A 57671-nucleotide genomic window follows, 5' to 3' on the forward strand; every position below is an offset into this window, starting at 1 on the left:
GCTATAAAGCTGCCCCGTATGAACGCCAGTATTCCCCGGCTGCTTGTAAAAACGTACTCCTGTAATAAACCCATTCTCTGAACTACGGAATTTCATCCCCAATTGTAACGGGGAACCGCTCCACAAAGGTTCAGTGGGTGTCTCACCGGGAGTAAACACCGTACAGGGACATTGGCTGGGGCCCGCTGGTTCGACAGTCACAGTGACTGTATCCTCATAACCTATATTACCTGAATCATCAAAAGACCTTACCCAGACGCTTACTTCACCTTCACTTACAGGTGTCCAGCTATAACTCCATGTATCGGAACCCGATGCCGTTGTCCAGGAAAAACCATTATCCAGGGATAATTCTACACCCGCCACTGTTTGGTCGTCTGTAGCCGTACCACTAATAGTCAAAGCTTTTCCTACAGGAATAGTACTATTCTCTGCAGGCAGCAGAATTGAAGTTAGGGGCGGTGTCTCATCTGTTGACGCTGTAGTTGGTATAAGACCAGAGCGAATGCTTCCCGGCTGCACTCCCATATCTGCCAAAAGATTTAATGTAGCCTGCTGCATGTCAAGATTGCTGGGAGAAACGCTGCGGTCGTGGTTGTTGTCAAGCCCCCAAGACCACTGTACTGTACCCGCTCCAAAAACAAGCGCATTACTGGCATGACGGTACAGGGAAACCTGATGAATCTTGCCTTCTATTTCCGTACGGGAAAGAATGATCCTTCCTTCTGGATAAGATGAACGGAACTCCTCCTGCTCCGGGTTCCACTCAAAACCTATAGTTCCAAAAGGCATGGTTACTTTTTCGCCCTCCTCCAAAGAGGCAATGCTTGTATTTCGCCAAAATCGCAGGTCTTTATAATCTGCCGGTACCTCTATAGACGCTTGTGACCAATCCCAGCTGATCTGCCCTGTTAACTCATTCTCAGGCCGACAGCCATCAAGGAGAATATCACCCGTCATATATTCACAGCCACTGCGCCAAAGTCCAGTCCATTCAGGTGTGGGATCACATTTCCCAGTACAAATGTTTTCTCCTTCTATTCCTTCTTTATAACAAACTAATGTCCGATATGAAGTTTCTGCTCCAGCAATACTTTTTTCCCAGCGGGTTTTCCAATAGACTTCATTTCCACTGAAAAACGCAAGGTGAATCCCCGCATCACGGGCATCAGTTACATTTTTCCTATGATTGGCAGACCAATATTCATCATGTCCAACAGAAAGAAAAACTTTATGATTCTTAATTAAATGACCACGCCTGTCACTATCCACATTAGTAGTATAACTTACGTCATAGCCATTTGCTTCTAGCCATCGAATCATTGGGTACTCCGCGTTGAAAAGCCAGTCTTCAGAAGAGTCACCGCCCCCGCCTCCATCTCTGGTCACAAAAGGCCTGTTATAGCTCACTTTAGATGCTTTACCACCGGCCCCGGTGTATAGGCTTTTTCCATTATTATTATCTCCGTAGACGTTGTACGCCTGCCAGGTCGCATCGGAAGTCTGGAAAAAAAGATCAGCATTACTCGCATCATCCCGCACTATAAAAGTTATATGACTCGCCCCACCATTGTTTTGGCGTGTAAGTTTCGCAATGTAAACTCCCGAGACTGCATTGGCGGGAATTTGCCAACTGCCCGAAACTGCCCAATTTCCGCAATCCAGAAGGCCCGTTTCAGATTCCATTATGCATGGAGGCTGAGCCTGTGGCAAATTTGCTGTAACGGATCCATTCCCTTGGAATCTTGCTCCCAGGCCCTGATAATAACCTAAACGATAGATCCTGATGCTGTAAGCAGCAGCATTAGTCTTAATTTTAAATCTCGCGGTTTCTCCCTTGTTATAGCTTATTTCTGTAGCATAACCTTGAATAGATCTATCTCCTGCTCCGTTGATCTGCCATTCCGAGGCAGGATTTCCAGGTCTGGAATTTTCCAGTACAATTGGGTTTTGCCCTACAGTATTTATGGCGCATAAAAAGCTGAACCAGATAATTCCGGTGCAGGTAATTCTACTAATAATGCCGATTTTTTGTGGCAGCATCATTTTCCTGAAATTAGAAGCAGTCATTTTCATCGAACAGATATATCGAGTGTTCAAAGAATTATATATCCACAGTGACTTCTTTGGCACCTTTTGCTGCCAGGATGTTATCAAAGTAGGTAATGGTTTTTTCCAGTCCATCTTTCCAGTAGACTTCGGGTTGCCAATTATCCAGATTCTGTTTCGCCAGTTCTATATTTGGTCGTCGTTGTTTTGGATCATCCTGAGGTAAAGGCTTGAATATTAGTCTCGATGTAGATCCCGTCAATTCAAGAACAGTTTCTGCAAGTTCAATCATGGTAATCTCTGTTGGATTTCCCAAATTCACCGGTCCTGTAAAGTGAGCAGGACTGCTCATCATCCTCAACATACCCTCCACCAGATCATCCACATATTGAAAAGATCTTGTCTGCATACCGTCTCCATAAATTGTAATCTCTCTTCCTTCTAGAGCTTGCATGATAAAGTTAGATACCACCCTGCCATCATTAGGGTTCATATTTGGCCCATATGTATTGAAGATCCTAACCACCTTAATTTCCACCTGGTTTTGTTTGTAATAGTCGAAGAACAATGTTTCTGCACATCGTTTCCCCTCGTCATAACAAGATCTGGGTCCTATGGGATTTACATGTCCCCAGTAGCCCTCTGGCTGCGGATGAACTTCAGGATCTCCATAGATCTCACTTGTACTGGCCTGAAGGATTTTGGCTTTAACTCTTTTGGCTAAACCCAGCATGTTAAGCGCACCCAAAACAGAAGTTTTAAGAGTCTTTACAGGGTTGTACTGGTAATGTACGGGGGACGCAGGACAAGCTAAGTTGTAAATTTGATCCACTTCCACAAAATATGGAGTGGTGACATCATGTCTTACCAGTTCAAAAAACGGGTTTCCCAACAGGTCAACAATATTCTGTTTATTGCCTGTGAAATAATTATCAAGACAGATCACTTCATTGCCCTGCTCCAGCAGTTTTTTACATAGGTGTGATCCTATGAAACCCGCCCCTCCGGTAACTAATATTCTTTTCATCTTTCTTAAATTTTCATATAAACTTCTAACTGTTTTGCCTTTTTATTTCTACTTCCCAATTCTTGTCTTTTCAGTTCCCGGATTTTTATTTTAATTAAGAATTCATAATACGCGATGTTTACGCAGTATATAAAACCGGGAATTCCTTCCAGAAACCCGCCGTTGAAAAAGTAGGTGTAGACAAAGCGTAGTAAAGGCCATCCTGGAACCCTGCTCAGCCACGACTTTAAAGCAGGATTTCTTTGACTGGAATTTCTTGAGAATATTTTATTAAAAGAGGGGGAATTGTATAGGCGGTCGTAAGCTTCCAGAGAAGAATATTTGTTATGTCTTTCTATCCAATGCTTCCAACCCTTGGAAAAACTATAGTGCATGTAGGGTTCCTTTATATAATCTGTCTCTCCAAATATTTTGTCTTCTTTTTGTCCATGACCAAAATCTGTAAAGCTTATCCTGCCTTTCCTAACAAGTCTTAGTTGCCACTTAGGAAAATTATCACTGTATTTTAGCCATCTCTCTTCGAGGATCATTTTCCAACAGCAGTAGTATCCCGCTATATTATCAGCGGACTCCAAAATGGCTTTTTTAATGGCAAATCTAAACTTGGGTGTAGCCACCTCATCTGCATCCAGAAACAGAACCCAGTCATATTTTAAGTCGAGATGATCCAGGGCATAATTTCTTTGTTTTCCAAAGCTTTCAAATCTGTTATAAGATACCTGGGCGCCATATGATTTCGCTATTGATATCGTATTGTCTTTACTGCCAGAATCCAGTACATAAATATCATCGCACCATTGCAAAGATTTCAAGCATTGCGGAAGGTCCTTCTCTTCATTTTTAGTTAGAATTATAATCGATAGCATATATTTTGGTTATATTTAGTATGAAGCATGTTCTTCTAGCTCCTCATAATTCTGTTCTTGATAAAGTTAGAGGGATTACCTCCTACTATAGTCCATGGCGTCACATCCCGAAACACCGAACTCCGTGCTCCTACCACTGCTCCTTCGTGAACTGTTACACCAGGTCCTATAAATGCATCTGCAGCGATCCATACCTGGTCTTCAATAGTTATGGGCTTAACAATGAGGGGGAAATTTGAAATCGTACAATCATGACTGGAAGCACAGATATAGCTTTTCTGCGAGACAATAACATGAGAGCCAATAACGACCCTCCCCTGGTTGTAGCAATCTACTTTTGGACCTATAGTAGTAAAGGTTCCAACCTTTAAGTTCCAGGGAGCCCATATTTTCACACTGGCATAAATGTTTGAATTCTTTCCTATTTCTGCACCAAAGATCCGCAAGATCACTGCTCTCCAATTACTAAAAAAGGTCAAATTGAAGGGTCTGAAGAATATCCAGTAGGCTAAAAACCAGATGACACGTCCTAATTTGTTCTTTAAACTAAAACTAAAGTCGTAACGTTGAAGATCTACTTTGAGATCCCCAACATAAGGATTAGATGAAACTGCCATAATTAAGGTATTTAAATGTATTTTAAGCGGAAACGGCTAAAGAGGAGATCATTCGTCTTACTGAATTTTCTATATCGAAATTTTCGGTAAAAGCCTGAAAAGCATTTTGATTTAATTGATTTTTTTGTTCAGGAGTTGTAGTCACCCACTGTAAAAGCATATCGTATATACCTTCTTCTGTATCCGGCCCCACTATTCCGGCATTCGCTTTCTTAATTTCCCTCCAAATGTTTACCTGGTCGGTTATCAAAACAGGTTTCTTACACGCCAATGCCTCGACCACAGCAATACCGAAATTCTCCTGATGGCTGGGCAGTATAAAAGCTTCACAATTATAAAAGACTCCCCATTTCGCATCTCCCTGAAGCATGCCCGGGAAATATATAGTGGAACCAGAAGCCATTTTCCAAATTCTCTTTCCATAATCACTTTCCATCCCAGGTCCGGCGATCACCAAATCCGGTAAATCGTATTGTATGCTCAACCGGATATAGGCTTTTATAAGGAGGTCTACTCCCTTCTTAACATGAATTCTACTGAGAAATAAAAGAAAAGAATGTCCTTTCAATTGCGGGCACATCCTGAAAAATTCTTTTCCGAATCTATCCTTATTGACAGGTGGTTTTTGAATTCCATACCCCACATTAAGTTCGGACTTTGGATGATATACGTTGAAAGTTTTTCTAGCCAATAGTAATTCCTCCTCACAGGTAAAGAGGATACCATCCACTCCGTTCACCACTTTTTCCTCAATAATATTCCAAAAGAACCAGTTCCTGATAGCCTTAAGTCTTCTTCCTTTAGCTTTCTGAAAATAAGGATCCAGCATCCCGTGAGCCATTACAAAGATCCTGGGAGCCTCCTGATTATTTTTTTTTAACCTTTGCCAGGCCAAGTAGGAACCAAAACTGTTATAAAGCCATAAGCCATGTATGATAACAGTATCAAATCGCTCAAAATTTTCCAGTAACCAGGAGTGCAACCTCGCACAATAGAAATAAGGTCCTCTTGCAGGTCCCAATGCATGAACAACATAAGCTTCCTCTTTTAGAAATGCAGAACCTGATAAATCAAAAGAAACCACTTCATTGTATACCCCCAATTGTTGCATGGCTGCTATATTATTCTTAACTCCCTGGCATACGCCCCCCTGTATAGGGTTCATGGACGCTACAATATTCAAGATTTTCATAATTTTGAGTGGGTTAGGTGAAACGGTTGAGCAATAGAGACGAAAGATTGTATGTTTTGGTATTGTAGCCAATACCTCATTAAAAACTGAATCTTTCTAGTGGTACTGCTTCTTGTCAAATGTTGTTCAAAAATTTAAATGGTTTTTTAAGACACCATAGGAAAGTTGATACCCGGGCTCCTCTATGATAAATTCTTTCTTAGCTTTCTTTATGCAAACGGACATGAATAAAGAAAGACCTTGTCTGGCTGATGGATATTACTGGATGCTATCTTACTTGGCAGTGAATAATTCTTTTTCGTGTGGAGATACTGCAAAACTCCATTGATGAAGGACTTTTTCATACGAATTTGCTATTGCCTCAAGTGCAGCTTCACTGTTGAACCTTCTGGCATTATTAAGACCTTTGACGACCATCGAATCTCTTTCTTCAGTTGATAAACAGAGAACCTGTTCTAGTATGTGTGCACATTCATTCAGCCAGCCATTCTCATCTACTTTGTTGTAAGGTGGAATATAGGTGGCCGCGTTTCCCCCTACTTCTGTCATAGGCGCTTTTTGAGTAGTTATAACAGGACATCCGCTTGCCATTGCTTCTGCAATCGGCCACCCAAAGCCTTCTTCAATAGAAGGAAAAAGTAGGACGGAAGCTGCCTGATAGCAGGTCTTCAGAAGTTCATCTCCTACTTTGGTCGCAAAAAAAACATCATCGGAAAATTCATATTGCTTCAGCAGAATTTTCATTTCTTCATCGGGTCCCGCTCCTACGAACAACAAGGGAAATATGTTCTTTGCTTCTCCTCTCCAGCAATCATAAATTTTTAAGATCCCTTTCCTGTTCTTGTAGAAATGATTTCCTCCCACATGGAGTATGAACCCATTCTGCAGAGGTAATTTGAGCTCCGCAGATACTTCAAGGCGTGCCTCTTCCGGGTCAGCAAATTTGAAATCCTGGTTCAAGCCATTGTAGATGACATCACACATATTAGGTGGAGTGCTAAGAAATGACATCAGGTCCTGCCGGGTATTCTCGGAAATACAGATAAAGTTATTTCCCCTGTTAAACCCCCTTCTGATAAACCACTGATAGATCTTTCCCGACCATTTCAACCTATTTTCCTCAAATCCACCCCCCACTGACTTCTGCGCCATAAAATCATGACAATGTATAACATGAGGACGGTCTGAAACTAATGGTACCCAAGGTCCCAGAGCCTGGTCTGATAAAACAAATAAAGTATCCTTGTCGAGTCCTCTAATCTTAAATTTCGCCAATATCGGAAAAATTAAATATTGATCTATATATCCAATATACTTCTTCAGCAAACCAGACCAGTTCAATCTGGTAAGCACAGGAGGAGCAGTCCAAATTTGAACTTCATGTCCTTTTTCCTGCATGCCTCGCATAATCATATGAGTATATTTCGTGATACTCATTGATTCTGAAAAAAAAGGATGATTAAACAGAATGATTTTCATTAGACGTCTTTTGTTCATTAAAGGATGCAATGACCAGGCCTCCAATAAATACCACAAAACCAAGGTTCGTGGGCTGAGACCACTGTCCCTGCAGGATATTGGCGAACCCGAAGCTCATAAGCATCCAGGGAAGTACATTGTTCTTCTTTATTGTCACCCAAGATCTCTGTAACAGCCGGAACGACAGGATGATCCTTACTCCAACCAATATAAGACCCAAAATAAGTCCCATTTCACCAATAATGCGACCCCATTCGTCCTCGGCTATTAAATAATCGCCTCTTTTGTCACCCATAAGGAGTTGAGCTCCCCCACTGGTACCCATTCCTAGGCCTGCTCCCCAAAAAGAGAAGTGCTCATTGGTAATTGCCGTCGTCATTCCACCTAAAAGCCGGTCAACCAATACTCCTTCCATTCCTCCCTCTACTTCATTGGCTGCCGTAAATCGTTCTGTAAATGCGCTAGAGGCTGTTTGGAAAAATTCAAACTTTCCGATAAATGAAAACAGAAGAAGTAAAATAATGCCCAGGATTAAAAACTTTTTTATGAACTGAGGATTCCTAAAGGAAATTATGAATAAGAACAAAGCAGACAATATGATCTCAAAAAGAAGCATTCTGCTTATACTAAGCGGAATGGCAGCCAAAAGTGCACAGCTGGATAGCACCAGAACAAGTTTAGATAATTTTTCGTTTTCCCCGGCTGCCCAAAAATAAAAGATGAAAGCAGCTGTTAGACCATAAAAAAGGGACAATCCATTAGTAAAGGAAAATGTTCCCGGCACCCTGTAAAACCCGGCAGCACCGCTAAATCCAGAACCTGCCATATCTCCTCCAACCCCGCGATTAACCCAGGCGGACTGAGGACTGTAAAACTGGATTGCCACTAAGATGGTCATGCCGATACATATCCATAGAAGGACCCGGCCAATGACAAGCACATCCTCCTTGTTCAGAATAGCTCCAATAACAAATATCAAAGGAAACTGAATTACTGTGATCCTAAGGCCATAGAGCGCTACAAACATATTCCCATGTCCTATGATGAGTGCTGTAGCAAAGCTGAGAATCGTAGTAAACCAGATTAGGAGAGTATAAATTCCCGGTGTCCACAATCCTTTTCTAACAGCATAAAAAATAAGTAAAATTGCAACCGGATCCCTTACCACCAGTAGAGGCGTAGCCAGACCGGGAAGTACCCATTTGCGTAAAGCTCCTTCCATAATTAATAATCCGAAATACAGCCATATAATCTTTTTAAGGATTTGCCTGTCATAGTTCTCCATAGAAATGTCTGACGACCATGCCACCTTTGCTTGTTCATTCCTGTCAAGAAAATATGTAGAATTTTGATCCATAACAGGATTATTGAAGAACCTGTTCAAGTTCCTGAACAGCAGCTACCAAATCCTTTTCATAAACAGACCAGGGTCTTCTGGCTGCAGTTTCCAGGGCAGATTCTCCCGCTGTTCTCATGATACCAGGTTTTAATAAAATTTCTTCTATAGCTGCCTGTAAGGAGCTTGTGGAACCGGCTTCTGCTATCCAGCCGTTCTCCCCATGAATTATTATATCAGGTCCTGCCGTACGATCTGTCGTTATTACCGGTGTTCCCTGCGACATTGCTTCTGTGATGACCAGACCAAATCCCTCAAATAAGGAGGGAAAAAGAAGCACATCGCTTGCCTTCATTAATTGGAGAATCTCCTGATGAGGCAAACTGGGATACCAGGTGTGATTTTGCAGCGCCTTATTAAGAGCAGCACAATGCTGTACTACCTTATATCCCACAATGGTTAATTCCACGTGAGGAGCAAGCGCCGCAACCGCCTCAAAGAGTTCCGCTATTCCTTTGCGCTGTGATAATCCACCAACAAATAGTAGCTTTAGTTTCCTATTCCTTAGCGGACTGTAAGTTTTCCTTTCTCCCACTGGAGGAAAAGCATAAGGCACTACCGCCACAGGAGCCAATTTTCCCGGAAAGAACTTGAGCGTTTCACGTGTAAAACTGCTGGCTACAATAATTAAATCTGCCATGTCTAGCTCCCTGTCTTTTCTCTGTAACTTCTCCATAGAATCCTGAAGCCCGGTAAGTGTAGAAGACCATTGAGGTCTACGTTCTCGTTCATATTCAAGGTAATGCCGGGCAGCTCTCCAGTAGCCTATAGGCAAATCATATATACATCGCATAGCATTTCTTTTGGCAATTTCAAAAGATAATGCAGCACCGTCTTCATATGCATAAACAGCTTCCACCTTTTTATACTTCCCTTTGCTTAGAGAATTTGCCACCCTTCGGTCAAGATCCTGATATACAGCATCTACGCAGAATGATCCTTTCTCATGTGCAACGAATTTTTCCAATCCTGCCCTGGCGGCGAGTAATCTACCTGCTTCCCTCCAGGGTCTTTGCCTGGTAATGTTACGAAGAGAAGTATCATACCTGCGGCGGCGGATTTCAGAGAACATCCTTGTTCCCCCCAATTGATCTAAAAAGCTACCTTCAAAACTTGCTATTGTGGTATGGAATTCATCCAGCATACCCTCTTTTTGAAAAGAAGTTACCGCTGCCCTAACAAAAGAATTTCCAGTAGGATGTGAAAGAATGAGTTTCATTATTTGTAATTAAATTATGTGATCAAGCAGAGACTGCTTCAGTTAAAACGCAAAGATATTTTTCGGCAACAAGCTGGGAATGGTGTGCTGCAAGATGAGCCGGTGCTGATGTTCTACATCTTGATTCAAGCTCAGGATCTTGTAAGAGTTTCATCATTGTCTCTACCAAATCCTCTAAATCTCCCCTTCTGAATAGGACTCCTCCCGGACCTACTGCCTCCGCGAGACCTCCTCCGCGGGAGGCAATCGGGAGACAACCACAGGCCATTCCTTCAAGAGCGACCATTCCGAAAGGCTCTTCCCATATCGAGGGAATTAATATATATCTGTGCTGATTGAGACAGGTTACCAGTTCCTCGCCACGCATAGCTCCTTTGAACTCTACAATATTTTCTAACCCGAGCTCCTGAACAAGCATCTCCAGTGAGGCTCTTTCTGGTCCATCTCCTATAATCGTAAGACTGAGAAACACGTCCGTTTCCCCAGCTATATTTCTTTTTACTAAGCGGGCGATAGCCTTTATTGCCATGTCAGCTCCTTTATCTGAAACAAGCCGCCCTAAAAACACATATTGCTTTTTCTTCTCAATATGCGGCAGTACTCTGAACATATTCTGTCTGTATGGATTGTGAATAACATCAGATGAAGGAGCGGTTTGTTGCCTTAAAGCATTACTTGCCGACACAACCTTGCTGGACCTATGAAGTCTCCACATCTTGATCTTATCCTGAAAACCTATTTTTCCACTTTCACGACGTACCCATGTATTAAGAGAGATAACAAAAGGTTTTTTGATGAAAAACCCCGGCCAGGCCAGCCTGAGACAAGGATTATTCTCGAAAAGAATATCTGCCCATAAATGTGCCTGAATTATTTTTTTAGGCCCCGGATCTCTTATCACTTCATACCCAAAAATTTTAGCAGCAGGGTCAGGAGTCCAGGTAAGTATCTTTACCTGATGCCCTCGGCTAATAAAATGATCAGCATATAACTCTGTATTTACTTCAATCCCACCTATGAAAGGGTAGAAGTTATGAGAAAGTATTAATATTTTCAAAGTCAGAATTATTAAGATGTACCGGAAAGAACTACGTCATTTTTATAAGTTTTTCTTCCCAAGTTTTGTGTGAAAAAGTATTTGATGATCTCCTTACGGCTATGTGCTTTATCTTTGACTATTTCCATATTTCGATAGTAGATTGCTCCAAGGGTCCAGATCAGTAGAAATTCTATACCCAGTCGGAAACAGATAATCCCTGCCACTAAATATGGCATACTAATCTTATCAAACTTCTTTAAAAGGTACCACCTGTTCCTGTAAAACCTTATAACCCGGTGGCTCACCTTCTGTGGAGTACCGCTTCCTTTGTGAAAAGCTTTTATAGGCATTACTCCAATTTTCCAACCTCTTCGCGAGGCCCTCATACAAATATCATGATCAAGTTCCAACCAGTCGAAATTCTTGTCAAACAAGCCGATATCCTCAAGTACCTTTTTCCTCAAGACCATCGCACAGGTGAAGACATTGATATCTTTGGGATTTTTGATAAAATAATTGAGATACCATTGATAAAGTTGTTGCCCTAAAATAAGACTGAGTACACCCGGCTCTGCCTCAAATGAAGCCGATGCTATCCCTGCCGAGTTAACTGTTTTAAAAGTAGCTATACCTACTTCTGGATTGGCTCGAAAATATTCCTTGATCCCTTTTACATAATTTTCCAGAGGCCAAGCGTCGGAATCCAGGAGAAGAACCAAATCGGAGTTGAGATCTTTGAGACCTTTATTCAGTGAACGGATGAGTCCGAGATTCCTTTTGTTTCGAATTAGTTTTATCTCCGCAGGAACAGGACCCGGTATCTCGGAAGAGCAATCATCTACCACCAGGAATTGGTCAAAAGGAGCCTCTGCATATTCAACGCACTGTTTTATACATTGGGAGGTAAGTTCCCAGGTGTTGTAATTAGTAACTAAAATTCCCAGTGTCATATTTTTCTGTTTTATAAAATAAAGCTTGTAATGCTACACTACAGCCTCGATATGCTCCAAAAATGTGCTTTGATTAACACTTTCCAGACGATCCAGGAACCTGAGGGCCACGTTTCGTGTCGTATATTTTTGAATCCACTTATATTGATTTCCCTGAATTTCCTTCAGCTGGGAAAGATTTAAGGAAGAAATGCTTTTCAGAAGATCCTCCTTATTTTGGTAAGGAATACAGTTGCTCTGGTCGAGACCGTATGGCGCACACAATGGATTTTTTTGATCCAATTCTTTAAAGCACAGGATTGCTCCCTTGGCTGCGTATTCGTAATGTCTCAGACAGTCCCAACCTTCCCGTTTGGTGGTGATCCCAAATCGGGATCTTCTGATATCATCAAAGTAATCCTCCTGTTTTTCATATCGTGGTTTCCATTTCCCCACTTCAGCAACATCCAGATTTTTAAAAAGCTCATTTAAGTCTTTGTCAATATTATAGTTTACAAATTCCTGATCCTTTTGTGAAAAGGGAATATATTCAAGGTGCTCCTCAGGAATGGACATGGAGATGCCATAATGTTTAACCGGAATCTTCAGAATTTTTGAGGCTATTCTATTTAATACCGGAAATTTACTTTTAGTTATTCCGTACAATTCTGCTGTACTGGCATGTTCTCTTTTAAAAAAATGAACCTTTCTGAAATTATAGAAGTATGACCATGGCCTTACCTTAAGGTTAAAAGAATTATGAAAATAAGGAAACATGGAAGCAGAATCATAACCATCTATGATACAAAGACCTGATCTTTTTGCAGGTCCAAGACTTTTGTAGATATAATGGAACAGATCACACTGCTCAAAAATATCTGTAAATAGGATGTAATCATATTTTTCAATGTCTGATAACCAGTAGGTTCTCTTTCCCCGAATGTTATCATCTTCAGGAAGCATCTTGTATAGCGTATTTCCTCGACTGCCGGTTTTTTGAAGGTCCTCCCCGGTAGCATCCCGGTACATAAAATTCATTCTGGGGACATCTACAACCTCGATTTCAGGAACCGATCTTAATCCGTGAAGAAGGCCATCGATCAGGTAATTAGGCACACTGGAGTTCAGAAAAAGTATTTTCATTTGTGGTAAATTATATAAGAAGACGGATTATCCGTGCTGCTTCTTAAGGTGAAGGGTGATAAGAAATATAGCCGCGCACTTCCTGAGTATATTGATCAGGTTCCTGTCCGGAGGTGAATATGCTTTAAAGGGGGTCTGTTTGAGGAACTTCTTATAGAGATTCTTGTAAGGATGCCTTAACTGAAAATGCCATGGTTTGAAGGACTCATTAAAATGAATAATGGCAGGTTTATCAATCTGCTGCAGTAGTTTTTTGTCCTGGATAAATTCTCTTCGAGCAATGTATTTAAATGTAAGATTCCATTTTACCGGCAATTCCAACCAGTCATTTACTAAAACAGCATTGAGAGCATCCTGATCATGAAATTTTATTTTGCCAGGATTTTCTTTAATGAAATTAAGTACTTTACTTGCTATACCTTCGGTTCGCCATTTCTTCAGATCTAGCAGGAGCACACCTGAATTAAAGGTTTTGGTGTTTCCCAGTCCCATCTCAATATTTCTTTTGTTATTGTACTCTGGCACTGCAGCTACGGCATGACCCCGTATATCCTGAACCCAAAGGTCATTAAGGTTTTCATTTATGATAATATCGCAGTCGAGATAAAGTGCACGAGTATGCTCCACCGGGAGCAAGTCTGGAATAGATATGCGATAATAAGCCGCCCGACTTATGTGCCCATCCACCAAAAAGCTGGTAAACAACGAAAAGTCAACAGCCACAAATTTAATTTCAAACCCTTCAGTTTCAGCAAGTTTTTTCAAAATGGTCTTTGATTTTTCACTGATCCCGCCATCCAGTACATAGATAAGTAAGTCACTGGATTTATTGTGGTAATACAAAGAGGTGACCGAAACAAATAAATGCTGTGCATAGTTCTCATCTGAACAATAAACTACAACCATTTCTTACTAAATTTTTGATTAAAAAACCGCCAGATCCATCCTACTTTTAATCCCTTTGCCAGACGCACCGTGTAATCTCCTATTGAAACTGATGGAAGCCCTTTCCGTCTGTTAGGAATGTTTAAGGTCTTAAAAAGGCCATTTAAAAGGTTAATTCTTTTCATCCGAATATTATGATGAAATACGCGTATCCACTTATTTAGCCGATTGTCCACCGGGTTATATTCTTCTTCGTTATACCATCCATTCAAACAGGAAGCGTACTCACTTTGGTTACAATTTCGGAGCATGAGATCCACATCCCCTAACCAGGATAATTCTTGCTGCTCTACCTGGTGCATACTTTGCCGCACTTTTTCTTCTCCCGAATAAAACTTTGATATTTTCCCATACTGGAGAAGATCGATCACCTCATGCACCTTTTTCAATACTGGATGGTAAAGCCTCGGAAACTGTTCCTTTCTTACACAGGCTTCTGAAAGCTTCCCGTCACACAAAAGCGCTACTAAATAATATGCCCATTCTACAGGATCGGGCTCACAAGCTCCATATGAACCCAAACTGGCCTGGATTGGTTTTAATATACATTTTAAGGCTTCCCCGGCCTCTCCTTTGCGCAGGTAAACGCGGGTTAATTTCAGTTGAGGCTCGCTCATCCATGGGATCATAGTGGCACATTCGTGGTAAATGGCTATGGCATGGTCATAATCTCCTTTTTCTAAGGCTTCGTCTCCCAGCCGCAAGCACTCTAGGTGCTTTCCTTTACCACTAATGTGAAGTGTTTGTTCCAGGGACAGTTTGTCCACTATCCTAAGTTCTCCAAAAGGACCTTCTTGGATTATTCTCTGATGAGGTAGAAGTTTCTTCTGCAGGAGAAACCACTGATAGATCTGGTCCCGCTGTTTCATTGTATGATGACTGTGAACCAGGTCATGTCCACTCCCAATAACTTCGGCCAGTTTTTCCTTATTGGAGAAGAGGAAATTCATCTTATCCAGGATGTTGTTTTCATCTGCAAACACGCAGTTTACCATATCTTTGAAACCTGCTGCCTCTAGAACAGGGGATTGCTCTGTAATCAAACAACTTCGAGATCCAGGAATCTCCAGATGTTTCCGTACCATTTCCCGGGCTACTGTCCCGCAGGCAGGTACAAACCAACTGGCATTTATTGTTCTCGCATAGGCCTCCCCATGGATCATAACAGGGGAATGACTTTCATATCCTTTATGTGGAAAAATTAGCGTAGGATAACAACTGGCAATTATCGAATGTATCTTTTCCCTCCAGGGATAGAGGGGGTTTACGCAACCACTAAACATGACCGGGATTATCTTGGGTTGAGAATAATCCCTGCAGATCTCAGAATCTATAAAATTGGGCCAGACAAAAAATCTTTCTGCCAGTCCCGAGGTGTGTTCAGCAGTAGTCGTAGAAATGGTAAAAAAGGTTTCAATTCCCCAATAATCCATATCTGAAATAAAACCCGAACGACAGTCACACCAACCATCCCCGTTGTGCAAACCTATCTTTGGAACCTGTGGGTGACAATGTGTATTTTTTATTTTTATTTTTCTTGAAATCTGTGTCTTATAGCCGCTCTCAAACAGAGCTACATCTGGTTGAAACTTGTCACAGACCTCCCGGTAATCACAGTCGGTATTTATAACCACTACCTCGAAGAACTGAGACAAACACTTTTGGTGAAGCTGCATATGCAATTGCAAAAACTGCGGCAGTCCCCGGTGATCCCATTGAAAAAAAACTAATTTCGGTTTCATCTGTAGTATCAGGTAGTAATTAGTTCTGCTGTTGCTGGAGTCTGCCTATTTTAAAAAGGCAGTACAACAAGTACATAAGGCTTTCCATGGAAGCAACGAAGAGATTAAATTTTAATACTCCTGTGAGGGAACTAATATCAATCATACTTATTCCGGCTATAATTGTCAGGATGGTAATTGAAATCGACCATACCGGATTAAAGGCCCAGTTTCTGCTCGTGGCTAACGTAAATAGAGATACCGCTATTAAATTACAACATCCTCCCGCTATGCTTAAAACAAGTTCATTTTCCAGACCGCGGTAATTTTCTCCCAGGATCCACAACAACTGCGTTGGAAAAAGAGCAACAAAACTGATAATACTTATACAGACCAGGAACAGACCTCCCAGGATCTGCAAAAACCTTTGGAACAAAATTTTTCTTTCATTGGTTAGACGCGAGTAACGAGGGATTACCAGGGTTCCGAAAATATATGTCACCATAGTGAGGGCCATGGAGAGTCTTGCCAAGGCTCCTATTTCTGCAATTGCTGCAGTTGTACCAAAGATCGTAATAAGCCACACTGTGATCTGCCCCGAAAAACTATTGAAGACAGATCTGGGGAGTACTCTCTTCACTACACCCAGAATTTCCTTTTTAATCCGGGGTTGTGGTTTCTGCTGCCAGTCGGCATATTTATGAGAAATCTTTCTCAGCCGCAGGTTTCCCCATACATGAGGAAGTCCGGCAGCAAGAATAGCTATATATGCAAAAGGAAAAAGAAAAATAAACAATAACAATAAAATTCTTCCAAAACCCAGCCCCAGTTCAATTTTCTGAACAGGAACAATATCCTGATGCAAGGCGGGACCAACCGTTAGCACATATCCTGACAAGGAGGTGAAAAATGCCGGTATAAGGGCGGCCAAAATTAATACAGATGTTATCCATCCCGCACCATGATGACGAAAGAGATACAGGAACAGAGGAACGGCAATAGCTAAAAGAACAATTGCAAAGCGTTTTCTGAGCGCGTATCCCGTCACTACCACTGCACCCAGTTTTGTCCTGTCTTTCCAAACCTTCCCACCCTGTGCCATAACACTGGTAGTAATGCCTCCATCTGCAAGCATTATTAAAGACCCCAACATTAGACTGGCTAATGTATAAAGCGCATATTCCTGTGTTGGTAGAATTCTAATGATCAGGATTCCGCACGCAAAACTGATTCCCTGAACCACAATTTGAATACTCCCTGTAAGAGAGATCAGTTTCACCCATTCAAGAGCTTTAAAATAGGTAGGGCTGTATGAAATGAAAGAAGAGATCTTCAAGGGCATAATTTAAAAACTATCACTATCACTCCTTTTCCGGAGCGTTCAAAATCATGGGCCAACTTCTGTGGAAACCGGGACCGGGGAGATGAGCCTGAGGAAAACATCAACAACCTGCTGTACCTCTTCCGGAGCCATTGGCACGAAGAGGGGTAAAATAATAGATCTGTCATTCACGTCTTCAGAAACTGGCAGGACATCCTGTTCGCTCTGTTTATATGCTTTTTCGCGGTGGATGGTCATTACACCTCGTCTGCTCGCAATGCCGGCATCCAGCAATCCCTGCATGAGCGTATTTCTATCGATTAAAAAATCCTTAGAGAGATACACACTGTAGGACTGATAGTTGCTGTAGAAACCAGCCTCTTCTCTTGGAAGGATGACACCTGGTATATGGCGAAAAGCCTCATCATATATAGCTGCAATTTTTCTGCGCTCCTTAACAATCCAATCCAGCTTTTCTAGTTGGTGTATGCCCACGGCTGCCTGAATATCGGTCATCCTATAGTTGTAGCCCACCTCCAGATACTCCTCAAAAATCAGTTTATCAGCCTCGTGTCGCACCCGGTCGTTCACAGACATTCCGTGCTGCCTAAGAAGTTTAAGCCGCTCGTAATAATCTTTCCGATTGGTAGTAATCATCCCTCCGTCCCCAGTGGAAATTACTTTTCGTGGATGAAAGGAAAAACAGACCAATTCAGAATGAGACCCAATTTTCTTATTCTTGTATTGAGAACCTGCAGCACAGGCAGCATCTTCAATTAATTGCAGTCGATATTTCCCGCACAACTCTTGAAAAGCTTCAATATCTGCTGGCATACCGAGTTGATGTACCAGAAGAATTGCCTTGGTTTTAGAAGTTATCTTTTTTTCTGTTTCAACAGGATCTAAGTTATTGCTGGTCTTCAGTACATCTGCAAAAACGGGTGTAGCACCTACATACTTAATAGCGTTGGCAGTTGCAATATAGCTCAAAGAAGGACAAATAACTTCATCCATAGGCCCTACTCCTGCAACGATCATTGAAAGATGTAAGGCTGTAGTGCAATTGGAAACCGCTACTGCATAAGGCGCACCTGTATATGTTGCAAATTTCTCCTCAAACTCCTGAACCCTGGGACCTTGCGTAATCCAACCACTAAGGATGGTATCGTATGCCGCCCGGGCCTCTTCTACGGTTAAATAAGGTTTGGCAAGAGGTATCATATTTTTTCTTTTATCCAGTTGAACTCTTCTATTTCGCTAAGCACCTCAGGTGATCTTAATTTATCTTTGTAAAAATTTATGGTTTCTTCCAGGCCGCTGTCAAAATCATATTGTGCTTTGAAACCGGTAATATTAAAAAACTTATCAGCCTTCACCCATAACCTGGGAACATCAGCTGGTCTTCCCGGTAAATATTCTATTCCTAAATTGTTCTTTTGCATCATAACGAGAAGGCGGGTGAGCAACTGTTTCATTGAAATTTCTACTCCTGTACCAATATTAAAGGTTTGCCCTGCAAGATCCTGAGAATTTCCTTCCCTGACTATTTCCAAGAAACGGTATAGAGCTGCTGCAGTATCCTTGACGTAAAAGAAATCCCGCGTGACACTGCCATCTCCAAACAGCACAGGTTGCTTGTCGAATAGGATCTTAACAATACTTCTAGGTAAGATCTCACCTGCGTCTCCTTCGAAATGAGCTCGTGGTCCGTAATTATTAAAAATTCTAAAGATGGTGACAGGAAGCCCGTAACATTCCAGGTAGGCACTGGTATAGTGTTCTCCCGCGAGTTTACTTGCTCCATAGACGGTTAGTGGATTCGTTGGGGAACCTTCTGTAATAGGAAAAGAGGTAGTACGGCCATACACTTCTGAAGTTGAAATATAAAAGAAATGTTCCACATTTCCGGCTCTGGCTGCCTCCAAAACATTTAGAGTACCTTCGGCATTGACCCGGTGATTATTAAAAGGACTGTGGATAGAATTTCTCACTCCCAGACATGCAAGGTGAAATACGAAATCTATCCCGTGTAATGCCTGCCTGCAAGTTTCCGCATTAAGGATGTCTCCTTCTAAGAAGTTAAAATCTGGAGATTTTAATGCGTTGGAAAGATTCTCTAAAGACCCGTTTATTAAATTATCCAGTACAGTAACCTGATAACCTTCCTCCAGTAGTTTATCAGTCAAATGGGATCCTATGAATCCCGCTCCCCCGGTAATTAAAATATTTTTACTGTTTTTCATTTGAAGTTAGGATCAGTTAATACAAGATTTAGGTTTCGGGCGGGATTACCCACCATTCTTGATCCGGAGTCAACATCTTTTAGTACGTTACTTCCAATTCCTACTAGAGAAGTGTCCCCGATTCTTATTCCGTTAATGATAGTCGACCCACTGCCGATATAGCAATTTCTACCAATTAAGGTACCCCCTGCCACCACTACGCTGCTTCCGATCAATGTGTAATCCTGCACCTGTGAATCATGATGTATAACGGAATTAGGCAGGATACACACGTGATCGCCTATAACAGCATTACTGGTAAGTACTACTCCTGCCATTATGAGGCAATTCTTTCCAATTGTCACTCCTCGGCCTACATGAGCTGTAGGATGAATAAGAGTTATAAATCTGTCTTGATCTTGTACTAAAGAAGAGATTAACTCTTTTCTATTCAAAAAACTCTGGGGGCTGCCAGGTACTGCCAAAAGATGGATCTCCTTATGCTGCAGTATATCTCTTCCAAGAATCTCATATTCCGGTGCAGATTTATTAGTGTCATCATCTAGGAAACCCAGAAAATCATATTCTGATGTATTCAGACAATCCAGCGCCTCAATAGCGTTTCCATTAAAGGGAAAAAGCACCAGTTTTTTGCGAGTCATGATCAATAAAGGTTAAGCACCTCAATAACCCTGCTCACTTCCTCCTCTGTCATTTCTGCATACATGGGAAGAGAAATACAATGACTCGCCAAATATTCTGCATGAGGCATATCCCCTTGTTGATAGTTTAGAGTTGAATATGCTTTTTGCAGGTGACAAGACACCGGATAATGAAAACCCGGATGAATATTATGTTCGTTCAAATATCTTTGTAAATCCATCCTGTCCTCAGTACAGATCACAAAAAGATGATATACCGAATCTGCCCAAGACGGTTGAAACTGCATTTTTATTTTGGGGTTATTTATCTGTTCCTGATAAAGTTTAGCTATTTCCCTTCTGCGATTATTCCAGGAAGGCAGATACTTTAGCTTTATCCGAAGCGAAGCTCCTTCAAGTCCTCCCATTCTCATGTTATATCCTACTTCGTCATGGTAATATCGCACCACACATCCGTGGTTCCTTAAACTAAGCAGGTGAGTGTAATATTCTTCATTATTTGTTGTAATACCACCTCCTTCCCCATAGGCACCTAGATTCTTACCGGGATAGAAACTGAAACAGCCCATTTCTCCAAAACCTCCAACAGCCTGCTTTTTATACAGAGCACCATGAGCCTGGGCAGCGTCCTCTATAAGATAAAGTCCGTTACTCTCACACGTTTGTGACACTGCGGCTACGTCGAATGGCTGCCCGTATAAGTGAACTCCAATAACAGCCTTCGTTTTTGTGGTGATCTTCTCATTTATTTTTTCAGCGTCTATTTGCCATGTATCCTCTCTGCAATCAACAAAAACAGGAGTGGCCCCTGCATAAGTAACAGCCCAGGCTGTTGCTATGAACGTATTGGCAGGTACTATAACCTCATCTCCGGGTCCAATTCCCAAAGCGAGGAGAGCAAGATGTAGCGCTGAAGTTCCATTATTGACCCCGACCGCAAATCTTGTACGGCAGAAACCGGCAAAATCCTTTTCAAAATTTTCCACAAAAGAACCTCCCGAGAAAGCGGTCTGATCATATACCTCCTCAAAAGCTGTAAATATCTCGCTCTTGATACTCTCATGCTGACGATTTAGATCCAGACACTGAATCTTACTAATATTTTTTTGTAATACAGTCATATTCTTCTATTTAAACACTATTGAAAAAAGGGATTTTAAGGATGCTTTCTGCTTATAAGTCCTCTGGTAATACTTCTATGGGAATCTCAATCATGTTTTATCAAAACTTCGCTATTCTGTTTAATGATTCTGGCTGGATTACCCGCCACAACAGCTCCTTCCGGAACATTCCGGGTAACCACAGCACCAGCGCCAACTATAGCTTTCTTTCCTATTTTAATTCCGCAAAGAATGGTGGCACTTGAACCAATGGAAGCACCTTCTTCCACGAGAGTTTCCATACACTGCCAATCAGCCTCACTTTGCATAGAACCGTCTTCATTCGTAGCCCTTGGAAATTTATCGTTGATAAAAGTCACGTTGTGACCAATGAACACATTGTTTTTAATGTGAACCCCTTCACAAATAAATGAGTGACTCGATATTTTGCAGTTTTTACCAATGGTGGCTCCTTTCTGGATTTCAACAAAAGTGCCCACTTTAGTACCGTCATCAATACTACATCCATAAGCATTTACGAAATTGTAGATTTTTACTCCCTTGCCCAAGCTCACATTTTGGAGACTTTGCTTCTCATTCTCAACTGTTATTACTTCCATATTGTAGATTATTATGAGTGAATAAGGGCTGTAGCACAGGAAGGTTCTAATACGACTTCTTTGCCATGGCTTTGAAGGGATTTAGTAGAAGCTTCCAGAATACGTACTACATCCAAGCCAAGGTATGAGGAGGATCTCGGTGTGTTTTTGTGCTCAATGCAACTAATGAAATCTTCCGCCATACTCAATAGAGCCTCCGAAGTTGCGACTTTAGGGACAAAAATGTCTCCTGTTCTATAATCTACCAGAACCTGCTTCTTTTCTTCATCTGTTGCATAACTATATCCCGTATCATACACTTTTATTTTCTCTGTAGGTTCAAGGTCATTAAAAAGAATCATCTTTTTATCTCCACCAATCAGCATCATTCTCACCTTAACAGGGCTGCTCCAGGAACAATTGAAATGAGCAATAAGTCCGGATTCAAAATTTATCGTGAGATAGGCTATGTTCTCTATCCGGTTTTCAGTGTGGGTAATACCCCGTGCATTCACACTGTAAGGCTGTTCCCCTACCAGGTACCTCAAGATCGAAAGGTCGTGGGGCGCAAGATCCCACAACACGTTTATATCTGATTGAAATAATCCCAGGTTTATCCTGGTAGAGTCTAAATATTTTACAGTTCCTAATTCCCTGCGATCGATTAGCTGCTTCATTTTCTCTACAGCTCCCGTATATAGATAGGTGTGATCCACCATAAGAAGCACTCCTTTCTGCTCGGCCAGATCTATTAATATTTCAGCCTCTTCTACAGAAGACGTCATGGGTTTTTCCAATAACACATTTTTTCCGGCAAGAATTGCTGTCCTGGCAAGTTCGAAATGTGTAAAAACAGGGGTAGCTATAATTACAGCGTCGATTCCCGGGTCATGAATGACATCTCGGGCATCTTTCACTCCTTTCACAGACGGAAAGGAGCGCTCCAGTTGCTGTAGCCTTTCAGAACGAAAGTCAGCCACAGATTTGACACAGCAGTTCTTTGCCGCAAAAAAATTTCTTACCAGGTTTGGTCCCCAGTATCCGTATCCTATAATTCCAACGTTTATCATGAGATGGTTTTATTTACAGTGAGTATGAAAAGCTGCCGAGAGGTAATCTTTAACTCTATAAAAAGACAGCTGTGAAGTTTAAAGCTTTATGGAAGTTGAGTTGTACACACTGGACTTATACCACATGTAAAGCCTGTATACCCCCTCGTCCAGCTCGATGTCGTATTTCCATCCCAATGCTTTGAGCCTGGAGACATCTGTAAGTTTTCGAAAAGCACCATCAGGCTTAGAGGTGTCAAAAAACAGCTTTCCTTTATATTTTACGATCACTTTTACAATTTCTGCCAGGTGCGCAATTGATATCTCCCTTCCGGTTCCTATGTTAATATGGGTGTTTCTTACTTCCTTGATGAACCCATTCATTTTTTCCTGAAGTTCTACAATATCCTGAAAATCATACCTTTCCATCAAAAAAACACAGGCATCTGCCATTTCCTCACTCCACAGGAATTCACGAAGGGGCTTTCCACTGCCCCAAATTTCGATAGCCACAGAAGTATCTGATTCTACACCTCCGCCCAATTGCATGTCTGAATCCTTAGCACGTCGAACTCCGTACTTGTGAAGGATCTTTATAATCTCTTTTTTACCCTGACTGCCATCAACACCTTCTATTGGTCTCTTATTCAGGTCATCTGCTATAGCCTCCCAATCGTTGTTTTCCAAGGCTTTTCCTAAATGCATCTTCCGGATAAGTGCTGGCAAAACATGAGATTTCTCAAGATCGAAATTATCTTTCGGCCCGTAAAGGTTTGTTGGCATTACAGAAATGAAGTTAGTACCATACTGAAGGTTATAACTTTCACACATTTTAATACCAGCTATTTTTGTTATGGCATAAGGCTCATTGGTATATTCAAGAGTATCGGTAAGTAAGTATTCTTCTTTTATAGGTTGAGGACTGTCTTTAGGATAAATACAAGTACTCCCAAAGAACATAAGTTTCTTCACCTTGTGGAGGTAACTTGCATGGATCACGTTAGTCTGGATCATTGTGTTCTGATAAATTGCATCTGCCCTGTAAATATTGTTAGCTATAATTCCTCCCACACGTGCAGCGGCGAGAAAGACGCATTCAGGTCTTTCGTTTTCGAAAAAACAGGAGACGGCTTTTGCATCTGTAAGATCCAACTCCTGCCGGGTACGGGTTATTAGATTAGAATACCCCTTTTTCCTCAAGTCATTGAAGATGGCACTCCCCACAAGACCGCGATGTCCTGCAATGTATATTTTGGAATCTGTTTTCATTTTTATCAATTTGGCTCAACAATGTTTCCAGTTAAAAAAATTTGTTTTCTATCAATTTAGGTAAGCTAACGGTCGCGGATATGTTCTGAATATTATCTTACTTTTTATCATTTGGACTTCTTTACTCAAAGTAGTTCAGTACCCTGAATCCTGATTCTTTGAGACTATTTTCCTTTTGCATCAAATTAAGATCATGATGCATCATTTCCTTTACAAGAAAATGGAGGTCGTGGTCTGGAACCCATCCAAGTTTAGTTTTTGCTTTAGTCGCGTCTCCCACCAACAGCTCCACCTCTGTAGGTCTGTAATATCGGGGATCTACTGCCAACACTTCTGTTCCTTCCGCAATTTGGTACTCCGGATTAGTACAACACATTATATAGGCTTTTTCTGCAGGACCCTCTCCTTCGAATTTTAACTGCATTCCCACTTCTGCAAAGGCCAGGCTCACAAAATCTCTAACAGTTGTAGTTATTCCGGTGGCAATCACCCAGTCTTCAGGCTCGTTTGCCTGCAAAATCATCCACATCATGCGCACGTAGTCTTTAGCGTGGCCCCAGTCCCGTCGAGCATCAAGATTCCCCAGATAGAGCTTGTCTTGCAGTCCCAGAGCAATCCTGGCAGCAGCCCTGGTTATTTTTCGGGTAACAAAAGTTTCACCCCTCATGGGTGACTCATGGTTAAACAATATTCCATTACAGGCAAACATTCCGTAAGCCTCTCTGTAATTCACCGTTATCCAGTAGGCGTATAATTTTGCCACTGCATACGGACTTCTGGGATAGAAGGGTGTGGTCTCATTTTGCGGAACTTCCTGTACTTTTCCGTAGAGTTCCGAAGTGGAAGCCTGATAAATCCTGGTCTTCTTTTCAAGTCCGAGCAATCTTACAGCATCCAGAATTCTAAGAGTACCCAGCGCATCTGTATTTCCTGTGTATTCAGGAATTTCAAAGGAAACCTGCACATGGCTCATGGCCGCGAGGTTGTAGATCTCATCAGGTTGAATAGTCTGGATGAGCCGAATAAGATTCGTGCTGTCGGTCATGTCGCCGTAGTGCAGGATAAAATTGCGATTCTCCACGTGGGGATCCTGGTACAAATGATCTATCCGTTCAGTATTAAACTGAGAGGAACGACGTTTAATACCATGGACGACATATCCTTTATTCAAAAGAAATTCGCTTAGGTAAGCTCCGTCCTGGCCAGTTACTCCTGTTATTAATGCTATTTTCATTTTTTATTGCTTAAATTAACATGACAGTTCCATTCATGATACTGAGGAAATTATAAATATTTGCGAAGTGATTTTAGAGATTAACAAAGTGAATCTATTATGTTACAATCACCTCTAAAAGCAAAGAATTCTTTTGAATGATTCAGAGAAATAATTTCTGTTGCATCAGAAAATGGGAATGTAAAATCGGCTGAAATAAAGTATCAACTTTACACATTTCCTCTTTTTCATATAAAGCAACAAGTATAAATTCCCAGCTATACCACATTGCCCAAAACCTCCCGCGTTTTTGCATTCACAGTACAACCCAGCCCCAGAAGAATGAGTTTCGTTCTTTTTGTCCCCACTTCTTGTATTATAGCTTCCTCATCTTTAAACGCACCTGACCCGATAATCACTTTGTCACCTGGAGATAAATGACTTATTGAAACCTCTTCAAGCTCCTCACCTCCTAACCATTGCTGTATTACTTCAATCTCGCGATCCCTCACGATGGCAGGTCGGCCCAACCAGTAGAGATACCTCACCACTCCGGGAACCTCAAACACCTTTTCCCTATCTTTCTCCTTTAGCTTGACAAAAACATAGGAGCGAAAAAGAGGAACGGTTATTCTTTTCTTTCGGTCGCTCCATTGTCTCACCTCAGTAGTCATAGGACAATACACCTCAAAATTTAATTTTCTAAGAGTATCAGCAACTCTCTTTTCTGCTTTAGCCCTTGTAAATAGTACGTACCACATATTCATTTAAATTTTTACCGAAGATTCTCGGCGTAAATGAAAATTTATTTAATATTAAGCTTATCCTTCAATCAAATTTTTAAAAAGCTATCGCATTGTAAGTAACACTTGTATTACTTACTTGAGATGAAAATAATTAAAGGGGGAATTACAATTCCAACATAGAATTATGATGGAACCAGTTTCTGATAACCAGAATTTTTAAGAAAGTCAATATTTGTTAACTTGGTTTAAACAGTATAATTATAATAGGGGAGAAAATACGTCGAGAAGATCGTCTCATGGCTTCGCCGGGTGAGTCACATAAATGTTCTCACAGGCATTCTACAATGTCTTTTACAGACGCATGAAAAAAAAGGGGAATGACTTTTTCATATATTTAAAAGTATAAATAATTCTTAAATACCAGAATTTCACCATGTTAATGTTTTCTAAATATGATCTTTATTATTAATTTTATTATTATTTAAAATAACCTTTATATAATTTCTAAATTTACACTTCCCCAGTACATTTAAATTAAATTATTATATGCTTTTTAACATAATCACCTTATATTCATCTACAATAGATTTTTTTGTTTGTTCAGAATATTATTTTCTCTTCGCTTAAATGCACGTTTTTATCTTTATACTACAAAAGGTTAAACAGCTTAATTAGATGCTTGATGCTCGCTATTGAAAGAAAAAAAGGCTTAGCTTGATTCTAGCTATCTTTTCACTATGAATCCAAATAATTACCTCGCAAGTTGTTAATAAAAAGTTAATCAAAGAAAATTCCTACAAGTTATACGCAAATGCGAAACATACCTGCTCCTTATTAAACTTTTTAAGAAAATTTCTTTGTCCTTGGGTTAGAGAAATTGGAAGTTTACATTATTGATTAACAGATGTTTATGTATTTTAAAAAGTTGAATCTATTTTTCATATCTTTAAATATCCAATTTAGTATCTACCAAACTTTAGCAAAAAAGTTCATAAAAAAGCCAAACTAGTAAGTATTTTCCTAAGATCAGCAATATCCCATACATCAAATTTTTAAACATAAATACAGTTAATGATTCCGAACTTTACCGCAAAATCGTCTCTATGAATGAATTTGTATTGATGTCATCAACAATCTTTGGAGCACTCACGATTATTTTTGGAGCTTTTGGAGCACATGCTTTAAAGAAAATACTTTCCGAAGATCAAATGAAGAGTTTTGAAACAGGAGTTAAATACCAAATGTACCACGCCTTGGTTTTGCTAATTATTGGCTTTCAGCTTAATTTTTCAGGTACGATAGAGAAGATTGCAGGATGGTGTTTTATCGTGGGGACTATTCTTTTTTCTTTTAGCATCTACGCACTTACTATTTCCAGTGCAAAAGGAAAAAAAATGACTTTTCTGGGGCCGGTCACTCCACTGGGCGGACTCTTTTTAATGGCAGGATGGACCTTCCTAATTGTCTATTTCCTGTCATAGTTCAACCTTGTGCAGCTTCCTTAGTATCTAGTATATTGAAAAGAAACCCGAATACTTTTCGGCCTCGGGTTTATTTGAATGTATAAGCTCAAATCTGGATTAATAGAACTTGTGCTTCCGCTAATTATTGCTGAACATCGCCATCCCATTCCATAAAACCGCCCTGCAGGTTATTCGTATTCTCAAACCCCATTTGATCCATAATGGTACAGGCTTGAGCACTGCGTTTTCCGGAGCGGCAATAGACATAGTAGTTCTTCGATTTGTCAAGCTTTTCCACTTCGCTTACAAATTCAGGTCCTTTATAAATGTCAATGTTCTTTGATTCTGGGATATATCCTTCCTGCACTTCCTCTTCGGTCCTTACATCCAGGATCATTGCGTTGTCATCACCGCTTATTTGTTTCTTCCACTCTTCTTTGGTCAAATCTTTCATAGCTATTTCCGTTATTCATTTTTAATTCAATTTCAACACAGTGCTTCCGTGCTATACAAATATAAGAAACCTATTTATACGGGATTGAACAACATCTTGAAATCTCCTTTTGATGCCGAAAGTTTATGCTTAAAACTTTGCAAAAAGTTTGTTTTAAAAATTTTGATCTTTATATTTGTCATTCAAATGAAAATAAATTTAGTACATAGCTGGTGGTGGAACAACTTACGTCAATCGTCGTGAGCAAAACCTCCTGTATGTAAAAATTATACAAAGGCTTGTCATCACGACAAGCCTTTTTTTATGTCCTTATTTAAAATATAATAATGTATCAATTAAAAAGCACCTTTAAAAAACTTCTTGCAGACACCATTACCCCAGTGAGTGTTTACTTGAAAATAAGGGATAAATTTCCAAATAGTTTGCTGCTGGAGAGCAGTGATTACCACGGTAGCGACAATAGCTTTTCCTACATTTGTTGTAATCCCATCGCATCTATTAAGATCGAAAATGAACTCCTTACCCAAACTTTCCCAGATAAGACGAGGACTGAAACTAAAATAACTTCAGAAATAAATATTCCTGAAGCGATCCACAACTTCTCAAAAAGGTTTAAAACCGAGGACAATAACTTTAAATTCATCAACAAAGGTCTTTTTGGATATATCGCCTATGACGGCATCCGCTATTTTGAAAATGTGGCGATCTCTAAAAAAGATAAGGACTTGAAGATCCCGGATATCTATTATGCGGTTTACCAGAATATCATTGCAATCAACCATTTTAATAACGAAGCTTATATTTTCGACCATAATTATAATTCAGGAAATAACCTGGAGCAGATCGAACAACTTCTAAAGGTAAAGAATTTCGCAACCTATAATTTTTCTACGGAAGGAAAACCCGTTTCAAACATCACAGATGTAGACTATAAAAAGAATGTAGAAAAAGCGAAGGAGCATTGTTACCGCGGAGATGTTTTTCAGCTGGTCCTTTCCCGCCGCTTTTCGCAGGATTTCAAAGGAGATGAATTTAATGTATACCGCGCTCTAAGAAATGTGAATCCGTCACCTTATTTATTCTACTTTGACTATGGCGACTTTAAGATCTTCGGAAGCTCTCCCGAAGCACAGCTGGTGGTAAAGGATGGACAGGCAGAAATCCATCCAATTGCCGGAACTTTTAAACGTACCGGAAATGATGAAGAAGATGCCGAAAGTGCCAAGAGATTGGCTGCAGATGAAAAAGAAAATGCCGAACACGTGATGCTGGTTGATCTTGCCCGCAATGATCTAAGCAGGCACGGCAGTGATGTTAAAGTTGAAAAGTATAAAGAAATCCAGTTTTTCTCGCATGTCATTCACCTTGTTAGTAAGGTAACCGGTAAAAAACATACCAACACAAGTACGATGCAGGTTGTTGCGGACACCTTCCCAGCAGGAACTTTAAGTGGTGCACCCAAACACAAGGCCATGCAGCTTATTGAAAAGTACGAAACAGTAAATCGGGATTTTTATGGCGGCGCTATTGGATTTATGGATTTTGAAGGAAATTTTAATCATGCCATTGTAATCCGCTCGTTTTTAAGTAAAAACCACCAGTTACACTTTCAGGCGGGAGCGGGAATTGTTTCAGAATCTAAAGAAGAAAACGAACTTCAGGAAATTTATAATAAACTTGGAGCCCTTACAAAAGCATTAAAAATAGCGGAAGAAATTTGACGTCCTGCCCCAGTAGGGGTGCCAAAAATGACATTATGAACAACAATATTTTAAATTCACGCCCTTCTATTAAGGAACAAACTCGTCCTTCGGTCTTAGTAATAGATAATTACGATTCTTTTGTGTACAACCTGGTGCACTACCTGGAAGATTTAGGCTGCAAGGTGACGGTGAGACGTAATAATGAACTTACTTTAGAAGAAGTCGAAAAATACGATAAAATTCTCCTTTCCCCAGGCCCGGGAATTCCTGATGAAGCCGGACTTTTAAAGGATATCATTTCCAAATATGCGCCTTCAAAAAGCATTTTTGGAGTTTGTCTGGGACAACAGGCCATTGGAGAAGTTTTTGGAGGAAAACTTCAGAATCTTCCTGATGTATTTCACGGAGTGGCTTCAAAAATAAAAGTTTGTGTGCAGGACGAGTCTTTATTTTCGGGATTGGAACAGGAGATGGAAGTCGGCCGCTACCATTCCTGGGTGGTTGACGGAAAACTTCCCGATTGCCTGGAAGCAACTTCCTATGATGAGAACGGACAGGTGATGTCTTTGCGTCACCGGGATTTTGATGTAAAGGCCGTGCAATTTCATCCGGAATCGGTTTTAACACCTCAGGGTAAAAAAATGCTTGAAAATTGGGTAAACAGCCCCAACCCCGCATTATCCCAAGACCCAGACGCTGCAAATGCTGAACCTAATATTAAATTATAACTAAAATAACACCTCAAATCCTCCTACTTTGGGCGAGTTAGAGGTGGCTTGACTATGAAACAGTTACTAAACAGACTCATAAATCACGAAACCATTTCGAAAGAGGAGGCAAAAGAAGCTTTGGTAAAAATCTCCCAGGGTGACTACAATGAAAGTCAAATTGCCGCTTTTCTTACTGTATATATGATGCGGAGCATCACCATTGAAGAGCTTGAAGGCTTTCGTGATGCACTGCTGGAAATGTGCATTGCGATTGATCTTGACCAGTACAATCCTATCGATCTCTGCGGAACCGGAGGTGACGGAAAGGATACTTTCAACATTTCCACCCTTTCATCTTTTGTAACAGCAGGTGCCGGAGTCAACGTTACGAAACATGGAAATTATGGAGTTTCCTCCAGTTGTGGAAGTTCCAACGTGATGGAATACCTTGGAATCAAATTCAGTAATGAAAAAGATTTCCTGGAAAGAAGCATCAGCGAAGCAGGAATCTGTTTTTTACACGCCGCACTTTTTCATCCGGCGATGAAAAAAGTGGCACCTATCCGTAGAAATTTGGGTGTAAAGACCTTTTTTAACATGCTGGGACCCATGGTGAATCCCGCATTTCCGAAGAACCAGGTAGTTGGAGTTTTCAACCTTGAACTTGCCAGAATGTATGGCTATCTTTATCAGAAAACGGATAAAAACTTTACTATTTTACACGCTTTGGATGGATATGATGAAATTTCCCTAACAGGAAAAACAAAAATTATATCCAATAGATCTGAAGGAATATTAAAACCTCAGGATTTTGGAGTTTCAGAAATAAACGAAGAGGATATTGCAAGCGGAAGTTCAATTGAGTCTGCCGCCGAAATCTTTATGAATGTCCTCAGCGGAAAAGGAACAGCGGCTCAAAATAATGTAGTATGTGCCAATGCCGGAATGGCAATTGCAACGGCTAAAGATTTATCTCCAAAAGAAGGTTTTGAAAAGGCAAAAGAATCCCTGCTTTCAGGGAAAGGACTTTTAGCCTTTAACAAACTGAAGGAGATTAGCCGTAACTAAATTTTGCCATTCACAGAAATACAGATTCAAAAGATGAATATTTTAGAAAAAATAGCGCTCGACAAGCGAAAGGAAGTACAGGAAAACAAAGAAATACTATCAGCAAAAGACCTGGAAATGATGCCGGGCTTCAACAGAAAATGCGTTTCCTTAAGTCAACGGTTACGGGAAAGCGACACAGGGATTATAGCAGAATTTAAGCGGAGGTCCCCTTCTGTCCCTGAACTTAACCTGAATGCCGATATAAAACAGGTTACGAAAGAATATGAAAAAGCCGGAGCATCTGGAATTTCTGTGCTAACCGATGAGATTTATTTTGGCGGCTCTATGGATGATCTTTTTGCCGCTCGTGAAGAGGTGAAAGTTCCTATCCTTCGAAAGGATTTCATGATCGACGAATACCAGATCCTTGAATCTAAAGCCATTGGTGCAGATGTGATTCTATTGATCGCTGCCCTTCTCAAAAAGGAGGAAATCAAGGCATTTTCTGAACTGGCGAAAAGCCTGGGAATGGATGTTTTGCTGGAAGTTCACAATGAGGAAGAACTTCAAAAATCCATTATGCCTTCCATAGATATGATTGGCGTGAACAACCGAAATTTGAAAACTTTTGAAGTAAACACTAATATTAGCAAAGAATTATCAGAAAAAATCCCTTCAGAATTTGTGAAGGTTTCCGAAAGCGGAATTAGCAGCACAGCCGCCATAAAAGATCTTCAAAAATACCATTTTCAAGGCTTCTTGATTGGCGGAAATTTTATGAAGACCGAAGATCCTGGAAAAAGTGCAGATGAATTTATCAGGGAATTGAAAAGATAAAAATTGGAGATGAACGCCAGCTCGAACAATAGAAATTTTAATCCACTTCCTACTTTTTCCGAAGAAAAGGGCTTGAAGTTAAAAGTCTGTGGAATGAAATTTTCAGAAAACATCCAACAGGTGGCAGGACTGCCGCCAGATTATATGGGATTTATCTTTTTTGAAAAATCTCCGCGGAATTTTGATGCTGAAATTCCCAACATCGATAAGAATATTAAGAAAACAGGTGTTTTTGTGGATGCTTCCATAGATTTCATTCTCGAAAAGGTCAGGAGACATCAGTTACAGGCAGTTCAGTTACACGGCAATGAAAGTCCGCAATTTTGCGCTACCCTGAAGGCTGAAAATCTTGAAATTATCAAGGTATTTTCGGTGAAAGATTCCTTTGATTTCGATATTCTTCAGGAATATGAAGGCAAGGTGGATTTCTTCCTTTTTGACACCAAAGGCAAAGCTAAAGGCGGAAACGGAATTACTTTCGATTGGGAAGTGCTGAAAAAATATCCTTCCGAAACGCCATTTTTCATAAGTGGCGGCATTGGACTTGAAGAAATGGCGAGATTAAAAAAATTTCAATTTCCGAAGACATTTTACGGCATTGATGTAAACAGTCGGTTTGAAACAGCACCTGGTTTTAAAAACATGGAAACTCTGAAAAAATTAAAAAGAACAATCCCAACGGTAAAAAATATATAATGAAAACAACTTATCAAGTAGATGAGCGAGGCTATTACGGCGAGTTTGGAGGAGCTTATATTCCTGAAATGCTGTACCCCAATGTGGAAGAGCTGCGTACGCAGTACCTCGAAATAATGAAAGAAGAATCTTTTCAAAAGGAATTTAAACAGCTCTTGAAGGATTACGTAGGCCGTCCTACTCCGCTTTATTTTGCCGAAGGCTTCAGTGAAAAATATAACACAAAGATCTATCTCAAAAGGGAAGACCTCTGTCACACTGGGGCGCACAAGGTGAACAACACCATTGGGCAAATCCTGATGGCAAAGAAACTCGGAAAAAACCGTGTAATTGCCGAAACAGGTGCAGGCCAGCACGGCGTTGCAACAGCCACTGTTTGTGCACTTATGGGGATTGAATGTGTGGTTTATATGGGCGAGATCGACATTGCACGGCAGGCACCTAATGTTGCACGAATGAAAATGCTGGGAGCTACGGTGGTTCCGGCAAAATCGGGCAGTCGTACTTTGAAGGATGCTACCAATGAAGCGATAAGAGACTGGATCAATAATCCTGTAGATACTCATTACATTATAGGATCTGTGGTTGGACCGCATCCCTATCCAGATATGGTAGCACGTTTTCAAAGTGTTATTTCCGAAGAAGTGAAAGTACAGCTGAAAGAAAAAGAAGGTCGTGAAAATCCAGATTACGTGGTTGCCTGCGTAGGCGGCGGAAGCAATGCTGCCGGCATGTTTTACCATTACCTGGACAATGAGAAAGTTGGGATCATCGCTGTGGAAGCAGCAGGAGAAGGTGTTTCTTCCGGAAAAAGCGCCGCCACCTCAGCTCTTGGAAAAGAAGGGATCATCCACGGAAGTAAAACCCTGCTGATGCAAACCGAAGACGGACAAATTACTGAACCATACTCCATTTCAGCTGGACTCGATTATCCCGGAGTGGGCCCCATGCACGCTAATCTTTATCGCACGGGAAGAGGGGAATTTATTTCCGTTACCGACAAAGACGCAATGGATGCCGGATTGGTTTTATCAAAACTGGAAGGAATTATTCCGGCGATTGAAACTGCCCACGCACTTGCCATTTTTGAAACCCGAAAATTCAAGGAAGATGATGTTGTAGTGATCAACCTTTCGGGACGTGGCGATAAAGATTTAAATACGTATATCGAACATTTTAATTTATAGAAATTAGATGTCATCCTGATTTTATTTCAGGATCAAAAATATCGAGAGGCTCTTTACAGAAGCTGAAAAAGTTCAGTTTGAAAAAAACTTTAAACCTCTTCTCAACTATTGAAAATATGAACCGCATCAACCAAAAATTACAGGAAAGCCAGAAGTTGCTTTCCATCTATTTCACAGCTGGATATCCAGAAATAGAAGATACCGTCAATATTATTGAAGCGCTCGAAAAGAGCGGGGTGGATATGATCGAAATCGGACTTCCTTTTAGTGATCCATTGGCAGACGGGCCCACCATTCAACAGAGTTCCGAAGCTGCTTTAAGGAACGGAATGACCACAAATAAGCTGTTCAGCCAAATTTCCACTATCAGAGAAAAGGTGAATATTCCGTTGATCATTATGGGGTATTTTAACCCGATTCTTCAGTATGGTGTTGAGAAATTTTGCCAGAAATGTAAAGAAACAGGAATAGACGGCCTTATCATTCCCGATCTTCCGGTGGAAGAGTATACAACCCATTACCAGGATATTTTTGAAAAATATGATTTGATTCCAATATTTTTGATCACTCCCCAAACATCTGAAGAAAGAATTAGATTTATTGATTCTGTTTCCAACGGCTTTATATATATGGTGAGCAGCGCCAGCGTTACCGGAAGCACGGTTGGGTTTGGTGATGAGCAGATAGATTATTTCAAGAGAATCTCCAATTTGGAGCTAAAAACACCAACAATTGTTGGTTTTGGAATTAACAGTCCGGCGATCTTTAAACAGGCTACAGAATATTCTAAAGGTGCCATTATTGGAAGTGCTTTTATAAAGCACCTTTCTCACCACGGTGTTGATAAAATTCTAGATTTTGTTAAAGCCTTGCGATAGTTTAACCTTCTTATAACAGGCCTATAGTGTCAAAAACGCTGTTCTTTTCTTAAATTAGAGAGAATTTAAAAAATGAAATTATGGGACAGATAGAAGATAAACACAAGCAGAGAAAAGAAAAGAGACGAAGTGATAACGACCCATTGAGTGGCGAAATAGGAAATCGCGATATTGAAACAAACGATTTTGATATTGACGATGAAACTATTAAAGACCAGCAAAATAAAAAGTAATGGGAAAAGGAGACAAAAAGTCCAAAAGAGGAAAAATCTCGATTGGTACTTTTGGAAAATTAAGGCCTAAGCGTAAGAAATTTAATGTAAGGCCAGAAAAAGTCAAAAATCCACAACAAAAAGATCCCATTTAGTCTTCTTCGAGAAACTGACGGTATTGCAAAACCCTGAAATCAATTGTATTGAAATCAGGGTTTTGTTTTTTTAATTGTTTATAAAGTTCCATGCTTCCAATAGCCCTATTGGCAGAACCTGATGGCGCGGTCAAAGAAACCGTATTTATAAGTCTTCCATCCAACACAAATTGATGAATTCGAGGCACATCATTGGCAATTACCTTCAATTTTAGATCGTATTTTTTCAGGAGTTTCCGAAAGAAGAATTCCGGACCGTTTTTGCTGTTTCCTCCTGTGAAAAGCAAGGTATGAATTGCAGGATGTTTTTTAAGGACCTTTACAATATCCCTTAACTCCACTTCCTGCATTCCCAGGTCGGAAGCATCGATCTTATCCCGACGACAACTTTCTACTGTATCACAAATCCCGATCTTGTTTTTGATCAAAAAATTTTCCCGCTGTTCAATTGCTTTTGCCGTGGTTTCATATTTTAAATCAAGATTAAAAACTTCATCTATTACTTTCCATAAGAGTCCGTCGCGGCTTCCATAGCAAAAATCCACATCGCCTTCTTTTAATTCCCCGGTGGTAAACCTTGGTGGCGGTAAAGTACCAACAATGAGTTTTGTCGCATTTTCAGGAATAAAAGGAGGGTAAGGATGTTTATGATGGAACATTATTGGGGACTTCAAAATTTAAATATTTGCTGATTTTAAATATTCTCGAAAATTGCAATAAAGTGACGCTGTTCTTACTCCTTGACAGCGTCACTATATACACCTTCACTTTTCTTCCTCTTCGGGAGTTGGAAGAATTTTACTTCATTACTATCACCAAATCATCTGCAAATACCATGGTTCCTTCCTTCAGTATTATTTTATCAACTTCCCCTTCAGAATTAGCGGTTATTGTTGTTTCCATTTTCATAGCTTCAATTACAAATAATGGTTGGTTTTTTTCCACTTTTTGGCCAGATTCCACTAAAATTGAAGATAAAGAACCCTGAAGTGGTGCTCCCACTTCTTTCTTGTTTCCTTTATCTACTTTTTGATGAACTACCTTCTCCACCTTTACAGATTTGTCCTGCACCTCAATGGTCCTAGTTTGCCCATTTACTTTAAAGAAAATCTTCACGATTCCATCTTCATTAGCATCACCGACAGATATAAGCTGGATCAACAAGGTTTTCCCTCTGTCCAGCTCTACAATAATTTCTTCGCCGGGTGTCATGCCATAGAAAAAATTCTTCGTAGGTAAGTTGATAACACTTCCATACTTTACGTGGTGGTTGTATGCATCTGTAAATACTTTTGGATATAATTTATAGGAAAGAAAATCGGTAATGTCAACTTCTCTGCCCAACCCTTCCTTGAAAGTGCGTTCAAATTCCTTGAATTCCGTTTCAAAATCTACCGGCTCGAGGTGAGCATTTGGTCTTCCTTTATAAGGTTCTTCTCCTTTCAAAATGATCTTTTGCACTTTCTCCGGAAATCCGCCATGGGGTTGACCTAATTCTCCCCGAAAAAAACTTACTACAGATTTTGGAAAGGAAATCTCCTCTCCCCGTTCCATTACATCTTCAATACTCAAATTGTTACTCACAAGGAACTGCGCCATATCCCCTACTACTTTTGAACTTGGGGTTACTTTAATAATATCTCCAAAAAGATCGTTCACTTTACTGTACATCTCGGTGATCTCGTGGAATCTGTCGGCCAGCCCCAGAGATTCTGCCTGCGGTTTCAAATTGGAATACTGACCGCCAGGAATCTGATGTTTGTAAACTTCTCCCGAGCCCGCCTGTAACCCAGATTCAAATGGATAATAATAACGTCTTACTGCTTCCCAGTACTGACTGTATTCATTCAGTTTTTCTGAATTAATTTTTCTTCCGCGGTCATGGAACCTAAGCATCTCCAAAACAGAATTAAAGTTTGGCTGAGATGTTAATCCTGATAGTCCTCCAAGTGCGACATCTATTACATCAACCCCCGCTTCCACAGCTTTTAAATAAGTAGCAGCCTGTATGGAAGAAGTGTCGTGCGTATGAAGATGCACAGGAATGTGCACGTTTGATTTTATGGAAGAAACAAGCTCAAAAGCGGCATCGGGCTTTAATATTCCCGCCATATCTTTAATCCCGAGAATATGAGCACCGGCATTTTCAAGATCTTTCGCCATTTGAACATAATACTGCAAATTATATTTAGTCTCATTTGGATCCATCACATCTCCGGTATAGCAAATCGTCCCTTCTGCGAGTCCGTTGGTTTTCTTTCTCACATATTCTATACACGGCGCAATGGATTCCATCCAGTTCAAGCTATCGAAAATCCTAAAAACATCTACTCCATTCTCCCATGCCTGTTCCACAAACTTTTCGATCAGGTTATCGGGATATGCGGTATAGCCGACTCCATTGGAACCACGTAACAGCATTTGCAGCAGCACATTTGGCATGGCCTTACGAAGCAGCCTCAAACGCTCCCACGGATTTTCTTTAAGAAATCGCATGCTCACATCAAAAGTTGCCCCTCCCCATACTTCTAAGCTAAATATTTCGGGATGGTTCTTTGCAAAACCTTCTGCTACTTTCATCATATCTGTAGTTCGCATACGGGTTGCGAGCAGACTTTGATGCGCGTCCCGCATCGTAGTATCTGTGAAATGTATTTTACCATCGTGGAGCAACCAGCGTGAGAACTTTTCAGGTCCAAATTCTGTAAGCAGGTCTTTAGTGCCTTTTGGATAATCACCTGTTTTATCAAAAGAAGGCACGACGGGTTTTATAAAAGTCCGCTTCAAATCAGGCTTTTTGACATCCTCATTTCCGTTGACTATGATATCCCCAAGAAACTGTACCATTTTAGTGGCCCGGTTTCTACCCTTTTTAATATCAAACAATTCCGGATGCTCTTTAATAAAATTTACTGTAACATCTCCATTTCTAAAAGTGGGATGTTTTAAAATATTGTCCAGGAAACCAATGTTGGTCATTACTCCACGCACCCTGAATTCAGCCAGAGCACGGCGCATTTTTCTACACGCACCATCCAGGGTCCGGCTGCTGGCAGAAATCTTCACCAGCATAGAATCGAAAAACGGTGAAATAGAAACCCCTTGATAAATACTTCCCGCATCCAGTCTTATCCCAAAACCTGAAGCACTTCGGTATGTTGTGATGGTCCCGTAATCGGGCTTAAAATCATTGGTAGGATCTTCGGTAGTAACACGGCATTGCAGGGCAAAACCATTGGTTTTTAAGGACTCCTGGCTTTCAATTTTTATCTGTTTGTCAGATAATTTATATCCGCCGGCAATGAAAAGCTGGGCTTTGACAAGATCAATATTTGTAATAATTTCTGTAACCGTATGCTCTACCTGGATACGCGGATTTACTTCTATGAAATAAATACTTCCGTCGTCATCCACTAAAAATTCGACGGTCCCTATGTTATTGTAGTCGACCGCTTTACATATTTTCAGCGCATAATCATACAATTTTTGCTTCGTCTCCTCATTTAATCCGAAGGAAGGCGCGAATTCTATTACTTTTTGATAGCGACGTTGCACAGAACAATCCCTTTCAAATAAGTGGACCATATTTCCGTGATGATCGGCCACGATCTGTATCTCTATATGCTTCGGATTTTCAACAAATTTCTCAAGAAAAACAGTATCATCTCCAAAGGCATTTTTGGCTTCTCTTTTAGATTCCGGAAAGGCGCTTTTCAATTGATCTTCATCCCGAATGACCCGCATTCCGCGGCCACCACCTCCCGAAGCGGCTTTTAACATTACAGGATAACCTATAGTTTTAGCTTCAGTTAAAGCGGTTTCCACACTATCTAAATCTTTTTCGCTACTTTGAATGATAGGAACCTCATTTTGAACAGCCACTTCCTTGGCCCTTACTTTATCACCCAAAGATTGCAGCACCGAAACTTTAGGCCCCACAAAAATGAGGTCGTTTTCTTCACACTTTCGGGCAAATTCAGCATTTTCAGAAAGAAAACCGTAACCCGGATGAATGGCATCAACGCCATTTTCCTTAGCAACTTTAATGATCGCATCAATATCCAAATAAGGCTTTAAAGGTTCATTTTCGGCACCTATCTGGTAGGATTCATCGGCCTTGTAACGGTGCAGTGCGTAACGATCTTCGTAAGTATAAATACCTACGGTGCGAATACCAATCTCGGTACAGGCTCTAAAAACCCTAATAGCAATTTCACCCCTGTTTGCTACTAAAACCTTGTTTATTTTCATCCTTTTGTAATGCTTTTATAGTTGATTTTGACTGAACTTCCTAAGTTATATAAAATCCTGATTTTAGAAGAAGATAAAATAAAAAAAGGAGGTGAAACACCTCCTTTTTAAAATATTTTAACAAAAATTGATTGCTTTATATCAACGAGTAAAGACAAGCTCGTTTGATTTGCCCGACTCCTCCTCACTGAATCTATAGCCATCGTAATCAAAATCTTTAATATCCTCCACAGTTTGTGCACCTGTATCAATTATATAACGCACCATTGAACCACGAGCTTTTTTAGCATAAAAAGAAATGATCTTTAATTTGCCATTTTTAAAGTCCTTAAATACGGGAGTGATAACAGGCACTTTTAATTTATTTGTATCTACAGCTTTAAAGTACTCCTGGCTCGCGAGATTTACAAACAGCTCATCCTCCTGCAGTTCGTTATTAAGGAATGTGGTAATATCTTCTTCCCAAAGTTCATAGAGGTTCTTCTTTCTTCCTACCTGGAGATCTGTCCCCATTTCAAGTCGGTATGGCTGAATAAGATCAAGTGGTTTCAGGATTCCATAGAAGCCGGAAAGAATTCGCAGCGTGTTTTGAAGATCGTCCAACTTTTCTGCAGGAATGGTATAGGCCTCCAGCCCCGTATAAACATCACCTGCAAAGGCATAAGCCGCCGGCCTGGAATTCTTCTTGTTATGAACTTCTTCAAATTCCTGGTAACGCTGATGATTGAGATCTGCAAGTTTATCACTAATCTCCATTAATTCTGAAATTTCTTTTTTAGACATGCGCGCCAGTTTCCGATTAACTTGGGCTGTTCGCTCCAAAAATGAAGGCTGGGTTCCGCGCGTTGTGGGTAATTTCGTTTTGTAATCAAGAGATTTTGCAGGGGAAATAACAATTTTCATATAGGAAGATTTTCCGAAGTGGTTTTAGTTTCAGCCACTAAAATAGTACTTCCTGTCCTATTTAGAAAAGCCTTCTAAATCTTGCTTTTTGATGAAGGTATTGAAAAAGGCTATTTAAACTCTTCTTTCTAAAGAGAATTATTTTTAGCTATTAAATAAGATTGGGAGATTAACTGAAACAGCTACTATTCAATAAATTCCTTCTGATTCTTAGAGTAGTTACGCCATTTTTCGATACACTGCTGCATATCTTCGGGAATTGGAGTGTTAAAGCTCATCCACTCGCCCGAAACCGGATGCTTGAATCCTAAAGTTTTTGCGTGTAATGCCTGCCTCGGAAGAATTTTGAAGCAATTTTCTACAAACTGCTTATATTTTGTAAAGGTGGTTCCTTTCAGGATCTTTTCTCCGCCGTAGCGCTCATCATTAAAAAGTGTATGGCCGATGTGCTTCATATGAACCCGAATTTGATGCGTTCTTCCGGTTTCCAGCTTACATGACACTAACGTCACATAACCAAGGCGTTCTAGCACTTTGTAATGAGTTACCGCGGGTTTCCCTTTATCTTCCTCTTCTCCAAGATAGACGGTGTTCTGAAGTCGGTTTTTTGGGTGACGTCCAATATTTCCTTCTACAGTACCTTCGTCTTCTTCCACATTTCCCCAAACCAGGGCCACGTATTCGCGTTCACTGCTTTTGTCAAAAAACTGTTTGGAGAGTTTCGTCATTGCCTGTTCCGTCTTGGCAACTACCAGCAATCCGCTGGTATCTTTGTCAATCCGGTGCACTAATCCCGGGCGTTCACTGCTGTTCTGAGGAAGGTTTTCGATATGATATACCAGGGCGTTGATCAAGGTTCCACTGTAATTTCCATGCCCCGGGTGCACCACCATTCCTGCCGGCTTGTTCACCACGAGCAAGGCATCGTCTTCATAGACAATATCAAGCGGAATATCTTCAGGCGTAAGTAAAAATTCATAGGGCGGGTGCTCGAAAAGCACTTGCACCACATCTCCCGGTTTTACTTTATAATTCGATTTTACAGGAACTTCATTTACATGAATATTACCCTCTTTGGCGGCGGTTTGAATCTTATTACGGGTCGCCTTCTCAATATAATTCATCAGGAATTTGTCCACCCTTAACGGCTGTTGACCTTTATCGGCTACAAATTTGTGATGCTCATAAAGTTCATCATCAGTTTCTTCAGGTTCAGGCTTGCTATTTTCAGAGCTCATATTCCTCGCTTTCAAATTCATTCACATTCTCACTTTCCTCTTCTTCCATCTCATATCTGCCAGATCCATCACCTAAAACAAGGTCAATCTTTGATGTTTCCTTCAGCTTCATTCCAGGTTTAAGTTCCTGCCCCTCATGCCGCAGTTCCAGCACGGCATCTTTGGCAACGTCAGGTTTATAAGTGACCGTTCCTATTTCAAAACCAAGGGAACGCAATGTAGGTTCTACCTGCCTTCTGGTTCGCCGGATCAAATTCTCCGGAATTTCAATGGTACGAAAACCAGAAGGATTCAGAGTAAGATAAATTTTACGATTTTCCTTCACATGTTTCCCCGGAAGCGGCACCTGGTCTATCACCGAATACGGCGGATAATCGGGATTGTAGTTGGCCGAATCCAGAATTTCCCGGCGCAATTCAAGTTCGTCAAGCGTAGCATCCACCCTGTCCAGAGAAAGGCGCGCAAGATTAGGAACTTCTATACGTTGATCCTGGTTGGTGCTGTAATCCAGCCACTGCAGTAAAATAAAAACGATTAAAACCACAGCTAAAACAGCTAAAAGCAGCTGAATTAAAAAGGTTTTGCTAAAAAGGAATTTGATAAAATTCATAGGTTTTAAAAAAAACAAAGATATAAAATCAGGTGGTTTTGCAGACATTCATTTTATAGTCCTACTTTTGTTAACGAAACTTAATCTTTATTATTTGTGATGAAGAAAAATATTGCCATCGCCATGGGCGGATATTCGAGTGAACACCGCATTTCCATCAACAGCGGGAATGTAGTTTACAAGAATCTTGACCGCAGCAATTACAACCCTTACAGAGTTCACATTCTTCAAAAAGAATGGTTTGTGGTGGCAGATGATGACACTCCTTATCCCATTAACCGCAGCAATTTTACCGTTACGATCAAGGGAAAATTAATCTCCTTTGACTGCGTTTTCAATACGATTCATGGAACACCTGGCGAAAATGGCCTTTTACAGGCATATCTTGAGCTGCTAGGGATTCCCCAAACCACCTGCGGATTCTACCAGGCGGCACTCACATTTAACAAACGGGATCTCATTAGCGTTTTAAAGCCCTACGGAATTAAAACCGCCAGCAATTATTTTCTGAATAAAGGCGAAGAAGTAAATGCTGAAGAAATTCTTGCAAAAGTAGGTTTGCCCTGCTTTGTAAAAGCCAACAAAGCCGGTAGCAGCTTTGGAATTACAAAAGTAAAAACTGAAGAAGATCTTATTCCTGCCGTAAAAACAGCTTTTAAGGAAGATGATGAAATTATCATCGAATCATTTCTGGACGGTACCGAAGTTTCTGTTGGAGTCGTTATGTACGAAGGCAAGGTGCTGGCACTTCCGGTGACAGAAATAGTTTCTGAAAACGAGTTTTTTGACTATGAAGCCAAATACCTCGGAAAGTCCCAGGAGATCACTCCGGCCCGCATTTCTGAAGAGCAAACCAAAGAAGTGCAGGAAGCGGCAGAACTGATTTACAAAAAGCTAAAAATGAAAGGCTTTACGCGTTCAGAATTTATATTTCATAACAACCAGGCGCATTTTATTGAAATGAACACCACGCCGGGATTGAGTGAAGCCAGCATCTTACCTCAGCAATCTGTAGCTGCCGGGATTTCCCTTCAGGATCTCTTCGGAAATGCCATCGAAGCAGCGATTTAATATAAAAATGTTTCATTATAGTCAGTTTTACGTCAACCTGAACTTTTTTCAGGTTCTAATATCTGGAATTTCTATTAGTAAGATTCTGAAATAAATTCAGAATGACGGTTTATAGCTGTTTAAAGAAATCTTGTTCCAAAGTCATCGCACCCACTAAGCCTCAACAATTCCCTATATTTGTTTGAACACAACAAAAGCTAGTGCATGAAAAAAGCCGTTTTTCCGGGGTCTTTTGACCCGATAACTTTGGGACACGTAGATATTATTGAACGAGCCTTGCCATTGTTTGATGAAATTATCCTGGCAATTGGAATTAATTCGGAAAAGAAATACATGTTCTCCCTGGAAGAGCGGGTGCGGTTTTTAAATGAAAGTTTTAAAGATGAGCCGCAAATACAGGTGATGACCTATAACGGACTCACAGTTGATTTTTGCAAAGAACAGGAGGCTCCATTTCTTCTGCGAGGCCTGCGCAACGGAACCGATCTTGATTATGAAAAGGCCATTGCACAGACAAATTTCAAACTTTCAGGAGTGGAAAGTGTATTTTTACTCAATTCTTCCGGAAAAAGTCATATTTCTTCCAGCATTGTGCGTGATGTGATAAGAAATGGCGGAGATTATAGCTTTATGGTGCCTAACGCAGTCAAAAAGTAAATCAAATTTGCCATTTTTAGATGTCCAGTCTTTTCTAAGTTCTGGTTCTTCTTCAGAACAGATATTTCAACTTCACTCCACCAAAATAATTGCGCGGATTCCCGGGATAGAAATACCTGGGCGCGGTACCTCCAAACCCAACAGCATTCGGGATAATACTCGCAGCATATTGAGTGTCAAAAAGGTTATTTACACCCGCAAATAATTCCGCTTCAAATAAATCGAAAAGTGCAAAATCATAAGAAGATTTTAAGTGCAGCAAATTGTAACTGTCATTAAATTCTGAGTTAGCATCGTTTAACGGCATTTCCCCTTCATGCTGAAAAACAGCATAGAAGTTGAGTCCGGCGCTCGAAGCCAGATCGAATCCGGCGGTAATGCTCCTTTTAGGAACTCCCGGAAGATCATTCCCGGAATAATTAATTCCATCATCCACAAATTCATCGAACTCATAAAAGTTTAGGGAACCATTCACATAAGGACTTAGCTCGATCCCTGAAAGTAAATTAAAATTGTAATTCAGCAGAAATTCAATTCCGTTATGATTTGTTTCTCCTGCATTCCGGCCAATGTATTGATCCTCGGCCACTCTTTCGGCAATAAGCAAATTACTGATTTGTATTGAATAAACCGCAACTTCAGAATAAAGGCGATTGTTCAGCCAGTTTCCTTTGAATCCAAGTTCATAATTCACCCCTGTTTCAGGTTCTAGTTCGGTATTGATCAAACCCTCAGGAGTGAGGGTTTCGGCAACCGTAGGTGTAGAAAAACCGTGGCTTATGGAGCCGTAAATACTTTTTCCTTCAGCAATCTCATAAACAAGCCCTAATCGCGGCGACCAGATGCTCTCAAATTCAAATTCTCCCGATTGATCAACCATATCTCGATTAAAAAGATCTGTAAGTTCATAGCGCGTAGAATTAAAATTGATTCCTGCTTCCAGAGAAAACGACTCAGAAAGTGAAAGATTCCATTGCGCAAAGATATTGTAGTAGCTGCGGTCCTGTGAATTATTGCTAAGGCTGTTTCCTGGGACACTTCCGCGGTCAGGAAATTCTTCATACAAATTCTCAAAAGTAGATGTGTCGTACAATTCGCGATAATACTCACCTCCCAAAGACCACTCCGACTCAAGTGTCAAAAAGGTACTTTTCAGGTTGAATTTTGTACGGGCTCCTGTTGCCACCTGCTCTTCTTTAAGGATATCGAAAGGCCTTGGCTCATATGCATCCCGAAAATTCATGTAAATACTCGTGGTGTTGTAGAAATCTCCGGAAAAAAGATGTCGATAAGACACTCCAAAAAGGCCTTTATCGTAAGATTCATACCCTTTTGCTGCATCCCATGTAAAAGCTGCGGAAGTAGGATCATTTTCGAGGGTTTCCCTGTTCAGAGAACTTGGAATATAGGCCATAAGACTGGTGTATTGAGCCAAAAGCGATAAATAACTCCCATTTTTGGTATCTATTTTCCCGTGGAGACTAAAGGAATCCCGCTCGTAGTCGCTGTTATCCCTAAAACTTTCACTTTCCAGGTGATTTTGTGCCAGGACGAAATTTGTAGATTCATCGGAATGTTTCGCTATAATGCTATTTTTGAATAACCCAAAGCTGCCAAAAGTAGCTTTTTCAGAAACTGTTGTTCCCGGTTCATCTGCTTCGGCGGCGTATAAATTAAGAACACCGCCTAATCCGGCGCCATATACGCTGGAAGTGGGTCCTTTTATGATCTCTATACGCTCCACCATTGACTGGTCAATATCATCTAAAGTGGTTTCGCCTTCCGCCGTGGAAATGGGAATTTCTTCAAAATATGCTTTGATCCTGTTGGAGCTGTACTGCGATCTCGCGCCAATTCCGCGGATGTTGATCTTGTTTGTATTCAAAGCTCCCTGGTGAACATACACCCCCGGCGCGGTACTTATCGCCTGCACCAGATTTGTCTCGTCAAAACGCTGCAGATCCTGTTCTGAAATAATACTCACGGCCGCCGGCGTTTCTCGTAGTTCATTTGGAATAATAGTACTTCTTAACACGACTTCGGAAAGAGATTCGGGCTGCGGAATGAGGTAAAAAACCTGCTGTTCTCCTGAATCTTGAATGGTGACTTCATTTCTTTCAAAACCAAGTTTGGACATTTGTATCCTTGCCGGAAGTCGTTGTACCTCGAGCAGGAAATAACCATTTTCGGAAGTTACCGTTCCCCCGGAAGCATCCAGAATCTTGATGGCTACATTGGGTACAGGTTCGCCTGAAGAAGCATTTCGAACAACACCTTCAATTTGTTGCCCATATATATTCCCTATTAGAAAAAGAAATGCTAATAATAAGAGTTTTTTCTGCAATTTTTTTGAATTTCGAGGTTGGTAGTTTGATGTGTCTTTATTTCGCAGCATGATAAGAAGCTTACTTCAATTTATATGCACCGTCTCAAAATTACCTTTAAATTTCACTTTAAAAAAGATTCTGAAAAAGATTAGCCTTCCTTTAACAGGAAGTGAAATTCCCAATTAAGATCAATAATTTGGCTGTTTTTAGAGTTTTTGGCTAAGTTTACAACCTAAACAAAATGTCCCCGATGAAGAGATTTTTTCTCCTTGCATTACTCGTAATTTTCGCTGCCTCCTGTGATTTCTCCAATTACATCCTTAAAACCGATTATGATTTTACCACGGTTTTTGAAAAATCTGAAGGGAAACAAACTGCGACTTACGAGGAGGTAATTGAATATTACAGCAATCTTGCTGCTGTTTACCCAAGCGTAAGCATTAAGGAAATGGGCGAAACTGACAGCGGAAAACCTCTACACCTGGCACTTTTTAGCGCCGACGGAAATTTTTATCTTGAGGAATTGCGGGAAGATCACAGCATCCTCCTCATCAATAACGGGATTCATCCCGGGGAAAGCGATGGAGTAGATGCAACGATGATGTTGTTTCGGGATTTGGCGCAGGATTCCATTCCGGTGCCAAAAAATACGGTAATCGCGACAATTCCTGTTTACAATGTAGGCGGTGCTTTAAACCGGAATTCTACCACAAGAACGAACCAAAATGGCCCTGAAAGCTACGGATTTAGAGGCAATGCCCGCAATTACGATCTTAACCGGGATTTTGTAAAAGCCGACACAAAAAACACCCGAACTTTTTACGAGATTTTCCACAGACTGCAACCTGATGTTTTTATTGACAACCATGTAAGCAACGGCGCTGATTATCAATACACGCTTACGCACCTGTTCACGCAGCACAATAAACTTGGAGGGAAATTAGGTGAATATCTCAATGTGGATATGATGCCGGGACTCGAAAAAGCTCTGGAGCGAAAAGAACGGGACATCACCCCTTATGTTAATGTCTTCAACGACGTCCCTGAAACTGGATTTACGCAGTTTATGGATTATCCAAGATACTCAACCGGCTATACGACGCTCTGGAACACCTTGGGAATGATGGTGGAAACTCATATGCTGAAACCATACGACAAGCGAGTTTGGGGCACATATGAACTAATGCGTTCCATGATTGACCTTACAGATGAAGACACAAAACTTATCAAAAAGTTGAGGGCGCAGGCCAACAGGAAGTTCCGAAATCAGGAAACCTACGACTTTAATTTTGTTGCCGATAGCATTAAGCCATCTACCATTGAATTCAAAGGTTATGAAGGCAGACAGGCAACCAGTGTAGTCACCGGATTTCAGCGATTGGAATATGACACCACACAGCCTTTTACAAAGGAAGTCACCTACTACAACAACTTTAAGCCAACAAAGCAGGTGGAAATTCCGAAGGGATATATTATTCCGCAGGGTTGGTGGCCGGTGCTGGATCTACTGGAAATGAACCATGTTGAAATGCAGGCATTTGAAAAAGATAGTGTGGCCGAAGTAGAAGTTTATCACATAAGTGATTACAAAACCCGAGGTTCAGCTTACGAAGGACATTACCTTCACTACGACACTGAAGTTGAAAAAAGCACTGCCAGAGTGACTATCCAAAAAGGGGATTTTTACGTGCCTTTGGATCAGCCTGCGGTACGATATCTTTTAGAAACGCTGGAACCCGAGGCTGTAGATTCATTTTTTAACTGGAACTTCTTTGATACCATTCTTCAGCAGAAAGAAGGTTTCTCACCCTACGTTTTTGAGGACGTAGCCGAAGAACTTCTTGAAGATTATCCTGAACTGGAGGACGAATTCCTGAAAAAGAAGGAAAATGATCCTGAATTTGCCGCCAGCTGGTATGCACAACTCGACTGGCTCCACAAAAGATCAAGCCATTACGAAAAAGCACATTTAAGATACCCTGTCTTTCGCGTAGCCAGATAACATTTCTGCAGGGAAAAGAAGTTTTATATTAGCGTAGGATTTCTCTAATGCCTTTATGGCCTTTTTTTCGTTCTTCCATTTAGCTTTTTTAATGCCTTCGCTTTCTTCAGGCACCAGCGGGCCGGTATAATTAGTTCTCATTTCATACCAGTGGGTAACCTTTAATTTGTATTTTCCTCCGCGCTGGAAAATGTGATAGGTTTTAAGCAAGAAATCGCTTATTTTAAGGTCTTTTACGCCCGTCTCCTCTTCTACTTCCCGTATGGCTCCATCTTCCAGACTTTCCTTTTTTTCCACCTTGCCTTTAGGAAGATCCCACCGGCCATTTCTGTGAATGAACAGCATTTCCCCCTTCTCATTATAAACCAATCCTCCTGCCGCTGTAACCACGGGTAATTTCTTCAAAAGGTGCTTTATAAGCTTCTCTTCCTTTTTGTGATACAGGTTTACGTAAAGCAGTTTTCCTTTATTAATGTTCTTGATGATGGTAGTAAAATTGGCTTCTTTTAGAGATAAAGAGGTGTATTTTTCACCCATATCTTCTTCCGTAGAAAGAATTATTGGAATATCATTTACAAAAACTTTATACATTTGCAGTATGATTTTAGACAAAGAAACAGCAAGAAAGACTGCTGAGTTATTGTTGCAAATTAAAGCAATAAAACTTGATGCACAAGAAAGTTTTACATGGGCCAGCGGATGGAAATCTCCAATTTACTGCGATAATAGAATTGTGCTCTCCTACCCGCCCATTCGAAACTTCGTTAGGGAAAATATGGCGAAGCAAGTGGAAGAACTCTACGGTCGCGTAGACGTTATAGCAGCAGTGGCTACCGGTGCTATTGGTATTGGAATGCTGGTTGCAGAATATCTTGGAAGACCGTTCATCTACGTTCGACCTGAAGCTAAATCCCATGGCAGGCAAAACCAAATTGAGGGAAACCTGGAGGAGGGACAGACGGTTGTAGTGATTGAGGATCTCATTAGTACTGGGAAAAGCAGCCTTAACGCCGTCAAAGCTATTAAAGAAGCAAACGGAAACGTAAAAGGTATGCTAGGCATCTTCTCTTATGGATTTGACACTGCGGAAAAAAACTTTAAAGAGGCAAATGTTGAGCTACATACGCTAAGCAATTATCATTATCTTCTTGAAGTAGCTCAAAAAACAAATTACATCAACGAAAGTGAGGCTGTGATCCTAAAAGAATGGAGAAAAGATCCCGCCAACTGGAAAAAATAAAAACTATGGAATTAGAAAGTCAAAAAGTAACCGTAGATAAGAGTCAGCAGGAATTATATAATTACCTGACAAATGTTGAAAACTACGAACAGATCATGCCCGAGAGCAAAGAAAAATTTGAAGTAAAGTCAAATGACACCTTTGCTTTCGCCTTAAAAGGAATGCCAGAAATTGAACTGCAAATACAGGACACCCGTGAACCCGAATTAATAGTCTTAGGGTCAACTTCAGACAAATTTAATTTTTCCCTGGATGTTGTTATTGAAAAGGCCGGCGAAAACCAAAGTGAGGCACAGCTCTTCTTCCATGGAAAATTTAATGCCATGATGTCAATGATGGTAAAGGGACCTTTAAAAAAGTTTATAGGGAACCTTTCAGAAAATCTTGCAAAAGTTTAAGCTAGAAACACAGCTTAATCTCCTTTAGGTCAAACTCCTGCAGGACGTCATCCTCACGTCTTACCAGGAGTTTTCCATTTTGGGAAACCCCTGCTATGATTCCCGTGAAAAGGGTGAGATCTGGCAATTGAAAAGTAGATGGAATGTTTATTCGGAACAAACGTTCTTGATATCTTTTCAGAATAATTTCTGACCTGACATCCTTCATATTTTGCAGGGCATTTTCCAAATAAGGCAACAGACTGTCCTGCACTTCATCCAGATCAAAATGTCGACCGGTTACTAGTTTCATTGATGCGGCGGTAGAAAGATGCTTGAAATCTGTCTGGTTCACATTAAGCCCCACTCCAATTATGGAAGCAGATATATTACCTTCTGTAATCACATTTTCTATAAGAATCCCCGCAATTTTTAAGTTGGCTGCCATAATGTCGTTAGGCCATTTCACTTTCAAACGGGGCACATTCATCTTCTCCAAACCCTCCACTATGGCTGTTGAAACCACTGCGCTTATTTGGAACTGATTGGCCAGGAAAACCGCTGGTTTAGGCCATATAATGCTGAAAGTGAGATTCTGCCCGGGTTTCGTACTCCAGGTAGTTCCACGTTGCCCCCTGCCTTTCAATTGCTCTTTTGCTGTTATACAAGTGGCAGCAATTGAAGGCTTTTCTTTAAACATTTCACGCGCAAAAGAATTAGTGGAATCGATGGCATTAACTTTGATATGATGCATAGAGAAATTAGAGATAATGCAGGCGTTAAATGTTATGAAAACCTGGTCTTAAAAAGAGCAAAAAGTAATAACTTTGCGCAAAGAAATAAATTTAATGGCAAAAAAAGAAAAGAACAACGACATACTTATTGCACATATAATCAAGGGAATCGAGGAAGTAAAAGGAAATGATATCGATATTCTGGATCTACGGGAAATAGAAAATACCGTTTGTGATTATTTTATTATCTGCAATGGTACTTCAAATACGCAGGTAAACGCCATAGTAAATTCCATTCAAAAATCCGTCAGCAAATCATTAAAAGACAAACCCTGGCATATTGAAGGATCTGACAATGCCGAGTGGGTACTAATGGATTACGTCAACGTAGTTGTACACGTTTTCCAGAAACATATACGAGAGTTTTATGATATTGAGAGTTTGTGGGGAGATGCCAAAACTACGTCTATAGAAACAAATTATTAAGACATTTAAGTAACAAAGAATGGCCAAAGAGCAACCTAAAAAAAACATGGACCCAAAGAAGCCAAAATTCAGTGCCTACTGGATCTATGCAGCTATCATCCTGATATTCCTGGGAATAAACTTCTTTAGCGGAAGCGGGTTCAGTGAACCGGAAAAAACCAATCCTCAACAATTTCTTTCCTTTCTTGAAAACGGAGATGTTGAAAGGGTTTTAATTGTAAATAGAAATCAGGCCCGGGTTTTCCTTACCGAAGAAGCAAAGCAAAAGGAAATTCATCAAAGCACTACAGGAGAAGGACTTTTCCCTTCTGAAGATGCACCAGATTATACATTTGAATTTGGAGATCTACAAAACCTGGAAGATGCCATTGAAGAAGTAAAAGTAGAGAGCAACATAGAAACTCCTGTTCTTTACGAAACGCATGAAAACGTTTGGAGTGATGTTTTATTGACCCTACTACCCTTCATCCTTATTATAGGTATTTGGATCTTTATAATGAGAAGAATGAGTGGCGGAGCCGGTGGTGGTGCAGGCGGACAAATCTTTAACATTGGAAAGTCTAAAGCCAAGCTGTTTGACCAGAATACCGATGTAAAAACCTCTTTTAAAGACGTTGCAGGACTCGAGGGAGCTAAGGAAGAGGTGCAGGAAATCGTGGATTTCCTTAAGAATCCTGAAAAATATACTTCTCTGGGTGGTAAAATTCCTAAAGGTGCACTTCTTGTAGGACCTCCGGGAACCGGTAAAACATTATTAGCCAAGGCCGTTGCAGGTGAAGCAAAAGTACCTTTCTTCTCGCTATCAGGTTCAGACTTTGTAGAAATGTTCGTAGGAGTTGGTGCCTCAAGGGTTCGTGACCTGTTTAAACAGGCGAAAGAAAAATCTCCGTCTATTATATTTATTGATGAGATTGACGCCATTGGACGTGCCCGCGGAAAAAGTAACTTCTCAGGATCTAACGATGAACGGGAGAATACCCTAAACCAGCTTCTTACCGAAATGGATGGTTTTGGTACAAATACCAATGTCATTGTGATCGCTGCGACAAACCGAGCCGATGTACTGGATAAAGCCCTTATGAGAGCAGGACGGTTCGACAGACAAATTTATGTTGACCTTCCGGATGTAAGAGAAAGAAAAGAGATTTTTGACGTTCATTTACGTCCTCTCAAAAAAGTGGCAGACGAGCTGGATACAGATTTTATGGCAAAGCAAACTCCGGGATTCTCTGGAGCAGATATTGCCAACGTGTGTAACGAAGCTGCCTTAATCGCCGCCAGAAAAGGAAAACAGGCCGTTGGAAAACAGGATTTTCTGGATGCAGTTGATCGTATTGTGGGTGGTCTAGAAAAGAAAAATAAAATTATCACTCCTGAAGAAAAACAAGCCATTGCTTTTCACGAAGCCGGTCACGCTACTGTGAGTTGGATGCTGGAGCATGCTGCACCACTGGTAAAAGTAACCATTGTACCACGAGGACAGTCACTTGGAGCTGCCTGGTATCTCCCGGAAGAAAGACTTATTGTACGCCCTGAGCAAATGCTGGACGAAATGTGCGCCGCCATGGGTGGACGGGCAGCCGAAAAGGTGATTTTCAATAAGATTTCTACAGGGGCGCTTAGTGACCTTGAAAAGGTAACCAAACAAGCGAAAGCTATGGTAACTATTTATGGGTTGAACGACCAGGTTGGGAACTTAACCTATCACGATTCCTCAGGACAAAGTGAATACAACTTCACCAAACCATATAGCGAAAAAACTGCAGAATTAATTGATAAGGAAATCTCCAATTTAATTGAAACTCAATATCAACGCGCTATTAAGTTGCTAGAGGAAAATAAAGACAAACTTACCCAGCTTGCGGAAATTCTCCTCGATAAAGAGGTTATTTTTAAGGATAATCTGGAAGAGATCTTTGGAAAAAGACCTTATAAAAGCAGGGAAGAAATTATGAACGGAAGCACTCCAAGAAAAGAGGTTCCGGTACGCGAAGAAACCGTCACCGAAAAAGCGCTTTCTGAAGGCACAGAACCTCAAGAAGCTACTACTGGCAGGCCTTCCGAAGAAAAATAGTACTACCACAGGTAAAAAATCTTAATTTAATGAAATATAAGTTAAGATTTTTTACCTTTGGTTTAAATGCTACATGTCGTAATACTTAAACACTCATATGAGTCTATTTAGAAATTTTTTAAATCCTAAATCTAAATCAGACAAAGGTCAGGACACCTCAGAAAATTCTGACCGTAGCAAGTATATGCCAGATGTAAAGTTGCCCACAGATGAGCGATTTATGCTCAATTTCAAAAACAACGGGGGTAAATTTCTTTATTGTGAGAGTAATGAGGAAGTTATGGAAGTTTTCGACAACATTATGTTGGAAAATGATTGGTATGAAAAGAAATCTTGTTGTTTCGATCCAGGTTTAAAAGATAAATTTTCAGAATATAATTTGGAATTTACCAATTCGGGAGAATCTGCTTTTTTTCTGTCCACCTGTGAATATTTAATTGCTAACGATGGTTCTATTCTAATTTCTTCAAATCAAATCAAGGAAAAGAAACTTCGGGAGTTACCTTACAATTTTGTGATTCTCGCATCCACAAGTCAGCTCGTAGATGCTATTGGCGAAGGACTTAGAGGGATAAAATTTAAGAATCGCGACCGCATTCCTTCCAATATTACGACAATAAAAAATTTCGAAAACAACAAGGAAGGGGACTTCATGAGTTACGGAAGTAGCACAAAAAACCTATATTTGCTACTTTTGGAAGATTTATAGCATGAAGGAAAACATTATAAGGGGATTATCGGGTATTATGTACGTTTCTATACTCGTAGTCTCGATTTTTTCATCGGAGTTTGCTTTCACAACTCTATTCCTTCTCTTTGGTTTCATTTGTTTAAGAGAACTACAAAGGCTCCTTAGGCTAAAAAGTTATCTCGGATACTTTTTATTGATTGCCCTCTTCTATATCTTTAGCTATGCGAGATTAAGCCCATATGGAACAATCGCGCTACTGCTCACAACCATCTTCGTAAATCTCTTTCTGGTCAAGGATCTTGTTATAGTTCATAAGATACCGCTTTTTGAAAAGAAAAAGTATGTAATCATTATCTTCTATCTCATTGCTTCTCTTATTTTCCTTACACTTATTCCAAGCTATACAGGGGATTTTACGCCAGAACTTGTAATAGGTATTTTTGCTCTCATTTGGACTAATGATACTTTTGCATATATTGTAGGTAAGAACTTTGGAAGAAGAAAACTTTTTGAACGCATCTCTCCAAACAAGACTGTAGAAGGCTTTTTAGGAGGAGTAGTATTCGCTGCTTTCGGCAGTTATGCGGTTTTCCTCATTACCGGTTTGTTAACGGCACCTATTTGGCTGGGAATGGGAATAATTTTGAGTATTTTTGGCACTTTAGGAGATCTTATACAATCAAAATTTAAGCGCCAGGCGGGTGTAAAAGACAGCGGCCGACTAATGCCGGGACACGGCGGTTTATTTGACAGGCTGGATAGTATTATATTTTCAAGCCCCTTTGTTTACGCTTACTTATATCTTTTAACCTATGTTTCATAAAGAAGGTTACAAAATAATGGCCGCGGCCATGATCCTGCTAATTGTCGTGAACCTTGCGGCACAGGCATTTATTTTCACCGAATGGATCAATCTTGTGATCCTCATTGGCACCATTATACTTTTTTTTCTTATCGTTCAGTTTTTTCGTAACCCAAAACGTAATACCGAAGAAAACGATGCTCACATCATTGCACCTGTCGACGGAAAAGTAGTAGTCATCGAGGAAGTTTTTGAAAAAGAGTATTTTAAGGAAAAGAAAATGATGATCTCTGTTTTCATGTCCCCTATAAATGTTCATGTTACAAGGCATCCTGTAAGCGGAAAGGTCAACTACAGCAAATATCACCCAGGAAAATACCTCGTCGCCTGGCATCCAAAAGCCAGCGAGGAAAACGAAAGAACTACAGTTGTGGTTGAAAATAAAGTCACCGGGGAAATTCTATACAGGCAAATCGCCGGAGCATTGGCAAAAAGAATCGTTAATTATGCCGAAGTAGGCACCGAAGTTTCTCAAGGAAGTGACAGTGGGTTTATTAAATTTGGCTCGAGAGTGGATGTATACCTTCCTTTGGGCACGAAAATAAATGTGAATCTCAACGACAAAGTCAAAGGAGGCGTTACAGTCTTAGCCAGTAAATCTTAACAGTTCTTAAAATGTCTTCCAAAACTCGAAATATTGAAGAGGCTTTCCAGCAAGCCTATCTTAAAGCCAGCACTACCAGCCAAAATTTCCCTCCAGATATTATGTTGCAGTTCTACGCATATTATAAACAGGCAACAGAAGAGAGCGGGATCTACACTCCTTCTGGAGAGGCCGATGTGCGCAGTGCTTTTAAGTTAAATGCTTTGCTCCAGGTTAAAGGGATGAGCCCCAATGAAGCCAGGTTGAAGTATATTGAAATGGTTGAGAAATATATTCATTCCTAGTTCATATTTACTACATTTCACCAGACTCCATAAAAAATGCTATTCTGAAGATCTCAAAATAGCATTTTTCAACACTTTTGATTTTTTTTACAAGCCCAGTGAATTCATACTGGCAAGAATGGCTTGAATCTTAGCTTCGGCGTCTCTTTTCTTTTGCTGTTCGATTTCCACCACCTTCGCCGGCGCATTATTTACGAAGCGCTCATTAGAAAGCTTCTTTTCAACAGAATTCAAGAAACCACGATTATAATCAAGTTCTTCCTGTAACTTTGCCTTTTCAGCTTCCACATCTATAGCTCCGGAAACCGGAATAAAATATTCATTTGACTTTACCCTAAAGGATAACGCACCCTGTATTTGTTGATCCACATATGAAAGTGTAGAGATATTTCCCATTTTCTCTATAACAGGATTAAATGCTTCTGAAAATTTTTCATTGTTCAACACCTGCAGTTCAATTTGGTCCTTAAAGGCAATGTTCTTCTCCTTCCGTATGGTTCTTATCCCCGAAATAACTTCAGAAGCTACTGCAAATTCTTCAATGAGGGCATCATCTACCGCTTTTGCTTCGGGCCAGGAGGCGACGATCAAAGCTTCCTCTTTTGAACGTTCTTTTAGTTCCTGCCAAATCTCTTCAGAAATGAAAGGAACGAAAGGATGTAATATTTTCAGGTTATCTTCCAGTATTTCAACAACAGCATTATAAGTTGTAGCGTCTATAGGACTTCCATAAGCAGGTTTTACCATCTCAAGGAACCCTGAGCAGTAATCATCCCAAACCAGTTTGTAAGTCGCCATAAGAGCATCACTAATCCTGTACTTTTTATAATGGTCTTCAATCTCGGCTAATGACTTTTGAAATTTTGATTTATACCAAGAAACTGCCATTTTTGAAGCCTCAGTTTGTTCTGCTTCTTCAGAAATTTCCCAACTCTTCAACAATTGAAAAGAGTTCCATATTTTATTTACAAATCCACTTCCCTGCTTACATAAGTCTTCATCAAACATGAGGTCGTTTCCGGCAGGAGAACTTAAAAGCATTCCTACCCGAACGCCATCTGCCCCGTAAGTGGCGATCAATTTAAGAGGATCGGGTGAGTTTCCGAGGGATTTAGACATTTTGCGACGCTGCTTATCCCGAACGATTCCGGTGAGATAAACATTCGAAAATGGCTTTTCACCGCGATATTCGTAACCTGCAATGATCATTCTCGCCACCCAGAAGAACAGGATTTCAGGAGCAGTTACAAGATCATTGGTTGGATAATAATATTTGATCTCTTCATTGTCGGGTTCAAGAATCCCGTTAAATACGCTCATTGGCCATAGCCATGAAGAGAACCACGTATCTAACGCATCTTTATCCTGGATAAGAGAATCCTCACTTAATGCCAAATTTCCAGATTTTTCTCTGGCTTTTTGAAGCGCATCTTCTTTAGACTCTGCAACGACAAAATCATCTTTCCCTTCCCCGTAATAATAGGCAGGAATTTGCTGACCCCAAATGAGCTGACGAGAAATGTTCCAGTCGCGCACATTTTCCATCCAGTGACGGTAAGTATTTAAAAATTTATCGGGTACAAGATTAACTTCTTTCTCGAGTACAGCATCTAGTGCCGGCTGGGCAAGATCCTTCATCTTCAGGAACCATTGGTCACTCAACTTTGGCTCAATCACCGCCCCGGTTCTTTCGCTGGTTCCTACTTTATTTATATGGGTTTCAGTTTTCTCCAGAATTCCTTTGGATTCCAGCTCCTTCACAATTTCCTTGCGGGCTTTGAACCTGTCCATTCCTTCATAGTGCATTCCGAAAGAATTTAAGGTCGCATCGTCGTTAAAGATGTCAATCACATCAAGATTGTGCTTATCGCCCAGCATCTTGTCGTTTTCATCGTGCGCCGGAGTCACTTTTAAACATCCGGTACCAAATTCCACATCTACATATTCATCTTCAATAATTGGGATCACCCGCCCATTCAAGGGAACTATGGCTTTTTTTCCTTTTAAATGGGAAAATCTTTCATCATTCGGGTTTATACAAACCGCAGTATCACCCAAAATAGTCTCGGGTCGAGTGGTCGCAATGGTAAGAGTGTCATCGCTGCCCTCTAT

At 40.5% G+C, this 57671-nt stretch carries 54 protein-coding genes (1 of these 54 running past the window's edge); 21 read left to right on the top strand and 33 right to left on the bottom strand.

Annotation, left to right across the window (positions count from 1 at the left end; translation table 11 throughout):
• From ACOV1Q_RS13610 to ACOV1Q_RS13720, 23 genes are all read right to left on the bottom strand, one after another.
• Nucleotides 1-2046, bottom strand: a 2046-nt coding sequence (locus ACOV1Q_RS13610; RefSeq protein WP_424494953.1) for a N,N-dimethylformamidase beta subunit family domain-containing protein, incomplete at its 3' end; no start/stop codon positions are given.
• Nucleotides 2047-2104: 58 nt separating this feature from the next.
• The gene (locus ACOV1Q_RS13615) at nucleotides 2105-3076 is read right to left on the bottom strand and encodes a UDP-glucuronic acid decarboxylase family protein (RefSeq protein ID WP_424494954.1); all 972 of its coding nucleotides are present in this window, start codon (nucleotides 3074-3076) and stop codon (nucleotides 2105-2107) included.
• A 5-nt stretch (nucleotides 3077-3081) separates the two neighbouring features.
• Nucleotides 3082-3942, bottom strand: coding sequence for a glycosyltransferase family 2 protein (locus tag ACOV1Q_RS13620; RefSeq protein WP_424494955.1), 861 nt, complete (start codon nucleotides 3940-3942; stop codon nucleotides 3082-3084).
• 35 nt (nucleotides 3943-3977) lie between these two features.
• Nucleotides 3978-4559: an LbetaH domain-containing protein gene (locus ACOV1Q_RS13625; protein ID WP_424494956.1), complete on the bottom strand. Its 582-nt coding sequence runs from the start codon at nucleotides 4557-4559 to the stop codon at nucleotides 3978-3980.
• Between the two features lie 22 nt (nucleotides 4560-4581).
• Entirely contained in the window at nucleotides 4582-5751 is a 1170-nt protein-coding gene (locus ACOV1Q_RS13630) for a glycosyltransferase (RefSeq protein ID WP_424494957.1), read from the bottom strand.
• Between the two features lie 273 nt (nucleotides 5752-6024).
• On the bottom strand, nucleotides 6025-7230 hold the full coding sequence (locus tag ACOV1Q_RS13635; protein WP_424494958.1) for a glycosyltransferase family 4 protein: 1206 nt from the start codon (nucleotides 7228-7230) through the stop codon (nucleotides 6025-6027).
• The gene (locus ACOV1Q_RS13640) at nucleotides 7211-8587 is read right to left on the bottom strand and encodes a hypothetical protein (RefSeq protein ID WP_424494959.1); all 1377 of its coding nucleotides are present in this window, start codon (nucleotides 8585-8587) and stop codon (nucleotides 7211-7213) included. Before ACOV1Q_RS13640 ends, ACOV1Q_RS13635 begins: the two co-directional genes overlap by 20 nt.
• A gap of 7 nt (nucleotides 8588-8594) precedes the next feature.
• Nucleotides 8595-9845 (bottom strand): glycosyltransferase family 4 protein, encoded by a 1251-nt coding sequence (locus ACOV1Q_RS13645; protein ID WP_424494960.1) that lies wholly within the window; start codon nucleotides 9843-9845, stop codon nucleotides 8595-8597.
• A gap of 22 nt (nucleotides 9846-9867) precedes the next feature.
• Nucleotides 9868-10902 carry a glycosyltransferase family 4 protein gene (locus tag ACOV1Q_RS13650; protein ID WP_424494961.1) on the bottom strand — a complete coding sequence of 345 codons (1035 nt, stop codon included), beginning with the start codon at nucleotides 10900-10902 and terminating at the stop codon, nucleotides 9868-9870.
• 11 nt (nucleotides 10903-10913) lie between these two features.
• Nucleotides 10914-11834, bottom strand: a complete 921-nt coding sequence (locus ACOV1Q_RS13655) for a glycosyltransferase family 2 protein (RefSeq protein ID WP_424494962.1) — start codon at nucleotides 11832-11834, stop codon at nucleotides 10914-10916.
• A 33-nt stretch (nucleotides 11835-11867) separates the two neighbouring features.
• The gene (locus ACOV1Q_RS13660; RefSeq protein ID WP_424494963.1) at nucleotides 11868-12956 is read right to left on the bottom strand and encodes a hypothetical protein; all 1089 of its coding nucleotides are present in this window, start codon (nucleotides 12954-12956) and stop codon (nucleotides 11868-11870) included.
• Between the two features lie 27 nt (nucleotides 12957-12983).
• On the bottom strand, nucleotides 12984-13862 hold the full coding sequence (locus ACOV1Q_RS13665; RefSeq protein ID WP_424494964.1) for a glycosyltransferase family 8 protein: 879 nt from the start codon (nucleotides 13860-13862) through the stop codon (nucleotides 12984-12986).
• Nucleotides 13853-15556 (bottom strand): hypothetical protein, encoded by a 1704-nt coding sequence (locus ACOV1Q_RS13670; RefSeq protein WP_424494965.1) that lies wholly within the window; start codon nucleotides 15554-15556, stop codon nucleotides 13853-13855. Before ACOV1Q_RS13670 ends, ACOV1Q_RS13665 begins: the two co-directional genes overlap by 10 nt.
• Nucleotides 15557-15662: 106 nt before the next feature.
• A complete protein-coding gene (locus tag ACOV1Q_RS13675) occupies nucleotides 15663-16958 on the bottom strand; it encodes a lipopolysaccharide biosynthesis protein (RefSeq protein ID WP_424494966.1) in 1296 nt (431 codons plus the stop codon).
• Between the two features lie 51 nt (nucleotides 16959-17009).
• On the bottom strand, nucleotides 17010-18164 hold the full coding sequence (locus ACOV1Q_RS13680) for a DegT/DnrJ/EryC1/StrS family aminotransferase (RefSeq protein WP_424494967.1): 1155 nt from the start codon (nucleotides 18162-18164) through the stop codon (nucleotides 17010-17012).
• Nucleotides 18161-19186, bottom strand: coding sequence for a dTDP-glucose 4,6-dehydratase (locus ACOV1Q_RS13685; RefSeq protein WP_424494968.1), 1026 nt, complete (start codon nucleotides 19184-19186; stop codon nucleotides 18161-18163). Before ACOV1Q_RS13685 ends, ACOV1Q_RS13680 begins: the two co-directional genes overlap by 4 nt.
• Entirely contained in the window at nucleotides 19183-19827 is a 645-nt protein-coding gene (locus ACOV1Q_RS13690; protein ID WP_424494969.1) for a NeuD/PglB/VioB family sugar acetyltransferase, read from the bottom strand. The genes ACOV1Q_RS13685 and ACOV1Q_RS13690 overlap by 4 nt, the downstream gene beginning before the upstream one ends.
• Nucleotides 19828-19829: 2 nt before the next feature.
• Complete coding sequence (locus ACOV1Q_RS13695) at nucleotides 19830-20948, bottom strand: DegT/DnrJ/EryC1/StrS family aminotransferase (RefSeq protein ID WP_424494970.1); 1119 nt, start codon at nucleotides 20946-20948, stop codon at nucleotides 19830-19832.
• 86 nt (nucleotides 20949-21034) lie between these two features.
• Nucleotides 21035-21547 (bottom strand): acyltransferase, encoded by a 513-nt coding sequence (locus tag ACOV1Q_RS13700; RefSeq protein ID WP_424494971.1) that lies wholly within the window; start codon nucleotides 21545-21547, stop codon nucleotides 21035-21037.
• An 11-nt stretch (nucleotides 21548-21558) separates the two neighbouring features.
• Complete coding sequence (locus tag ACOV1Q_RS13705) at nucleotides 21559-22596, bottom strand: Gfo/Idh/MocA family protein (RefSeq protein WP_424494972.1); 1038 nt, start codon at nucleotides 22594-22596, stop codon at nucleotides 21559-21561.
• Nucleotides 22597-22674: 78 nt separating this feature from the next.
• The gene (locus ACOV1Q_RS13710) at nucleotides 22675-23844 is read right to left on the bottom strand and encodes a GDP-L-fucose synthase family protein (RefSeq protein WP_424494973.1); all 1170 of its coding nucleotides are present in this window, start codon (nucleotides 23842-23844) and stop codon (nucleotides 22675-22677) included.
• A 121-nt stretch (nucleotides 23845-23965) separates the two neighbouring features.
• Entirely contained in the window at nucleotides 23966-25078 is a 1113-nt protein-coding gene (gmd, locus tag ACOV1Q_RS13715) for a GDP-mannose 4,6-dehydratase (RefSeq protein WP_424494974.1), read from the bottom strand.
• Between the two features lie 257 nt (nucleotides 25079-25335).
• Complete coding sequence (locus ACOV1Q_RS13720) at nucleotides 25336-25818, bottom strand: UpxY family transcription antiterminator (RefSeq protein ID WP_424494975.1); 483 nt, start codon at nucleotides 25816-25818, stop codon at nucleotides 25336-25338.
• A 1088-nt stretch (nucleotides 25819-26906) separates the two neighbouring features.
• Here ACOV1Q_RS13720 and ACOV1Q_RS13725 point away from each other — a divergent pair.
• Complete coding sequence (locus ACOV1Q_RS13725) at nucleotides 26907-27284, top strand: DUF423 domain-containing protein (RefSeq protein ID WP_424494976.1); 378 nt, start codon at nucleotides 26907-26909, stop codon at nucleotides 27282-27284.
• Between the two features lie 124 nt (nucleotides 27285-27408).
• On the opposite strand, the gene ACOV1Q_RS13730 is transcribed toward ACOV1Q_RS13725, so the two are convergent.
• Nucleotides 27409-27720: a rhodanese-like domain-containing protein gene (locus ACOV1Q_RS13730; RefSeq protein ID WP_424494977.1), complete on the bottom strand. Its 312-nt coding sequence runs from the start codon at nucleotides 27718-27720 to the stop codon at nucleotides 27409-27411.
• A gap of 326 nt (nucleotides 27721-28046) precedes the next feature.
• Between ACOV1Q_RS13730 and ACOV1Q_RS13735 the strand changes: the two genes are divergently transcribed.
• From ACOV1Q_RS13735 to ACOV1Q_RS13775, 9 genes are all read left to right on the top strand, one after another.
• Nucleotides 28047-29441 carry an anthranilate synthase component I family protein gene (locus ACOV1Q_RS13735; protein WP_424494978.1) on the top strand — a complete coding sequence of 465 codons (1395 nt, stop codon included), beginning with the start codon at nucleotides 28047-28049 and terminating at the stop codon, nucleotides 29439-29441.
• A 35-nt stretch (nucleotides 29442-29476) separates the two neighbouring features.
• Nucleotides 29477-30151 carry an anthranilate synthase component II gene (locus ACOV1Q_RS13740; RefSeq protein WP_424494979.1) on the top strand — a complete coding sequence of 225 codons (675 nt, stop codon included), beginning with the start codon at nucleotides 29477-29479 and terminating at the stop codon, nucleotides 30149-30151.
• A gap of 54 nt (nucleotides 30152-30205) precedes the next feature.
• On the top strand, nucleotides 30206-31201 hold the full coding sequence (trpD, locus tag ACOV1Q_RS13745) for an anthranilate phosphoribosyltransferase (RefSeq protein ID WP_424494980.1): 996 nt from the start codon (nucleotides 30206-30208) through the stop codon (nucleotides 31199-31201).
• 33 nt (nucleotides 31202-31234) lie between these two features.
• The gene (trpC, locus tag ACOV1Q_RS13750; RefSeq protein ID WP_424494981.1) at nucleotides 31235-32020 is read left to right on the top strand and encodes an indole-3-glycerol phosphate synthase TrpC; all 786 of its coding nucleotides are present in this window, start codon (nucleotides 31235-31237) and stop codon (nucleotides 32018-32020) included.
• A 93-nt stretch (nucleotides 32021-32113) separates the two neighbouring features.
• Nucleotides 32114-32716 (top strand): phosphoribosylanthranilate isomerase, encoded by a 603-nt coding sequence (locus ACOV1Q_RS13755; RefSeq protein ID WP_424494982.1) that lies wholly within the window; start codon nucleotides 32114-32116, stop codon nucleotides 32714-32716.
• On the top strand, nucleotides 32716-33903 hold the full coding sequence (gene trpB / locus ACOV1Q_RS13760) for a tryptophan synthase subunit beta (protein ID WP_424494983.1): 1188 nt from the start codon (nucleotides 32716-32718) through the stop codon (nucleotides 33901-33903). The genes ACOV1Q_RS13755 and trpB overlap by 1 nt, the downstream gene beginning before the upstream one ends.
• Nucleotides 33904-34019: 116 nt before the next feature.
• Nucleotides 34020-34781 (top strand): tryptophan synthase subunit alpha, encoded by a 762-nt coding sequence (gene trpA / locus ACOV1Q_RS13765; protein WP_424495157.1) that lies wholly within the window; start codon nucleotides 34020-34022, stop codon nucleotides 34779-34781.
• Nucleotides 34782-34861: 80 nt separating this feature from the next.
• Nucleotides 34862-35014 carry a hypothetical protein gene (locus tag ACOV1Q_RS13770; protein ID WP_424494984.1) on the top strand — a complete coding sequence of 51 codons (153 nt, stop codon included), beginning with the start codon at nucleotides 34862-34864 and terminating at the stop codon, nucleotides 35012-35014.
• Nucleotides 35014-35148, top strand: coding sequence for a 30S ribosomal protein THX (locus tag ACOV1Q_RS13775; RefSeq protein WP_424494985.1), 135 nt, complete (start codon nucleotides 35014-35016; stop codon nucleotides 35146-35148). The genes ACOV1Q_RS13770 and ACOV1Q_RS13775 overlap by 1 nt, the downstream gene beginning before the upstream one ends.
• Here the strand turns inward: ACOV1Q_RS13775 and ACOV1Q_RS13780 are convergent.
• From ACOV1Q_RS13780 to ACOV1Q_RS13800, 5 genes are all read right to left on the bottom strand, one after another.
• Complete coding sequence (locus ACOV1Q_RS13780; RefSeq protein ID WP_424495158.1) at nucleotides 35145-35807, bottom strand: uracil-DNA glycosylase family protein; 663 nt, start codon at nucleotides 35805-35807, stop codon at nucleotides 35145-35147. The two genes, ACOV1Q_RS13775 and ACOV1Q_RS13780, sit on opposite strands and share 4 nt — an antisense overlap.
• A 139-nt stretch (nucleotides 35808-35946) precedes the next feature.
• Nucleotides 35947-39399 (bottom strand): pyruvate carboxylase, encoded by a 3453-nt coding sequence (locus ACOV1Q_RS13785; protein WP_424494986.1) that lies wholly within the window; start codon nucleotides 39397-39399, stop codon nucleotides 35947-35949.
• A gap of 141 nt (nucleotides 39400-39540) precedes the next feature.
• A complete protein-coding gene (gene yaaA / locus ACOV1Q_RS13790; protein WP_424494987.1) occupies nucleotides 39541-40302 on the bottom strand; it encodes a peroxide stress protein YaaA in 762 nt (253 codons plus the stop codon).
• Between the two features lie 185 nt (nucleotides 40303-40487).
• Entirely contained in the window at nucleotides 40488-41540 is a 1053-nt protein-coding gene (locus ACOV1Q_RS13795) for an RluA family pseudouridine synthase (protein ID WP_424494988.1), read from the bottom strand.
• A complete protein-coding gene (locus ACOV1Q_RS13800) occupies nucleotides 41530-42150 on the bottom strand; it encodes a PASTA domain-containing protein (protein WP_424494989.1) in 621 nt (206 codons plus the stop codon). Before ACOV1Q_RS13800 ends, ACOV1Q_RS13795 begins: the two co-directional genes overlap by 11 nt.
• A 99-nt stretch (nucleotides 42151-42249) precedes the next feature.
• On the opposite strand from ACOV1Q_RS13800, the gene ACOV1Q_RS13805 reads away from it, so the two are divergent.
• Nucleotides 42250-43221 carry a D-alanine--D-alanine ligase gene (locus ACOV1Q_RS13805; RefSeq protein ID WP_424494990.1) on the top strand — a complete coding sequence of 324 codons (972 nt, stop codon included), beginning with the start codon at nucleotides 42250-42252 and terminating at the stop codon, nucleotides 43219-43221.
• Nucleotides 43222-43425: 204 nt separating this feature from the next.
• Nucleotides 43426-43878, top strand: coding sequence for a pantetheine-phosphate adenylyltransferase (gene coaD, locus ACOV1Q_RS13810; protein ID WP_424494991.1), 453 nt, complete (start codon nucleotides 43426-43428; stop codon nucleotides 43876-43878).
• 52 nt (nucleotides 43879-43930) lie between these two features.
• Here coaD and ACOV1Q_RS13815 read toward each other — a convergent pair whose 3' ends face one another.
• Nucleotides 43931-46222: a TonB-dependent receptor domain-containing protein gene (locus ACOV1Q_RS13815; protein WP_424494992.1), complete on the bottom strand. Its 2292-nt coding sequence runs from the start codon at nucleotides 46220-46222 to the stop codon at nucleotides 43931-43933.
• 233 nt (nucleotides 46223-46455) lie between these two features.
• Here ACOV1Q_RS13815 and ACOV1Q_RS13820 point away from each other — a divergent pair, with 233 nt between their 5' ends.
• The gene (locus tag ACOV1Q_RS13820) at nucleotides 46456-48207 is read left to right on the top strand and encodes a M14 family metallopeptidase (protein WP_424494993.1); all 1752 of its coding nucleotides are present in this window, start codon (nucleotides 46456-46458) and stop codon (nucleotides 48205-48207) included.
• Here ACOV1Q_RS13820 and ACOV1Q_RS13825 read toward each other — a convergent pair.
• Nucleotides 48175-48798, bottom strand: coding sequence for an NUDIX hydrolase (locus tag ACOV1Q_RS13825; protein WP_424494994.1), 624 nt, complete (start codon nucleotides 48796-48798; stop codon nucleotides 48175-48177). The genes ACOV1Q_RS13820 and ACOV1Q_RS13825 overlap by 33 nt on opposite strands.
• 7 nt (nucleotides 48799-48805) lie before the next feature.
• Here ACOV1Q_RS13825 and pyrE point away from each other — a divergent pair, with 7 nt between their 5' ends.
• Together pyrE and ACOV1Q_RS13835 are read left to right on the top strand one after the other, a co-directional pair.
• Nucleotides 48806-49447, top strand: coding sequence for an orotate phosphoribosyltransferase (gene pyrE / locus ACOV1Q_RS13830; protein WP_424494995.1), 642 nt, complete (start codon nucleotides 48806-48808; stop codon nucleotides 49445-49447).
• 5 nt (nucleotides 49448-49452) lie between these two features.
• Entirely contained in the window at nucleotides 49453-49845 is a 393-nt protein-coding gene (locus tag ACOV1Q_RS13835; RefSeq protein ID WP_424494996.1) for an SRPBCC family protein, read from the top strand.
• A 1-nt stretch (nucleotide 49846) separates the two neighbouring features.
• Here ACOV1Q_RS13835 and ACOV1Q_RS13840 read toward each other — a convergent pair whose 3' ends face one another.
• A complete protein-coding gene (locus tag ACOV1Q_RS13840) occupies nucleotides 49847-50578 on the bottom strand; it encodes a biotin--[acetyl-CoA-carboxylase] ligase (protein WP_424494997.1) in 732 nt (243 codons plus the stop codon).
• Between the two features lie 94 nt (nucleotides 50579-50672).
• Here ACOV1Q_RS13840 and rsfS point away from each other — a divergent pair, with 94 nt between their 5' ends.
• The 6 genes from rsfS to ACOV1Q_RS13870 all read left to right on the top strand — a co-directional run bounded on the left by rsfS (nucleotide 50673) and on the right by ACOV1Q_RS13870 (nucleotide 55559).
• On the top strand, nucleotides 50673-51044 hold the full coding sequence (rsfS, locus tag ACOV1Q_RS13845; RefSeq protein WP_424494998.1) for a ribosome silencing factor: 372 nt from the start codon (nucleotides 50673-50675) through the stop codon (nucleotides 51042-51044).
• 19 nt (nucleotides 51045-51063) lie between these two features.
• Complete coding sequence (ftsH, locus tag ACOV1Q_RS13850) at nucleotides 51064-53118, top strand: ATP-dependent zinc metalloprotease FtsH (RefSeq protein WP_424494999.1); 2055 nt, start codon at nucleotides 51064-51066, stop codon at nucleotides 53116-53118.
• 97 nt (nucleotides 53119-53215) lie between these two features.
• Nucleotides 53216-53827, top strand: a complete 612-nt coding sequence (locus tag ACOV1Q_RS13855; protein WP_424495000.1) for an LUD domain-containing protein — start codon at nucleotides 53216-53218, stop codon at nucleotides 53825-53827.
• Nucleotide 53828: 1 nt separating this feature from the next.
• Entirely contained in the window at nucleotides 53829-54632 is an 804-nt protein-coding gene (locus ACOV1Q_RS13860; RefSeq protein WP_424495001.1) for a phosphatidate cytidylyltransferase, read from the top strand.
• Nucleotides 54622-55275, top strand: coding sequence for a phosphatidylserine decarboxylase family protein (locus tag ACOV1Q_RS13865; RefSeq protein ID WP_424495002.1), 654 nt, complete (start codon nucleotides 54622-54624; stop codon nucleotides 55273-55275). The genes ACOV1Q_RS13860 and ACOV1Q_RS13865 overlap by 11 nt, the downstream gene beginning before the upstream one ends.
• A gap of 11 nt (nucleotides 55276-55286) precedes the next feature.
• Nucleotides 55287-55559 (top strand): acyl-CoA-binding protein, encoded by a 273-nt coding sequence (locus ACOV1Q_RS13870; protein WP_424495003.1) that lies wholly within the window; start codon nucleotides 55287-55289, stop codon nucleotides 55557-55559.
• An 87-nt stretch (nucleotides 55560-55646) separates the two neighbouring features.
• On the opposite strand, the gene ACOV1Q_RS13875 is transcribed toward ACOV1Q_RS13870, so the two are convergent.
• Nucleotides 55647-57671: the 3' portion of a valine--tRNA ligase gene (locus ACOV1Q_RS13875; protein ID WP_424495004.1), read on the bottom strand. Its footprint extends 609 nt past the window's final position; 2025 of the gene's 2634 nt are visible here — the last part of the coding sequence; the start codon falls outside the window, past its right edge; its stop codon occupies nucleotides 55647-55649.

Origin of the sequence: Salinimicrobium maris (assembly GCF_049680855.1) — a bacterium.
Taxonomy (GTDB): Bacteria; Bacteroidota; Bacteroidia; order Flavobacteriales; family Flavobacteriaceae; genus Salinimicrobium.

Excerpts from the sequence above, each read along its gene's own strand:
- ACOV1Q_RS13615 (WP_424494954.1), bottom strand. The coding sequence starts at position 3,076 with ATGAAAAGAATATTAGTTACCGGAGGGGCGGGTTTCATAGGATCACAC.
- ACOV1Q_RS13620 (WP_424494955.1), bottom strand. The coding sequence starts at position 3,942 with ATGCTATCGATTATAATTCTAACTAAAAATGAAGAGAAGGACCTTCCG.
- ACOV1Q_RS13625 (WP_424494956.1), bottom strand. The coding sequence starts at position 4,559 with ATGGCAGTTTCATCTAATCCTTATGTTGGGGATCTCAAAGTAGATCTT.
- ACOV1Q_RS13630 (WP_424494957.1), bottom strand. The coding sequence starts at position 5,751 with ATGAAAATCTTGAATATTGTAGCGTCCATGAACCCTATACAGGGGGGC.
- ACOV1Q_RS13635 (WP_424494958.1), bottom strand. The coding sequence starts at position 7,230 with ATGAAAATCATTCTGTTTAATCATCCTTTTTTTTCAGAATCAATGAGT.
- ACOV1Q_RS13640 (WP_424494959.1), bottom strand. The coding sequence starts at position 8,587 with ATGGATCAAAATTCTACATATTTTCTTGACAGGAATGAACAAGCAAAG.
- ACOV1Q_RS13645 (WP_424494960.1), bottom strand. The coding sequence starts at position 9,845 with ATGAAACTCATTCTTTCACATCCTACTGGAAATTCTTTTGTTAGGGCA.
- ACOV1Q_RS13655 (WP_424494962.1), bottom strand. The coding sequence starts at position 11,834 with ATGACACTGGGAATTTTAGTTACTAATTACAACACCTGGGAACTTACC.
- ACOV1Q_RS13660 (WP_424494963.1), bottom strand. The coding sequence starts at position 12,956 with ATGAAAATACTTTTTCTGAACTCCAGTGTGCCTAATTACCTGATCGAT.
- ACOV1Q_RS13665 (WP_424494964.1), bottom strand. The coding sequence starts at position 13,862 with ATGGTTGTAGTTTATTGTTCAGATGAGAACTATGCACAGCATTTATTT.
- ACOV1Q_RS13680 (WP_424494967.1), bottom strand. The coding sequence starts at position 18,164 with ATGATACCTCTTGCCAAACCTTATTTAACCGTAGAAGAGGCCCGGGCG.
- ACOV1Q_RS13685 (WP_424494968.1), bottom strand. The coding sequence starts at position 19,186 with ATGAAAAACAGTAAAAATATTTTAATTACCGGGGGAGCGGGATTCATA.
- ACOV1Q_RS13690 (WP_424494969.1), bottom strand. The coding sequence starts at position 19,827 with ATGACTCGCAAAAAACTGGTGCTTTTTCCCTTTAATGGAAACGCTATT.
- ACOV1Q_RS13695 (WP_424494970.1), bottom strand. The coding sequence starts at position 20,948 with ATGACTGTATTACAAAAAAATATTAGTAAGATTCAGTGTCTGGATCTA.
- ACOV1Q_RS13700 (WP_424494971.1), bottom strand. The coding sequence starts at position 21,547 with ATGGAAGTAATAACAGTTGAGAATGAGAAGCAAAGTCTCCAAAATGTG.
- ACOV1Q_RS13705 (WP_424494972.1), bottom strand. The coding sequence starts at position 22,596 with ATGATAAACGTTGGAATTATAGGATACGGATACTGGGGACCAAACCTG.
- ACOV1Q_RS13710 (WP_424494973.1), bottom strand. The coding sequence starts at position 23,844 with ATGAAAACAGATTCCAAAATATACATTGCAGGACATCGCGGTCTTGTG.
- gmd (WP_424494974.1), bottom strand. The coding sequence starts at position 25,078 with ATGAAAATAGCATTAATAACAGGAGTAACTGGCCAGGACGGAGCTTAC.
- ACOV1Q_RS13720 (WP_424494975.1), bottom strand. The coding sequence starts at position 25,818 with ATGTGGTACGTACTATTTACAAGGGCTAAAGCAGAAAAGAGAGTTGCT.
- ACOV1Q_RS13725 (WP_424494976.1), top strand. The coding sequence starts at position 26,907 with ATGAATGAATTTGTATTGATGTCATCAACAATCTTTGGAGCACTCACG.
- ACOV1Q_RS13730 (WP_424494977.1), bottom strand. The coding sequence starts at position 27,720 with ATGAAAGATTTGACCAAAGAAGAGTGGAAGAAACAAATAAGCGGTGAT.
- ACOV1Q_RS13735 (WP_424494978.1), top strand. The coding sequence starts at position 28,047 with ATGTATCAATTAAAAAGCACCTTTAAAAAACTTCTTGCAGACACCATT.
- ACOV1Q_RS13740 (WP_424494979.1), top strand. The coding sequence starts at position 29,477 with ATGAACAACAATATTTTAAATTCACGCCCTTCTATTAAGGAACAAACT.
- trpD (WP_424494980.1), top strand. The coding sequence starts at position 30,206 with ATGAAACAGTTACTAAACAGACTCATAAATCACGAAACCATTTCGAAA.
- trpC (WP_424494981.1), top strand. The coding sequence starts at position 31,235 with ATGAATATTTTAGAAAAAATAGCGCTCGACAAGCGAAAGGAAGTACAG.
- ACOV1Q_RS13755 (WP_424494982.1), top strand. The coding sequence starts at position 32,114 with ATGAAATTTTCAGAAAACATCCAACAGGTGGCAGGACTGCCGCCAGAT.
- trpB (WP_424494983.1), top strand. The coding sequence starts at position 32,716 with ATGAAAACAACTTATCAAGTAGATGAGCGAGGCTATTACGGCGAGTTT.
- trpA (WP_424495157.1), top strand. The coding sequence starts at position 34,020 with ATGAACCGCATCAACCAAAAATTACAGGAAAGCCAGAAGTTGCTTTCC.
- ACOV1Q_RS13770 (WP_424494984.1), top strand. The coding sequence starts at position 34,862 with ATGGGACAGATAGAAGATAAACACAAGCAGAGAAAAGAAAAGAGACGA.
- ACOV1Q_RS13775 (WP_424494985.1), top strand. The coding sequence starts at position 35,014 with ATGGGAAAAGGAGACAAAAAGTCCAAAAGAGGAAAAATCTCGATTGGT.
- ACOV1Q_RS13780 (WP_424495158.1), bottom strand. The coding sequence starts at position 35,807 with ATGTTCCATCATAAACATCCTTACCCTCCTTTTATTCCTGAAAATGCG.
- ACOV1Q_RS13785 (WP_424494986.1), bottom strand. The coding sequence starts at position 39,399 with ATGAAAATAAACAAGGTTTTAGTAGCAAACAGGGGTGAAATTGCTATT.
- yaaA (WP_424494987.1), bottom strand. The coding sequence starts at position 40,302 with ATGAAAATTGTTATTTCCCCTGCAAAATCTCTTGATTACAAAACGAAA.
- ACOV1Q_RS13795 (WP_424494988.1), bottom strand. The coding sequence starts at position 41,540 with ATGAGCTCTGAAAATAGCAAGCCTGAACCTGAAGAAACTGATGATGAA.
- ACOV1Q_RS13800 (WP_424494989.1), bottom strand. The coding sequence starts at position 42,150 with ATGAATTTTATCAAATTCCTTTTTAGCAAAACCTTTTTAATTCAGCTG.
- ACOV1Q_RS13805 (WP_424494990.1), top strand. The coding sequence starts at position 42,250 with ATGAAGAAAAATATTGCCATCGCCATGGGCGGATATTCGAGTGAACAC.
- coaD (WP_424494991.1), top strand. The coding sequence starts at position 43,426 with ATGAAAAAAGCCGTTTTTCCGGGGTCTTTTGACCCGATAACTTTGGGA.
- ACOV1Q_RS13820 (WP_424494993.1), top strand. The coding sequence starts at position 46,456 with ATGAAGAGATTTTTTCTCCTTGCATTACTCGTAATTTTCGCTGCCTCC.
- ACOV1Q_RS13825 (WP_424494994.1), bottom strand. The coding sequence starts at position 48,798 with ATGTATAAAGTTTTTGTAAATGATATTCCAATAATTCTTTCTACGGAA.
- pyrE (WP_424494995.1), top strand. The coding sequence starts at position 48,806 with ATGATTTTAGACAAAGAAACAGCAAGAAAGACTGCTGAGTTATTGTTG.
- ACOV1Q_RS13835 (WP_424494996.1), top strand. The coding sequence starts at position 49,453 with ATGGAATTAGAAAGTCAAAAAGTAACCGTAGATAAGAGTCAGCAGGAA.
- ACOV1Q_RS13840 (WP_424494997.1), bottom strand. The coding sequence starts at position 50,578 with ATGCATCATATCAAAGTTAATGCCATCGATTCCACTAATTCTTTTGCG.
- rsfS (WP_424494998.1), top strand. The coding sequence starts at position 50,673 with ATGGCAAAAAAAGAAAAGAACAACGACATACTTATTGCACATATAATC.
- ftsH (WP_424494999.1), top strand. The coding sequence starts at position 51,064 with ATGGCCAAAGAGCAACCTAAAAAAAACATGGACCCAAAGAAGCCAAAA.
- ACOV1Q_RS13855 (WP_424495000.1), top strand. The coding sequence starts at position 53,216 with ATGAGTCTATTTAGAAATTTTTTAAATCCTAAATCTAAATCAGACAAA.
- ACOV1Q_RS13860 (WP_424495001.1), top strand. The coding sequence starts at position 53,829 with ATGAAGGAAAACATTATAAGGGGATTATCGGGTATTATGTACGTTTCT.
- ACOV1Q_RS13865 (WP_424495002.1), top strand. The coding sequence starts at position 54,622 with ATGTTTCATAAAGAAGGTTACAAAATAATGGCCGCGGCCATGATCCTG.
- ACOV1Q_RS13870 (WP_424495003.1), top strand. The coding sequence starts at position 55,287 with ATGTCTTCCAAAACTCGAAATATTGAAGAGGCTTTCCAGCAAGCCTAT.